Source organism: Comamonas sp. CMM03 (genome assembly GCF_019218715.1).
Lineage (GTDB): Bacteria > Pseudomonadota > Gammaproteobacteria > Burkholderiales > Burkholderiaceae_C > Comamonas > Comamonas terrigena.
In genome coordinates, this window is the sequence record NZ_JAHUXB010000007.1 from 1 (window position 1) to 57,148 (window position 57,148).

General features: G+C 65.3%; 48 protein-coding genes and 1 pseudogene (1 of these 49 cut by a window edge). 25 read left to right on the forward strand and 24 right to left on the reverse strand.

Annotated features, from left to right (window positions below):
- From KW830_RS20685 to KW830_RS20700, 4 genes and pseudogenes are all read left to right on the forward strand, one after another.
- Positions 1 to 197, forward strand: a pseudogene (locus KW830_RS20685) (efflux transporter periplasmic adaptor subunit); the annotation flags it as partial.
- Between the two features lie 212 nt (positions 198 to 409).
- A complete protein-coding gene (locus KW830_RS20690; protein ID WP_218334273.1) occupies positions 410 to 6,451 on the forward strand; it encodes an Ig-like domain-containing protein in 6,042 nt (2,013 codons plus the stop codon).
- 53 nt (positions 6,452 to 6,504) lie between these two features.
- Positions 6,505 to 7,893: an efflux RND transporter periplasmic adaptor subunit gene (locus KW830_RS20695; protein ID WP_370626164.1), complete on the forward strand. Its 1,389-nt coding sequence runs from the start codon at positions 6,505 to 6,507 to the stop codon at positions 7,891 to 7,893.
- Positions 7,890 to 10,013, forward strand: a complete 2,124-nt coding sequence (locus KW830_RS20700) for a site-2 protease family protein (protein WP_370626165.1) — start codon at positions 7,890 to 7,892, stop codon at positions 10,011 to 10,013. The genes KW830_RS20695 and KW830_RS20700 overlap by 4 nt, the downstream gene beginning before the upstream one ends.
- A 123-nt stretch (positions 10,014 to 10,136) precedes the next feature.
- On the opposite strand, the gene KW830_RS20705 is transcribed toward KW830_RS20700, so the two are convergent.
- The 3 genes from KW830_RS20705 to KW830_RS20715 form a co-directional block, all read right to left on the reverse strand.
- The gene (locus KW830_RS20705) at positions 10,137 to 11,009 is read right to left on the reverse strand and encodes a plasmid replication/partition related protein (protein WP_066539031.1); all 873 of its coding nucleotides are present in this window, start codon (positions 11,007 to 11,009) and stop codon (positions 10,137 to 10,139) included.
- Between the two features lie 154 nt (positions 11,010 to 11,163).
- Complete coding sequence (yegQ, locus tag KW830_RS20710; RefSeq protein WP_066539030.1) at positions 11,164 to 12,546, reverse strand: tRNA 5-hydroxyuridine modification protein YegQ; 1,383 nt, start codon at positions 12,544 to 12,546, stop codon at positions 11,164 to 11,166.
- Positions 12,547 to 12,757: 211 nt separating this feature from the next.
- The gene (locus tag KW830_RS20715) at positions 12,758 to 13,651 is read right to left on the reverse strand and encodes a LysR family transcriptional regulator (protein ID WP_218334306.1); all 894 of its coding nucleotides are present in this window, start codon (positions 13,649 to 13,651) and stop codon (positions 12,758 to 12,760) included.
- A gap of 217 nt (positions 13,652 to 13,868) precedes the next feature.
- Here KW830_RS20715 and KW830_RS20720 point away from each other — a divergent pair, with 217 nt between their 5' ends.
- A complete protein-coding gene (locus KW830_RS20720; protein WP_066539024.1) occupies positions 13,869 to 14,633 on the forward strand; it encodes a TSUP family transporter in 765 nt (254 codons plus the stop codon).
- 124 nt (positions 14,634 to 14,757) lie between these two features.
- On the opposite strand, the gene tolA is transcribed toward KW830_RS20720, so the two are convergent.
- From tolA to KW830_RS20765, 9 genes are all read right to left on the reverse strand, one after another.
- On the reverse strand, positions 14,758 to 15,912 hold the full coding sequence (gene tolA / locus KW830_RS20725; RefSeq protein ID WP_066539022.1) for a cell envelope integrity protein TolA: 1,155 nt from the start codon (positions 15,910 to 15,912) through the stop codon (positions 14,758 to 14,760).
- Between the two features lie 63 nt (positions 15,913 to 15,975).
- Positions 15,976 to 16,407 (reverse strand): biopolymer transporter ExbD, encoded by a 432-nt coding sequence (locus KW830_RS20730; RefSeq protein WP_066539020.1) that lies wholly within the window; start codon positions 16,405 to 16,407, stop codon positions 15,976 to 15,978.
- Positions 16,408 to 16,420: 13 nt separating this feature from the next.
- A complete protein-coding gene (tolQ, locus tag KW830_RS20735; protein ID WP_218334274.1) occupies positions 16,421 to 17,125 on the reverse strand; it encodes a protein TolQ in 705 nt (234 codons plus the stop codon).
- Entirely contained in the window at positions 17,122 to 17,541 is a 420-nt protein-coding gene (locus tag KW830_RS20740) for a YbgC/FadM family acyl-CoA thioesterase (RefSeq protein WP_218334275.1), read from the reverse strand. The genes tolQ and KW830_RS20740 overlap by 4 nt, the downstream gene beginning before the upstream one ends.
- Positions 17,542 to 17,549: 8 nt before the next feature.
- Positions 17,550 to 18,746, reverse strand: coding sequence for a pyridoxal phosphate-dependent aminotransferase (locus tag KW830_RS20745; RefSeq protein WP_218334276.1), 1,197 nt, complete (start codon positions 18,744 to 18,746; stop codon positions 17,550 to 17,552).
- 82 nt (positions 18,747 to 18,828) lie between these two features.
- Positions 18,829 to 19,431 carry a transcription antitermination factor NusB gene (gene nusB, locus KW830_RS20750; RefSeq protein ID WP_066539014.1) on the reverse strand — a complete coding sequence of 201 codons (603 nt, stop codon included), beginning with the start codon at positions 19,429 to 19,431 and terminating at the stop codon, positions 18,829 to 18,831.
- A gap of 3 nt (positions 19,432 to 19,434) precedes the next feature.
- Positions 19,435 to 19,899, reverse strand: a complete 465-nt coding sequence (ribH, locus tag KW830_RS20755; protein ID WP_218334277.1) for a 6,7-dimethyl-8-ribityllumazine synthase — start codon at positions 19,897 to 19,899, stop codon at positions 19,435 to 19,437.
- A 6-nt stretch (positions 19,900 to 19,905) separates the two neighbouring features.
- Positions 19,906 to 21,027 (reverse strand): bifunctional 3,4-dihydroxy-2-butanone-4-phosphate synthase/GTP cyclohydrolase II, encoded by a 1,122-nt coding sequence (gene ribBA, locus KW830_RS20760; protein WP_066539010.1) that lies wholly within the window; start codon positions 21,025 to 21,027, stop codon positions 19,906 to 19,908.
- A 198-nt stretch (positions 21,028 to 21,225) separates the two neighbouring features.
- Complete coding sequence (locus tag KW830_RS20765) at positions 21,226 to 21,522, reverse strand: 2Fe-2S iron-sulfur cluster-binding protein (RefSeq protein WP_066539487.1); 297 nt, start codon at positions 21,520 to 21,522, stop codon at positions 21,226 to 21,228.
- A gap of 491 nt (positions 21,523 to 22,013) precedes the next feature.
- Between KW830_RS20765 and KW830_RS20770 the strand changes: the two genes are divergently transcribed.
- From KW830_RS20770 to KW830_RS20780, 3 genes are all read left to right on the forward strand, one after another.
- Positions 22,014 to 22,937: an SDR family NAD(P)-dependent oxidoreductase gene (locus KW830_RS20770; RefSeq protein ID WP_218334278.1), complete on the forward strand. Its 924-nt coding sequence runs from the start codon at positions 22,014 to 22,016 to the stop codon at positions 22,935 to 22,937.
- Between the two features lie 165 nt (positions 22,938 to 23,102).
- The gene (gene gshA, locus KW830_RS20775; protein ID WP_218334279.1) at positions 23,103 to 24,635 is read left to right on the forward strand and encodes a glutamate--cysteine ligase; all 1,533 of its coding nucleotides are present in this window, start codon (positions 23,103 to 23,105) and stop codon (positions 24,633 to 24,635) included.
- Positions 24,636 to 24,806: 171 nt separating this feature from the next.
- Positions 24,807 to 26,459: a methyl-accepting chemotaxis protein gene (locus KW830_RS20780; RefSeq protein ID WP_218334280.1), complete on the forward strand. Its 1,653-nt coding sequence runs from the start codon at positions 24,807 to 24,809 to the stop codon at positions 26,457 to 26,459.
- A 131-nt stretch (positions 26,460 to 26,590) separates the two neighbouring features.
- Here KW830_RS20780 and KW830_RS20785 read toward each other — a convergent pair whose 3' ends face one another.
- Positions 26,591 to 26,821: a hypothetical protein gene (locus KW830_RS20785; RefSeq protein WP_066539002.1), complete on the reverse strand. Its 231-nt coding sequence runs from the start codon at positions 26,819 to 26,821 to the stop codon at positions 26,591 to 26,593.
- Between the two features lie 83 nt (positions 26,822 to 26,904).
- Here KW830_RS20785 and ylqF point away from each other — a divergent pair, with 83 nt between their 5' ends.
- Together ylqF and KW830_RS20795 are read left to right on the forward strand one after the other, a co-directional pair.
- Complete coding sequence (gene ylqF / locus KW830_RS20790) at positions 26,905 to 27,843, forward strand: ribosome biogenesis GTPase YlqF (RefSeq protein WP_218334281.1); 939 nt, start codon at positions 26,905 to 26,907, stop codon at positions 27,841 to 27,843.
- 107 nt (positions 27,844 to 27,950) lie between these two features.
- Positions 27,951 to 30,272, forward strand: coding sequence for a bifunctional diguanylate cyclase/phosphodiesterase (locus KW830_RS20795; protein WP_218334282.1), 2,322 nt, complete (start codon positions 27,951 to 27,953; stop codon positions 30,270 to 30,272).
- 108 nt (positions 30,273 to 30,380) lie between these two features.
- On the opposite strand, the gene KW830_RS20800 is transcribed toward KW830_RS20795, so the two are convergent.
- Positions 30,381 to 31,322, reverse strand: coding sequence for a tripartite tricarboxylate transporter substrate binding protein (locus KW830_RS20800; protein ID WP_218334283.1), 942 nt, complete (start codon positions 31,320 to 31,322; stop codon positions 30,381 to 30,383).
- Between the two features lie 49 nt (positions 31,323 to 31,371).
- On the reverse strand, positions 31,372 to 32,565 hold the full coding sequence (locus tag KW830_RS20805) for a M20 aminoacylase family protein (RefSeq protein ID WP_066539484.1): 1,194 nt from the start codon (positions 32,563 to 32,565) through the stop codon (positions 31,372 to 31,374).
- A gap of 695 nt (positions 32,566 to 33,260) precedes the next feature.
- Here KW830_RS20805 and KW830_RS20810 point away from each other — a divergent pair.
- The 3 genes from KW830_RS20810 to KW830_RS20820 all read left to right on the forward strand — a co-directional run bounded on the left by KW830_RS20810 (position 33,261) and on the right by KW830_RS20820 (position 36,973).
- Positions 33,261 to 34,262, forward strand: coding sequence for a DHH family phosphoesterase (locus tag KW830_RS20810; RefSeq protein WP_218334284.1), 1,002 nt, complete (start codon positions 33,261 to 33,263; stop codon positions 34,260 to 34,262).
- A 286-nt stretch (positions 34,263 to 34,548) separates the two neighbouring features.
- On the forward strand, positions 34,549 to 35,205 hold the full coding sequence (locus KW830_RS20815; protein ID WP_218334285.1) for a TetR/AcrR family transcriptional regulator: 657 nt from the start codon (positions 34,549 to 34,551) through the stop codon (positions 35,203 to 35,205).
- A gap of 67 nt (positions 35,206 to 35,272) precedes the next feature.
- Positions 35,273 to 36,973 (forward strand): acyl-CoA dehydrogenase family protein, encoded by a 1,701-nt coding sequence (locus KW830_RS20820; RefSeq protein WP_218334286.1) that lies wholly within the window; start codon positions 35,273 to 35,275, stop codon positions 36,971 to 36,973.
- A 119-nt stretch (positions 36,974 to 37,092) separates the two neighbouring features.
- Here KW830_RS20820 and KW830_RS20825 read toward each other — a convergent pair whose 3' ends face one another.
- From KW830_RS20825 to KW830_RS20850, 6 genes are all read right to left on the reverse strand, one after another.
- Positions 37,093 to 37,938, reverse strand: coding sequence for a pseudouridine synthase (locus KW830_RS20825; protein ID WP_218334287.1), 846 nt, complete (start codon positions 37,936 to 37,938; stop codon positions 37,093 to 37,095).
- A 127-nt stretch (positions 37,939 to 38,065) separates the two neighbouring features.
- Positions 38,066 to 38,530, reverse strand: coding sequence for an azurin (gene azu / locus KW830_RS20830; RefSeq protein ID WP_192334379.1), 465 nt, complete (start codon positions 38,528 to 38,530; stop codon positions 38,066 to 38,068).
- Between the two features lie 115 nt (positions 38,531 to 38,645).
- On the reverse strand, positions 38,646 to 39,182 hold the full coding sequence (locus KW830_RS20835) for a RidA family protein (protein ID WP_218334288.1): 537 nt from the start codon (positions 39,180 to 39,182) through the stop codon (positions 38,646 to 38,648).
- Between the two features lie 98 nt (positions 39,183 to 39,280).
- A complete protein-coding gene (locus KW830_RS20840; RefSeq protein WP_218334289.1) occupies positions 39,281 to 39,751 on the reverse strand; it encodes a cytochrome c in 471 nt (156 codons plus the stop codon).
- Positions 39,752 to 39,780: 29 nt separating this feature from the next.
- Positions 39,781 to 41,367: a flavin monoamine oxidase family protein gene (locus KW830_RS20845; protein WP_218334290.1), complete on the reverse strand. Its 1,587-nt coding sequence runs from the start codon at positions 41,365 to 41,367 to the stop codon at positions 39,781 to 39,783.
- Positions 41,368 to 41,705: 338 nt separating this feature from the next.
- Positions 41,706 to 43,019: an MFS transporter gene (locus tag KW830_RS20850; protein WP_218334291.1), complete on the reverse strand. Its 1,314-nt coding sequence runs from the start codon at positions 43,017 to 43,019 to the stop codon at positions 41,706 to 41,708.
- An 82-nt stretch (positions 43,020 to 43,101) separates the two neighbouring features.
- Between KW830_RS20850 and rarD the strand changes: the two genes are divergently transcribed.
- Both rarD and KW830_RS20860 read left to right on the forward strand, forming a co-directional pair.
- Entirely contained in the window at positions 43,102 to 43,992 is an 891-nt protein-coding gene (gene rarD, locus KW830_RS20855) for an EamA family transporter RarD (RefSeq protein WP_192334385.1), read from the forward strand.
- Between the two features lie 498 nt (positions 43,993 to 44,490).
- Entirely contained in the window at positions 44,491 to 44,829 is a 339-nt protein-coding gene (locus KW830_RS20860) for a hypothetical protein (RefSeq protein WP_066538981.1), read from the forward strand.
- 379 nt (positions 44,830 to 45,208) lie between these two features.
- Here KW830_RS20860 and KW830_RS20865 read toward each other — a convergent pair whose 3' ends face one another.
- Entirely contained in the window at positions 45,209 to 45,958 is a 750-nt protein-coding gene (locus tag KW830_RS20865) for a DUF4377 domain-containing protein (RefSeq protein ID WP_370551345.1), read from the reverse strand.
- Between the two features lie 563 nt (positions 45,959 to 46,521).
- Here KW830_RS20865 and KW830_RS20870 point away from each other — a divergent pair.
- Positions 46,522 to 47,073, forward strand: a complete 552-nt coding sequence (locus tag KW830_RS20870) for a DUF2242 domain-containing protein (RefSeq protein ID WP_370626167.1) — start codon at positions 46,522 to 46,524, stop codon at positions 47,071 to 47,073.
- Positions 47,074 to 47,323: 250 nt separating this feature from the next.
- Here the strand turns inward: KW830_RS20870 and KW830_RS20875 are convergent, their stop codons facing one another.
- Complete coding sequence (locus KW830_RS20875; protein WP_066538975.1) at positions 47,324 to 48,205, reverse strand: M23 family metallopeptidase; 882 nt, start codon at positions 48,203 to 48,205, stop codon at positions 47,324 to 47,326.
- A gap of 260 nt (positions 48,206 to 48,465) precedes the next feature.
- Between KW830_RS20875 and KW830_RS20880 the strand changes: the two genes are divergently transcribed.
- Positions 48,466 to 49,635 carry an acyltransferase gene (locus tag KW830_RS20880; RefSeq protein WP_218334293.1) on the forward strand — a complete coding sequence of 390 codons (1,170 nt, stop codon included), beginning with the start codon at positions 48,466 to 48,468 and terminating at the stop codon, positions 49,633 to 49,635.
- 237 nt (positions 49,636 to 49,872) lie between these two features.
- Positions 49,873 to 50,244, forward strand: a complete 372-nt coding sequence (locus tag KW830_RS20885) for an oxidoreductase (RefSeq protein ID WP_192334389.1) — start codon at positions 49,873 to 49,875, stop codon at positions 50,242 to 50,244.
- Positions 50,245 to 50,436: 192 nt separating this feature from the next.
- Here KW830_RS20885 and KW830_RS20890 read toward each other — a convergent pair whose 3' ends face one another.
- Positions 50,437 to 52,251: a glutamine--tRNA ligase/YqeY domain fusion protein gene (locus tag KW830_RS20890; protein WP_218334294.1), complete on the reverse strand. Its 1,815-nt coding sequence runs from the start codon at positions 52,249 to 52,251 to the stop codon at positions 50,437 to 50,439.
- Between the two features lie 239 nt (positions 52,252 to 52,490).
- Here KW830_RS20890 and KW830_RS20895 point away from each other — a divergent pair, with 239 nt between their 5' ends.
- From KW830_RS20895 to KW830_RS20925, 7 genes are all read left to right on the forward strand, one after another.
- Complete coding sequence (locus tag KW830_RS20895) at positions 52,491 to 52,832, forward strand: hypothetical protein (protein ID WP_066538967.1); 342 nt, start codon at positions 52,491 to 52,493, stop codon at positions 52,830 to 52,832.
- Between the two features lie 304 nt (positions 52,833 to 53,136).
- On the forward strand, positions 53,137 to 53,595 hold the full coding sequence (aroQ, locus tag KW830_RS20900; RefSeq protein ID WP_066538965.1) for a type II 3-dehydroquinate dehydratase: 459 nt from the start codon (positions 53,137 to 53,139) through the stop codon (positions 53,593 to 53,595).
- Positions 53,596 to 53,631: 36 nt separating this feature from the next.
- The gene (locus KW830_RS20905; RefSeq protein ID WP_227657863.1) at positions 53,632 to 54,588 is read left to right on the forward strand and encodes an alpha/beta fold hydrolase; all 957 of its coding nucleotides are present in this window, start codon (positions 53,632 to 53,634) and stop codon (positions 54,586 to 54,588) included.
- A 13-nt stretch (positions 54,589 to 54,601) separates the two neighbouring features.
- On the forward strand, positions 54,602 to 55,006 hold the full coding sequence (gene arfB, locus KW830_RS20910) for an alternative ribosome rescue aminoacyl-tRNA hydrolase ArfB (protein WP_218334295.1): 405 nt from the start codon (positions 54,602 to 54,604) through the stop codon (positions 55,004 to 55,006).
- Between the two features lie 150 nt (positions 55,007 to 55,156).
- Positions 55,157 to 55,582, forward strand: a complete 426-nt coding sequence (locus KW830_RS20915; protein WP_218334296.1) for a hypothetical protein — start codon at positions 55,157 to 55,159, stop codon at positions 55,580 to 55,582.
- Between the two features lie 191 nt (positions 55,583 to 55,773).
- Complete coding sequence (locus KW830_RS20920; RefSeq protein ID WP_218334297.1) at positions 55,774 to 56,652, forward strand: class III extradiol ring-cleavage dioxygenase; 879 nt, start codon at positions 55,774 to 55,776, stop codon at positions 56,650 to 56,652.
- A 29-nt stretch (positions 56,653 to 56,681) separates the two neighbouring features.
- A protein-coding gene (locus KW830_RS20925; RefSeq protein WP_218334298.1) for an alpha/beta hydrolase crosses the window boundary here: on the forward strand, positions 56,682 to 57,148 show its 5' portion. 208 nt of this gene lie beyond the right edge of the window; only the first 467 of its 675 coding nucleotides appear in the window; its start codon is at positions 56,682 to 56,684; its stop codon lies beyond the right edge, outside the window.

Consider the following 57,148-nt stretch of genomic DNA (forward strand, 5'->3'; position numbering starts at 1 on the left):
TGCAGCAGGGCACGGCCTTCGAGGTGCGCATTGACGAAACCGGCAAGACCTACCCCGCCAAGGTGCAGCGCCTGGCCGCGCGGGTGGACCCGGTGAGCCAGTCCATCAAGGTCAACGCCGCCATCCACGGCAAGTTCCCTGAATTGATTGCCGGCATGAGCGGGCAGGTGCTGATGGCGCCGCCTGCGCAGAAGTAAGACCCAAGACCGCCGTTGAAGGAGCCGCCTGTGCACATGTCTTGTGGATAGCCAGCAGCTTGCTTCGACAAAGAAATCCGGGCTGGGCCTGCTGCCACCGAAGTGACCGGTGTGCAGCGGGCTTCAGCCCCCCGTATTCCGTGCAAGTGCCCCTGCAAGTGCCGCCCGTGTGCCCCTGAATGGGCCGCCCAGGCAAAAGGAAGGATGATTCGATGACCGCCCACAACCGCCCCTTCTGGCGCCGCCTGGCGCAAGCTGCTGCCAAACCTACGGCTTCCGCAGCCGCTGCACCAAACCTCACCGTCCCCGCAGGGCTGGTCAGCGCCATGCGCCCCCTGGCGCTGGAGCAACGCTTCATGTTCGACGGCGCGGGCGCTGCAGACGCTGCACATGCAGTGGCGGACGGTGCCACGGCCACCGATGCCGCGGCAGACACCGCCGGCGCGCTGCGCCATGCGCTGATGGCCGAGGCCGCACCTGCCACCAGCCCACGCCAGGAAGTGGTGTTTGTGGACAGCCAGGTGGCCAACCTGGCTGAATTGCTGGCAGGCTTGTCCGGCAATGCCGAAGTGGTGATTCTGGACGCCAGCAAAGACGGTCTGCAGCAGATGGCCGACTACCTGCAGGGGCGCAGTGGGCTGGATGCCATCCACCTGCTGTCCCACGGCGCGGACGGCACGGTGCAGATGGGCAATGTCTGGCTCAGCAGCGCCAATTTGGGCGAGCACAGTGCCGCCTTGCAGAGCATTGGTACGGCGCTGAAGGCCACTGGGGATTTGCTGTTGTACGGCTGTAATTTGGCCCAAGGAGATAAAGGCCAAGACTTTCTTGGGCAGTTGGCGGCAATCACAGGAGCGGACGTGGCTGCCTCCAGTGATCTCACAGGCAGTCTGCAAAAAGGCGGTAATTGGACGCTGGAAAAAAGCGTTGGCAGCGATGGGATCCAGGCGGATGCGCTGGCGCTCAATGACTACAACGAACTGCTAACCATCGTCGTATTTGATAACATGGATCTGAATAGTGGTAACGGGGCATACAACAAAACGGTTAGCTCCGTCGGATTCACTTTTTCTGGTCAGGACGGGTATTCGTTTTCCAATAACTACGGCACAAATTACAACGTCTTCCCTGACAGCAGCGGAAACCCAACCGGCGATGCTACCAAACTGACGATTGCAGTGGCCTCCGGCTATACCTTCGATCTGACCAGTTTCAGTTACTACACCTCGCTGAATGACACGATTACGGTCACCTTTACTTATGCCAACAACACCACCGTCACCGGGACGCTGATAGCCACTGCGAATGCCAATATCACGCTGTCGAATTTCTCGGTGTTCCGCGATGCGTCAAATAATGCCCTGCCCACCTCCGCGAACGACATCATCAAGGTGGTGATTTCCAGCGCGAACGGGACAGGAGGGTTCGACTTCGGAACCAATAACTTTGATATTTCCGACGTCAAAGCCATCGTGGCGTCAAATGCGACCTCCACCGTCACCGCCGGTCCGTCTGGTGAAGCCACCACGTTCTCCACCACCGCGACTTCGGTAGCCAGCGCTGTCTCACTGATGGACTTTACGATAGCCGACCCGGGAACATCGGATGGCCTGGCTACCAACGTTAGCGCGTTCTACGCGACCGTGAGTGGAACAGCAACATCGTCGGAACTGGCGCAGATGCGTTTCCTACTCAACGGGCCGGACGCCACCAACGTGGTCGGCACTTATGACAGCAGTACTGGCAGAATCACCTTCTCCGGGCTGAACCTGTCGATTGCTGATGGTGGCAGCGAAACCTACACCATCAAGGCGTATTACAACGACAACACCAGCAGTAACGATCTCATTGATCACCACACCGTTGTTTTGTCAGTCAATGCAAGCAACTTTACCGCCGCCTCCAGCGGTTCGATCTTCGCCAGTAGCCAGGCTAACGTCACCAACGGCAGCGGCACGAGCATTGACATTGCCGCCACCAAACTGATTTACAGCCAGTCTCCGTCCACGTCGGTGGTTAGCGGCATCAGCTTCACTACCCAGCCGGTGGTGATCGCTGTGGACGATCGCGGCAACATAGATAGCGATTTCAATGGTTCAGTCACGCTGAGCGAAAATGGAAGTGGTTCGCTCACCGGCACCACCACCGTCACCGCGTCGAGCGGTACTGCCACCTTTAGCGGTGTGAAATACACGTCAGCCAGCGATGCAGACGCCAACTTTGTACTCACCGCCGCAGCCGGTAGCTTGGTGAGTGCCTCCTCGGCCTCCATCAACCCAGATGTGGTCGCCACAAGGCTGGTCTTCAGCACACAGCCCGGCCCCACCGTCATCCAGAATGGGCAAAGCACCAGTTTCACCACTGTACCGGTCGTTCAGGCCGTTGATGCGAATGGAATGGTGGACCAAGATTACACCACCAATATCGTGCTTTCGGTCACCGATCCTAATGATGGAGTCGTCGATGGCTCGGTCAACAACTTTACGGTCACTTCAGGTGATCAGGACGCCAGCAGCACCACAGTTACTCTGACACCGTCGGGCGGTATCGCCATCTACAGTGGTCTAGCTATTTTGTATACCAACAGCGGCAACACTAACACTCTCGCATTACGAGCTACATCAGGGGCTCTGACGATGATTGAGAGTTCGTCAATCGTATCCACAGTCAATCAAGCTCCTGTTATTAGCAACTTGAATGGTGACAGCGTGGCCTGGGCCGGAGCTGGCAACACCGTAGGAATGGATGTAGGCGGGAACGCACTGCTCAGCGACACCGAGTTCGGCGCACTCAACGGTGGAAACGGCAACTGGGCCGGGGCCAGCCTGACGATTCAGCGTGACGGCACAGCGGTGAGCAGCGACGTGCTGGGTTTCAACACCATCGGTGCCCTGTTCGCCATCAGTGGCAGCAACCTGCAGTCGAACGGGCAGACCTTCGCCACCTTCACCAATGTGGGCGGCGTACTGACCATCACGTTCACCAGCAGCGGTACAGCAGCGACCACCGCGCTGGTCAACGATGTGGCACAACGGGTGACCTACCGCAATGACACGCCAGCCGGCGACACCACCATCCGCTACAGCCTGAATGACGGCACCAGCACCGTCGCTGCCAATGTCACGGTCGGCAGCGACATCATCTACGTCACCAATACCAACGACACGGCGACTATCGACCTCAGCAACGGTGTGAGCTTCAGCGAAGCCGTCGCCATCGCCGCTGCCGATGCCACCGGTAGCCAGACCATCGTCTTCGCCAGCAACCTGGCCGGCCAGGCACTGAACCTCAACACCGTCTCCCTGAACGAAAGTCTGATCTTCGACATGACTCAGGCCAACGGCCTGACGCTGACCGGTGGCACCATCACCCTGGCTGGCGGAACCACGCAGGTCTTCAACGTTGGCTCGGGCTACAGTGCAACGATTTCCAGCCTCATCGCAGGATCCGGTGCACTGACCAAGACCGGAGCAGGTGAACTGACCCTGTCCAGCAGCAACACCAATGCCGGAACCACCACTGTCTCTGCCGGCACTCTGGTGGTTGACGGCAGCACCAGCAGTGCCACCACCGTGGCCAGCGGCGCCACCCTGGCTGGCAGAGGCACTCTGGGCGGCAGCGTCACCGTGCAGAACGGTGGCACCCTGTCCCCGGGCGGCGCTGGCGTCGGCACCCTGACCGTCAATGGCAACCTGACCCTGAACTCGGGCAGCACACTGGCGTTGAATATCAACGGGGTCACCGCCGGTACCGGCTACGACCGGGTCGTGGTCAACGGCACTGTCGACATCTCCGCCGCCACTCTGGCAGTCAGCCATGGCTACGCGCCCGCCAGCGGTGACAGCTATACGTTGATCGTCAACGACGCCGCCGACGCGGTGACTGGCACTTTCAGCGGCATCAGCGAAGGTGGCAAATTCAATGCGGCTGGTAACAGCACGGAACTGACCACCAGCTATATCGGTGGCACCGGCAACGACCTGACCCTGACCACGCCCATCGCCCCAACCATCACCAACGTGTCGTCCAGCACCGCCAACGGCACCTACAAGATCGGTGACGTCATTACCATCAACGTGCAGTTCGACTCGGCGGTGAACGTGACCGGCACGCCGACTCTGACGCTGGAAACCGGCGCCACCGACCGGGTTCTTAGCTACGTGTCCGGCTCGGGCACTAACACCCTGAGCTTCAGTTACACCGTTCAGGCTGGGGACATCTCTGCCGACCTCGACTACGTCTCCAGCTCGGCCCTGAGCCTCAATGGCGGTAGTATTAGGGACGGCGCCAACCAGGCCGCCGTCCTCACTCTGGCGGCCCCCGGCGCGACTGGCTCTCTGGGCGCCAACAAGGCTCTGGTGGTCGACGGTGTGCGCCCAGCGGCCACCAACATTACCCTGAGCGACACGGCTCTACGCATCGGCGAGACTGCCACCGTCACCATTACCTTCAATGAGCGAGTGAGTGGCCTGGATACTGGCGACTTCACCGTGGCCAACGGCAGCCTCAGCAACCTCAGCAGCAGTGACGGCGGCCTGACCTGGACAGCGACCTTCACCCCCAGCGCCAACATCAGCAATGCCACCAACCTGATCACCCTCAACAACACCGGTGTGATGGACCAGGCGGGCAACATCGGCAGCGGCACCACCGACTCGGTCAACTACGCCATCGACACCCAGCGTCCGACAGCCAGCATAGTGGTCACCGATATCGAGCTCAAGGCTGGGCAGAGCACCACCGTCACCATCACCTTCAGCGAAGCGGTGGTAGGGCTGACCACGGCGGACTTCACCGTCGCCAACGCTGCGCTGAGCAACCTGACCACTTCGGACAACATCACCTGGACGGCGACCCTGACACCAGACGCCAACGTCACCGATGTGTCCAACCTGATCACCCTGGACAACTTCGGCTACACCAACATTGCCGGTAACCCAGGAGGTGCCCCCACCGACTCCAACAACTACGCCATCGATACCCAGCGCCCAACGGCCATATCCGTGCTGGTTACCGATACGACGCTGAAAGCCGGCCAAAGCACCACCGTCACCATCACCTTCACTGAAGCAGTGACCGGGCTGGATGTGAGCGATTTCACGGTAGTGGATGGCGTGTTGAGTGGCTTGTCTACGGCCGATGGCGGCCTCACCTGGACCGCCACGCTGACGCCAGTCACCGGCAAGGTGCACTCCGGGCTGCAAGTGGCATTGAACAATGCGGGCTACACCGATCTGGCAGGCAATGCGGGCGCCAACATCAGCTTTTCAGCTAGCTACGCCATCAACACCGTGCTGCCCGCCCAGCCCGTGCTGCAGGTGCAGAGCAATGAAGAGGGCAGCGCTACGGTGCGTGTGGATGCACTGGAGGCTGGCGCACCGTGGGAGTATTCGTTGGATGGTGGCCAGAGCTGGCAAGCCGGCCAGGGCAATCTGGTGGCCATCTCCAGCCCCGGTCTGTACGACGTGCAGGCGCGGCAGACCAATGCTGCGGGCAATGTGTCCCAGGCGGGCGTGTTGTCTGTGGACGTGGCTCCGCAGGCGGTACCGCCGCGTGTCGAATGGCCGGTGATGGGGATTTTTAGCGGCAGCAGCGCCGGTGCTGGTTCCGGTATTTGGGACGCTGCTGTGGCACCCGCTGGGCTGGCACCGCTGGGTTTTGACGCAGATGCTACGGTGCTTCCACGAGGCAGCGGCAATGTCTTTTTGGGCAGCGGCTATGCAACGCCGGCTGGCTCCTCGTTCTTTGGCGGTGGCGTGGCGACGGACGCCAGCGAGCTATCGTCGGGATTCTTGGGGGGCTACAGCGGGGTGATCGGCGCATCCGCCTTCGCCGGCGTTGCCCCACAGGAGGCTACGGCCGATCAACTGGTGCTGCTGCAGCTGGTCGATGCGGTGGTGGCCGCAGCAGACCGCCAGGTTGACTGGAAAATACCGCCCACCATGTTTGGCCACAGCGACCCGCTGGCGAGCGTGCAGTTTTCGATGACCCTGGCCAACGGCCAGCCCTTGCCGGCCTGGTTGAAGTTTGATGCCCGCACGGGCCAGGTTAGCGGCGTGATGCCGGCCGGCTTCCAGGGGGAGCTCACACTGCGCTTGACGGCGCGTGACAGCCAGGGGCACACGGTGAGCACGGTCATCAAGCTCAAGGCCGCCGACGCGGGTACTGTAGCCCGCGCCGGTGTCGGTGAGCAGTTGCTGCGCCATGCCCAATTTCGTGCTGGGCACATGGCGGCCCAGCGTTTGCATCTGTGATACAGGCAGCACCTAAAAATAGAAACTGACAAGGACAGAGTGAGGATGTTGCAGTGAATGCACCAATGACGTCGGGCAGCGTGCACCCCGCCGTGCTGCTGCTGGAACTGGGCCACCGGGCCCGGCAGGCACAGACGGTGCAGGAGCTGGAGTTTCTGCTGGTGAATGACACCCGCCTGCTGCTGCCCTACCGCCAGGCCGTATGGTGGACGCAGGAGGGTGGGGTGCAAACCCTATCCGGGGTGGTGCAGCCGGATGCAAATGCGCCCTATGCCCAGTGGGCGGTGCAAGTGTGCCGGCACATGGCGCAGCACCAGCCACGGCTTGGCGCTTTCACCGCGGCCGATGTGCCACCCGAGCTGGCGGCGCAGTGGTCGCAGTGGTGGCCCGCTTATGCGGTGTGGTTGCCGATGTCGCAAGCCACCCCGGGTACCCCGGGCTCCACGCAGGGTGAGGCGGCATCTGCCGGGCTGCTGCTGGTGGGCGCGGAGCCGTTTCCTGCAGACCGGCTGCCGGTACTGGGCGAATGGTGCAGCATGTGGGGCCATGCGTGGCGGGCCTTGCAGCGTCGGCGCATGGTGTCGCTGCGGCAGTGGTGGGCGCACCTGCGCCAGCAGCAGGCACAAGCGGCCTGGTGGAAACGGCCTGCGGTGTGGGCCGTGGCGGCCGTGGCGGTATTGGCAGTCTGGCCGGTGCACCTGACCGTGCTGGCACCCGGCGAGCTGGTGGCGGCGCAGCCGGCCGTGCTGCGCGCACCCATGGATGGGGTGGTGGAGCAGATCCATGTGCAGCCCAACGAGATGGTGAAGCAGGGCCAGTTGCTGTTCAACCTGGACGAGGCACAGCTTGCCAGCCGGCTCGAAGTGTCGGAGCAGGCCTTGCAGACGGCCGAGGCGGAGTACCGCCAGTTTGCCCAATTGGCGCTGGGCGATGTGCGCTCCAAATCCCAGCTGGCAGCGCTGGCCGGCAAGATTGGCGAGCGCCGCGCCGAGCAGGCGTTTCTGACCGAACAGCGCCAGCGCGCCCAGGTGCTGGCGCCGCACGATGGCATGGTGCTGTTCGATGCACCGTCGGAATGGATAGGCAAGCCGGTGCAGACCGGCGAGCGCGTGATGCGCATTGCCCAGCCCGATGCGGTGGAGGTGGAAGCCTGGTTGCCGATTGGCGATGCCATTGCACTGCAGCCTGGCGCGCCGGTGCAGCTGTACCTGGCAGCCGACCCCTTGGCGGCTGTGCAGGCCCAGGTGCGCTATGTGGCCTATGACGCCGTGGCCCGCCCGGACAGCCAGTATGCCTACCGTGTGCGTGCACAGCTGGTGCAGCCGGGCACGCAACGCATCGGCCTCAAAGGCACGGCCAAGCTGCAAGGCGAGCGGGTCAGCCTGGCCTATTGGATGGTGCGCAAGCCCTGGGCCAGCATCCGCCAGTGGGTGGCGCTGTGATCGGAGCACCAGCCCCCTGGCAGCCCTTGCGGGAGGAGCTGGACCTGCTGCCCGGTCCGGCCTTGTCCGACGGCCAGCCCAGCTGGACCTTGCACGACCCGGTGCGCAATCTGTTCTTTCAACTGGACTGGGCCAGCTTTGAAGTGCTGCGCCGCTGGGACATGGCCGATGCCCAGGCCATGGCACGCGATATTGCGGCGCACACCACTTTGCAGGTGACTGCGGCGGACGTGCAGGTGCTGCAGCAGTTTCTGCTGGGCAACGAGCTGCTGCAGCCGCCGCCCCATGGTGCGCCTGCGCTGGCCGAAAAGTGGCAAAGCCGGCGTGGCGGCTGGTCGCAATGGCTGTTGCACAACTATCTGTTCTTCCGGGTGCCGCTGCTGCGCCCGGACCGCTGGCTGGAACGCTGGGCGCCCCGGCTGGATTTTCTGTTTCGGCCTGGCTTCTGGTGGCTGACGCTGGCCGCCTTCCTGTGGGGGCTGTGGGGCGTGGTGCGTTCCTGGGAAGTGTTTCACGCCACCCTGGTGGACATGTGGAGCCTGCAGGGCCTGCTGGCCTATGGTGTCACCTTGCTGGGGGTGAAATGCCTGCACGAGTTGGGCCATGGCATCACCGCCAAGCGCTATGGCTGCCGCGTGCCCACCATGGGGGTGGCGTTTCTGGTGCTGTGGCCCGTGGCCTATACCGATACCAACGAGGTCTGGAAGCTGACGCGCCGCGACCAGCGGTTGAAGGTGGCGGCAGCGGGCATTACCACCGAGCTGGTGATTGCCGTGTGGGCATTGCTGGCCTGGCTGTGGCTGCCCGATGGCTGGCCCAAGGCCATGGCCTTCTTGCTGGCCACCACCACCTGGGTGAGCACGGTGCTGATCAATGCCAGCCCCTTCATGCGCTTTGATGGCTATTTTCTGCTGTCGGACTATCTGCAGATGCCCAATCTGCACAGCCGTGCCTTTGCCCTGGCGCGCTGGGATCTGCGCGAGCGGCTGTTTGCGCTGGGCGAGGCCCCGCCCGAGCGCTTTGCCCCCACGCGCCAGCGCATGCTGATTGCTTTTGCCTGGGCCACCTGGATTTACCGTCTGGTGCTGTTTCTGGGGATTGCGGCCCTGGTGTATCACTTCTTCATCAAGGCGGTCGGGATTTTGTTGTTTGCGGTGGAAATCGTGTGGTTCGTTGCCAAACCGGTGTGGTCGGAAGTGAAAGCCTGGCGGGAACGCAAGGCGCAGATTGTGCACAGCCGCCGTGCGCGTTGGAGTGCTGCGCTGGCGGTGGGGTTGCTGGCCTTGCTGGTGGTGCCCTGGCCGGTGCCGGTGCTCAGCAGCGGCATGCTGCAGTCCGGTGCGCAGTGGCAGCTGCATGCGCCCGAGGCCGCACAGCTGGCGCAGGCGCCCTTGGCCGAAGGCAGTGCGGTGGCGGCCGATACCGCCGTGTTTGCGCTGACTTCACCCGCCTTGCAGGCGGCCGCCCAACAGAACCAAGCGCGTTTGCGACAGGTGGTGCAGCAGTCGGCAGCCGCCGGCATGGACGGGGAACTGCGCCGCGACTGGCAGGTGTGGCAGGACCGCCAGGCCGAGGCCCTGGCACAGCAGGCGGCGCTGGACACGGATGCCGCGCGCTACCAGTTGCAGCCGGGCGGCAGCGGCGTGCTGCGCGATGTGGACCCGGACTTGCAGGCCGGCGAATGGGTGGCCCGCAGGGAGCTGTTGGGCCGTGTGGTGGACCTGCAGAAACTGGAAGTGGTGAGCTATGTGGCGGAGCAGGAACTGCACCGCATTCGGCCGGGCGATAGCGGTCTGTTCATCACCGAGGGTGCCGGTGGTGCCGCACTGCCGGTGCGCGTGCGCAGCATTGACCAGGACGCCAGCCGCAGCCTGAACGAAGGGGCGCTGTCCGCACAGGCGGGCGGCAATGTGGCGGTGCGCAATCAGCAGGGGGTGCTGTACCCCGAGCAGCCGGTGTACCGGGTGGTGCTGGATGTGGTGAACGCGGAGGCCTTGCCCGCCTGGGCGGCCCAGCACCGCTGGCGTGGCCGGGTCAGCATCCGGGGGGCCTGGGAAGCGCCGGGGGCGCAGTTTGTGCGCACGGCGGCCAGCGTGTTCTGGCGCGAGGCGGGCTTTTAGCGCCAGGGGGCAGGGCCGCGGCGTGCCGTGGTGGTCCTGCCGTAAGCCCATGGACCATCATGGCCTATGGAACCCGCATGCCGCAGACCCGGGTGGCATGCGGAGCACGGGGGGCTTCAGACCTCAGACCTGTTCGGCCAGCAGTTCCTGCAAGGTCTTGACCTGCAGCTTCAGTCGCTCGTTTTCGGCTTCCAGCTCGGCCACGCGGGCCTGCAGCTCTTCGGCCGATGCCTGCGGAGCAGCTTCGGCGCCTTCTTCGGCTTCCAGCTTTTCGGCCTTGGGCTTTTTCTTGGCGTCGCGCAAGCGCTTGGCAGCCTGTTTCAGACCGTCAGCGCCTTCGGCGGCCACGGCCTGCTGTTCTTCCATCGGCAGGGTGGCGACCACAGCCGCCGCGTTCAGCGTCAGCTCCCCGGCGCGCACGGCGGCGACCACTTCGGGTGCGGCCTTTTCCTGGATGGTTTCGATCATCTTGACCTGGCCGGCCGACAGGCGTGCGGCGCGGGCCAGTGCTTCGCGGGTGTCCAGGGCCTGGTCGGGCACCTTGGGCATGGTAGCCAGGGCCTGGGCGACCACCGGGTCGGTATCGCCTTCCCAGGGCGCGTCGGTGGCAGCTTCACCGGCCTGGGCCTTGGCGGCGTTCACGGCGGCAGCGGCCGCGGCGCGGCGTTCGGCAATGATTTCGCGTTTGCGCAGGGCCAGCACGCCGCGCTGGAAGTCGGACACGCTGCGGCGGCCCAGGTGCTGGTCGATCATCCACAGGTGGATGTCTTCCATGTTCTGGAAGCGTTCGTTCTGGATGGTCTTGAACGGCAGGCCGTGCTTTTGGCAGATGCCAAAGCGGTTGTGGCCGTCCACCAGGATATTGCCCCACAGCACCAGCGCGTCGCGGCAGCCTTCGTCGAGGATGCTGCGCTCCAGCGATTCGTGTTCGTCGGGGGTCAGGGGGTCGATATAGGCCTTGAGTTCGGGCAGAACCTGGATTTCTTCTGGATTCACTTGTCGTTCCTTGTCTTCAGGCAATCAGAGGCAAAAAGAGGCAAAGGCCCCGAGGGGCCTTGCAGAATCAGGGGCTGCCTGCGCGCATGGGGCGCGGACTTCAGCGCGCCGTCGTGCCGAAGTGCTCCGCGCCTGGGCGCAGGAAGCCGTGGTCTTATGCTTGTTCGGGGTGCAGCAAGCGGGCAATCAGTGCACCTTCCCACGGACCTTCCATCGGCACGCGCACGCGGATGGGGTTGCCCTGGGCCACCTGCACCGGCTCGCCGTCCAGATTGAACATCTGGGTCAGCTGGACGCGGCGGTTGCCTGTGGGGTGCACGACCTCAATGGTATCGCCCACGGCAAAACGGTTCATGGTTTCAATCTCGACCATGCCATTCACGTAATCGCGCACCTGGCCCACAAAGTGGCTGCGCTGCAGCACCGAGGTGCCGGTTTCGTAGTTCTGGTAGTCGTTGGCGGGGCGGCGCTCCAGCAGGCCGCCGGTGTAGCCGCGGTTGGCCAGGCTTTCCAGCTCGGTGATCAGGTGCGGGTTGAAGGGGCGGCCGGCCACGGCGTCGTCGATGGCGCGGCGGTAGGTCTGCGCGGTGCGGGCCACGTAGTACAGGCTCTTGGTGCGGCCTTCGATCTTCAGCGAATCGACGCCGATCTTGGTCAGGCGCTCCACATGCTCCACGGCGCGCAGGTCCTTGGAGTTCATGATGTAGGTGCCGTGCTCATCTTCCATGATGGGCATCATTTCGCCGGGGCGGCCTTTTTCTTCCAGCAGGTAGATGGCATCGGCCTTGGGGTGGCGGTTGCCGTCACCGCAGGTGCTGGTGAACTGGTTGTCGGCGTCGTTCTTGGCGTCTTCGAAGTTGAAGCCCTTGTCCATGGCCTGGGCCAGGGCTTCGCCGGTGTTGGGGTCGACCTGAGCGTCGTGCGTCTTGTAGTCCCAGCGGCAGGCGTTGGTGCAGGTGCCCTGGTTGGGGTCGCGGCGGTTGAAGTAGCCGCTCAGCAGGCAGCGGCCCGAGTAGGCAATGCACAGTGCGCCGTGCACAAAGACTTCGATCTCCATGTCCGGGCATTCCTGGCGGATCTTTTCGATCTCGTCCAGAGACAGCTCGCGCGAGAGGATGATGCGCTCCACGCCCATCTTCTGCCAGAACTTGACGGTGGCGTAGTTGGTGGTGTTGGCCTGCACGGACAGGTGGATCACCGCCTCGGGCCACTTTTCCTTGACCATCATGATCAGGCCCGGGTCGGCCATGATCAGCGCGTCGGGCTTCATGGCGATGATGGGCTCGATGTCGCGCAGGTAGGTGCGGATCTTGTCGTTGTGCGCAATCACGTTGCTGGTCAGGAAGAACTTCTTGCCGCGTGCATGCGCTTCCTGGATGCCCTGGGCGATCTGTTCCATGCGGAACTCGTTGTTGCGGGCGCGCAGACTGTAGCGCGGCTGGCCGGCATACACGGCATCGGCGCCAAAGTCATAGGCGGCGCGCATTTTGTCGAGCGAGCCGGCGGGCAACAGGAGTTCGGGGGCTTTGAGGGTCATGATGGGGCGTATTGTCCTGCAAACCGCCCTCCCGTGTGTCAGGGCGGGCAGGGTGCCCGCAGGGGTTTCAGGGGCTGTTACCTCCGCGTCCGGCACGGTTGCTGCCACCGGATTGGGCAGGCTGCATGGGCGCGTCCGCAGGCCATGTGCCGCGGGAGGGCGTGTTCCCGGTCGCCGCCGCTTGGGCCAGGTGGGGCGTGCGGCAGTGGGCTCAGCGGATGCTGTGCTGCTGCAGGTGTTCCAGCAGCAGCTGGGCATGTGCCGGCAGCTGCACGCCGGGCCGGGTGCACAGCAGCAGCTGGCGCTGGGCCCAGGGGTCCTGCAGGGCGATCGCCCGTGCGCCGTTGCGGCCCGCATGGCGGCGTGCAGCGGAGGCAGGCAGCACGGCCACGCCGGCGCCCTGGCCGACCAGCTGGCAGATGCTGTCGAACTGCTGCAGCTGCACGCGCCAGCGCAGCGGCTGGCCCAGTTGCGTGGCGTGGCGCTGCACCAGGGCCTGCAGGGCAGAGCCGCGGGGCAGGCCAATCCAGTCCTGTGTCAGCAACTCGGCAAGCCGCAGCGACATGCGGCGTGCCAGCGGGTGTTCCACCGGCAGCACGGCCATCAGCGGATCGGGGCGCCAGGGTTCGGCCTGGATGCCGCTGGTGTCCACCGCATCGCTGGCAATGCCAATGTCGCACAGGCCCTGACGCAAGCCGTCCAGCACGGCTTCGCTGCGGCATTCCTGCAGCTCCAGTGCCACGCGCGGCTGGGCCTGCAGAAAACCGGCCACGGCCTGCGGCAGGTGTTCGGCCACGGCCGAGGTATTGCCCCGCACCCGCGCCTGACCGGCCAGGCCGTTGCCGAAGTCCGCCAGATCACCGCGCAGATGCTCCATTTGCTGCAGCACCTGGCGTGCGTGCTGGCCCAGCGTATGGCCGGCGGCCGTGGGGCGCACGCCGCGTGCACCGCGCTCGAGCAGTGGGGCACCCAGCTGGGCTTCCATGCCGCGCACGCGCTCGCTGGCCGAGGCCAGCGTCATGTGCGACAGGCCCGCTGCCGCCGTGAGCGTGCCGCTGTCCAGGATGTGGACAAACAGTTGCAGATCGGTGAGGTCAAAGCGCATGGAGGGCAAGGTGGGCATGGACGAAGAGGGGCGGAACAAGGCTCAGGGAGGGCCTGAGTCTGGCTGCAGCACTTCCGCATTGTGGTGTCAGTGTAGGCGCAGAAGAATGGCGCAGGAAAAGTGTTTGGTTAGGACATGTTGTGATGCAAAAGGTTCAGTTTGAAACGAAGGCTGCTGCGGCCACCATGGCAGCCATGGCGGCACAGCAGGCGGGCGCATGAACGCCGATTTGCTGGCCCAGCCGGGGCTGCTGCTGGGGGCCGTGCTGGTGTTTGCGCTGGCAGGCGTGGTCAAGGGCGTGGTGGGTCTGGGTCTGCCCACGGTCTCCATGGCGCTGCTGGCGCTGTTCATGCCCACGGGGCAGGCCGCCGCCTGGCTGCTGCTGCCTTCGCTGGTGACCAATGTGCTGCAGATGCGTCCGGCGGCATCGCTGGGACCGGTGCTGCGCCAGCTGTGGCCCATGCAGCTGGGCGTGGTGGTGGGTACGTTGGGCGGGGTGTGGTGGTGGGGGCCGCTGGGCCAGGCCGCCGGGGCACGCACCTTGCTGGGAGCGGCGCTGGCGCTGTATGCGCTGTGGGGTCTGTGGGGACGTGCGGTGACGCTGCCGCACAGGCACCAGGGGTGGCTGGGGGCTGTGGCTGGCCTGGTGACCGGGGGCATCACGGCGCTGACCGGTGTGTTTGTGGTGCCGGCGGTGGCCTATCTGCAGGCCTTGCAGCTGCCGCGCCAGGCGCTGATGCAGGCCATGGGGCTGAGCTTCACTGTCTCCACGCTGGCCTTGGGTCTGGGGCTGAGTGGTGTGGCGGGCGGCAGCGGCCCGCTGGATGGTGCGGCGCTGGGGGCGTCGGCCGCGATGCTGCTGCCCGCGCTGCTGGGCATGGCTGCGGGGGAGCGGCTGCGATCGCGTCTGTCGGCCACGGCTTTCAAGCGGGTGCTGATGGGCAGCTTGCTGGCACTGGGGGCTTACATGCTGTTCAACTAGCAGCGGTGAAACCGCTGTGCCGCTGCATGGCATGGCAGCATGTCTGCAAAAGAAAAGGGCTTGAAGGTGGAAACACCTTCAAGCCCTTTTCTGCGTGTGCTGCCGCAGCGTGGCTGGTACGGACTCAGTCTTGCGGGCGGAAGCCGATCACCAGGGTGGGCGGCACCTTGCCATCCACGTCCTTGGGCAGGGAATCGGTCTTCTGCACGGCGCGCACCACGGCGTCGTCCCAGGCCTTGTTGCCGCTGGACTTGATCAGGCGGGCGCTGATGATGTCACCGCCGGGCGCGGTGCGCACTTCGACTTCGGCACGCGGGTTGCCGCTGATCGCGTCCGGGTAGACGATGTTGGGCTTGACCTTGGCCGCCACCTTGGCGCCGTAGCCGGCCGACGGGCCGTGGCCGCCGCCGGCACCGGTGCCCGCACCGGAACCGTTGCCACCGCCCTTGCCAGCGTTGGGGCCGCTGCTGCGCTCGGCCGAGCCACTGCCGCCCGAGCCTGCCAGACCGGCCATGCGTGCCATGTTTTCCTGGCGCATCTTCTCTGCGGCGGCTGCGTCCTTGGCGTCCTTGGCCGCCTGTTCCTTCTTGCGCTTGTCGTCAGCGGCCTTCTTCTCGGCTTTTTCCTTGTCGGCTTTCTCTTTCTCGGCCTTGTCCTTTTTCTCTTTTTCCTTCTGCAGCTTGTCTTTCTCGGCCTTGTCCGCCTTTTCTTTCTCCAGGCGGTCCTTCTTCTCCTGCTCTTTCTTCTGCTTGTCCTTCTCGGCCTTGTCTGCTTTTTCCTTTTCCAGGCGTTCCTTGCGCTCTTCCTCGGCCTGTTCCTTCTTTTCTTTTTCCTTTTGCAGCCGCGCTTTTTCCGCCTTCTCGGCCTTTTCCTTGGCTTGGCGTTCTTCCAGCTCGCGCTTGTCCTTCAGCTCCTGCTGGCGCTTTTTCTCCAGCGCCAGCTCGGCCTCATGGGCCTGTTGCTCGGCTTGCAGCTGTTGTGGCGTGGGCTTGGGCGGCACCACCACGGGCTCTGGCTCCGGTGGGGGCGGGGGCTTGACGGGTTCGGGCTCCGGCTCGGGTTCCGGTGGCGGCGTGGGCGCACGCGGGGCCGCTGCCGTGGGCATTTCCGACCACAGCTCGGCTTCCACAGCGGCTTCACCGACCGCTTTGGGCGGGCGCACGTTCCACACGAGCGCCACGATCAGCAGGATGTGCGCCGCCAGTGCCATCAGCCAGGCGCGCAGGTACTTGCTGCGGCGGGGTGGGGCAAAGGGGTCGTTTTCGTAGCGGGATGACATGGAATCGGGTGCGGTGCTAATAGTTGCGGGCCGGCGGGCGGAAAGTCGCCGCCGGCCCGAAGGTCACTTGCCGGCGGCGGACTTGACGCCCAGGGCCACGCGCTTGACGCCGGCTTTCTGGAGTTCGCCCATGGCGTTGACCACGGTTTCGTAGGGCAGGGCTTTGTCTGCCTGGATCATGACGGCACTGTCCTCGGGCTGGCCGGATTGCCAGCTGGCGGCCGCCAGGCCCAGTTCCTGCAGCGTCACGGCCTGTTCGCCATTCGGCGTCTTCAGGCGCACGGAGCCGTCCTTGTCGATCAGCACATGGGCCACGTTCTGGACCGGGGGCTTGGTGGACTTGCCGGCGCTGGGCACGTTGATGGCGCCGGGCGTGAGCATGGGGGCCGTGACCATGAAGATGATCAGCAGCACCAGCATCACGTCGATGAACGGCACCATATTGATTTCGTTGACGGTGCGGCGGCCTTTGCCGCGGGAGCTGACTGAGGGCATGGGGCGGCTCCGATCAGTGGCCCGACGCCGTGCTCTGGCCCACGCCGCTCACATTGCGCTGCAGGATGTTGGAGAACTCTTCGATGAAGGTTTCCTGCTGGCTGGCAACGCGGTCAATCTTGTGGGCGTAGCGGTTGTAGGCAGTCACCGCAGGGATGGCAGCAAACAGGCCCATGGCGGTGGCGACCAGGGCTTCGGCAATGCCGGGGGCCACGGTGGCCAGCGTGATCTGTTCCATGTTGGCAAAACCGGTGAAGGCGTGCATCACCCCCCAGACCGTGCCGAACAGACCGACGTAGGGGGCCACGGAGCCCACGGTGCCCAGGAAGGGCAGACCGGATTCGACCTCGTCCATCTCCCGTTGGAAGCTGGCACGCATGGCGCGGCGGGTCCCGTCCATCAGCGTGTCGGCGCTGGTGATGCGGCGTTCGCGCAGTTTTTGGTATTCGCGCATGCCGCTGGCGAAGACGCGTTCCATCGGGCCGCCGCTCTTGGCGTTTTTCATGGCGCTGATGTACAGATCGTTCAGGCTGGTGCCGGACCAGAAGTCCTGCTCGAAGCTGTCGTTCTGCGCGCGCACCTTGTTGAGCGTCTGCATCTTGCGGAAGATCATGGCCCAGCTGGCGACCGAGGCGGCCACCAGAATCAGCATGACGAGTTGGACCACCCAGCTGGCTTGCAGCACCAGGTGGAGGATGGACATGTCTTGGTTGTTCATGAGAGTTGTTCCAGGATGCTGGCAGGAATACGGGCAGGGCGCATGCTGGCCGCATCCACCCAGCCAATACGGATGGTGCCTTCACTTAACAGCTGAGGCTGGCCATCGGATGACATGGTGTGTTGTAACAAAGCCTGTTGGGCAATGGTGATGGAGGCGCGGCCGGCCGATTGCAGCCGGGCCGTGACCCAGAGCTGATCGTCCAGCCGTGCCGGGGCGACGTAGTCCACCGCAGCATGGGTTACGACAAAGAAGCCGCCGGTTTGTTCCCGCAGCTTTTGCTGCTCGATACCCAGGGCGCGCAGCCATTCGGTGCGGCCGCGCTCGAAGAAATGCAGCATCCGGGAGGGGTAGACCGTGCCGCGGGCATCGGTGTCCTCCCAGTAGATGCGCAGGGGAAAGCGAAAGGCCGTCATGAGCATGCTCAGCCCAGCAGGCGTTCCATGCGGGCCACGGCTTCCTGCAACTGGGCCATGGAGTTGGCCGTGGAAAAGCGGATGTGGCGTGCGGTGTCGGCCGTGCCGAAGTCACGGCCCGGGGTGGCCGCGATATGGGCTTGCTGCAGCAGCGCATGGGCAAAGTCCCAGCTGCAGTTGGCTCCGGGCGCCACGCCCAGCTTGTGCGCCATCTGGGAGCAGTCGGCCCAGGCGTAGAACGCGCCGTCGGGCATCACCGGCACGGACAGGCCCAGGCGGTTGAGCTGGGGCAGGAAGTAGTCGCGGCGGGCCTTGAATTCGGCACGGCGGCGTTCGAACTCGGCAATGCTTTCGGGCGCAAAGCAGGCCAGGGCGGCATGTTGCGAGATGGTGGACGCGCAGATGAACAGGTTCTGGGCCAGGCGCTCCACCACCGGCACCATGGCGTCGGGCACCACCATCCAGCCCAGGCGCCAGCCGGTCATGTTGAAGTACTTGCTGAAGCTGTTGATGCTGATGATGTCGTCGTCAATGGCCAGGGCGGTCTGGCCGAAGGCGTCGTCATACGACAGGCCCAGGTAGATCTCGTCGACGATGGTGCTGCCGCCCTTGGACTTGACCACCTCGTGGATGCGGCGCAGCTCGGTCGGGTCAATGGACGTGCCTGTGGGGTTGGAGGGCGATGCCAGCAGCACCCCGCGCGTCTTGTCGCCCCAGTTGGCCTGCACCTGGGCGGCGCTGAGCTGGAAACGCTCTGCCGCGCCCGACGGAATCAGTTTGGCCGAGCCTTCGGCGGCGCTGACGAAGTGGCGGTTGCAGGGGTAGCTGGGGTCCGGCATCAGGATTTCATCGCCGGCCTCGATCAGTGCCAGGCAGGCCAGTTGCAGCGCAGCGCTGGCGCCGGCGGTGACCACAATGCGGCGTGCGGGTACGTCCACGCCGAAGCGGCTGGCATACCAGCCGCTGATGGCTTCGCGCAGCGGCTCCAGGCCCAGCGCGTTGGTGTACTGCGTGGCGCCGCTGCCGATGGCGCGGGCCGCGGCCTCCTGCACCAGGGCGGGTGCGGTGAAATCGGGTTCGCCAATGTTCAGAAAGATCACCGGCTGGTCGGTGTGGGCCACTTCACGGGCCAGCGCCTGGGCGGCCTTGGCCACCTCCATCACGTAAAACGGTTCAATGCGTTGCGCGCGGGTGGAAAACTGCATGGGCTCTTCAAGGGGGCGGCGGTGCCGCAGAACAAAAAAGAAAAAAGGCAGCGTTCCGGAGGGAAGGCTGCCTGGCAGGAGATCAGGCCTGGCTGTCCTGGGCGGGCTGGTCGGCTGCGGGTTCGGCCTTGGGGGCCTGCTCCGGCTTGCCGGCGCCGTTCTGGCCCTTGTCGGCGGCCACTTCGGTGGGGCGCAGCGTGGGGGCCAGGGCGTGGAGAACGCCGTTCACGTACTTGTGGCCGTCGGTGCCGCCAAATTCCTTGGCCAGTTCGATGCTCTCGTTGAGCACCACACGCCAGGGCACATCGGGGCAGTGCAGGAACTCATAGACGCCAATCCACATGCAGGCATGCTCGATGGGCGAGAGCTCTTCCATGCGGCGGTCCAGCTTGGGAGCGATCAGCGCATCCAGGTCCGCAGCGGTTTCGATGCAGCCGTGCAGCAGTGCGTCGTAGTGGGCCGTGTCGCACTTGTGAAAGCCCGCCAGGTCGCGCGTGAACATGTCGATGGAAGTGGCATCGTTGCCACCCACGATGTGCTGGTACAGCGCCTGCAGCGCGAACTCGCGCGAGCGGCTGCGGGTGGACTTGGAGGCCGCCTTGCGCACGCCGGTGCTGGTCACGCCCTTGCGGGGCTGGCGGGGGGGACGGCTTTTGGCCGATGTGGATTGGGTGTCGTCGCTCATGGCTTATTTCAGGGTGCGGAGCAGACAGGCCATTTCGATGGCCACGCGGGCGGCATCGGCGCCTTTTTCGGTCTGGCGGGCGATGGCCTGCTCCAGGTTCTCGGTGGTGATGATCGCGTTGGCGATCGGAAGACGGTAGTCCAGGCTCAGGCGGGTCACGCCGGCGCCGGATTCATTGGCCACCAGTTCAAAGTGGTAGGTCTCGCCGCGGATGATGCAGCCCAGGGCCACCAGGGCGTCATAGCCGCCGCGCTCGGCCAGGGCCTGCAGCGCCACGGGCACTTCCAGTGCGCCGGGCACCAGCACATGGTCAATGGCGTCGGCGGCCACACCGGCTTCCAGCAAGGTCTGGGTGCAGGCCTGGGCCAGGGTGTTGGTGATGCTTTCGTTCCAGCGGGCCTGGACGATGCCAATGCGCAGACCTTGGCCGTTCAGTGCGGAGGCGTTGCCTTTTTCAGCGTGCAGCATGTCGCTTTATTCCTTGGTGATGTAACCGGTGATTTCCAGGCCGTAGCCGGCCATGCTGGGCATGCGGCGGGGCTGGCCCAGCAGCTTCATTTTGTGCACGCCGCATTCGCGCAGGATCTGTGCGCCCACGCCGTAGGTGCGCAGGTCCATGCGGCCGCGCTCGGGTGCCTGGGCCGAGCGGGCCTTGCCGTCGAACTGCTCCAGCAGCTGGGCGGCACTTTCGCCGCAGTTCAGCAGCACGGCCACGCCCTGGCCTTGGCGGTCCAGGTACTGCAGGCTGGTGTCCAGACCCCAGGAGTGCATGGAGCGGTTGATCTCCAGCGCATCCAGCACGGACAGCGGCTCGTGCACACGCACGGGGACTTCATCGGTTTCGCTCCAGCTGCCCTTGACCAGGGCCAGGTGCACGGCATGGCTGGGTTTGTCGCGGAAGGCGTGGCAGGTGAATTCGCCGTAGGGCGTCTGGATGGCACGGCTGCCCACTTTTTCCAGCAGCGATTCGGTGCGGCTGCGGTACTGGATCAGGTCGGCAATGGTGCCGATCTTCAGGCCGTGTTCCGCGGCAAACAGCTGCAGATCGGGCAGGCGGGCCATGGTGCCGTCGTCCTTCATGATCTCGCAGATCACGGCCGAGGGGGTGCAGCCGGCCATGCCGGCCAGGTCGCAACCGGCTTCCGTGTGGCCGGCGCGGATCAGCACGCCGCCGTCCACGGCCTGCAGCGGGAAGATGTGGCCCGGTTGCACCAGGTCGGTGGGCACGGCGTTCTTGGCCACGGCTGCCTGCACGGTGCGGGCGCGGTCGGCGGCGGAAATGCCGGTGGTCACGCCTTCGGCAGCTTCAATGGAGACGGTGAAGGCGGTGCTGTAGACCGTGCCATTGCGTGCAGCCATGGGCGGCAGCTTCAGGTATTCGCAGCGTTCGCGGGTGAGCGTCAGGCAGATCAGGCCCCGGCCGAACCGGGCCATGAAGTTGATGGCTTCGGGGGTGACGTGGTCGGAGGCCAGCACCAGGTCGCCTTCGTTTTCGCGGTCTTCCTCATCCACCAGGATGACCATGCGGCCTGCGCGCATGTCGGCAACGATCTCTTCCACCGGCGAGATGGCGACGGGGTTCAGGGGGGTATTCATGAGAGCTGTTTCCTTGGGGCCTGGTGCTGTGGCAACAGAAGGCGTATGGCGTCCAGGGCACTGACACATGGTGCCTAAGGACACCCCCAAAGAACGCTATGCGCACGGCCACTACCGTACGAGAGAGGGCGCCGGATGGTGCCCGCCTCGGAATCCCGCCATTCTAGTGCAGCGCAGCAGCTGTGCGCCGCAGAAGGTTTAGCGGGAGGGGTCCTGCAGCACCACATCGCCATCCGGAATGGCCACGCAGGGCAGCACGCAGCCTTCGGCTTTTTCTTCGGCGCTCAGGCCGGGCCATTCCACGGCGTAATGCACGCTGCCGGACACCAGTTGGCCGATGCAGGTGCGGCAGGTGCCGTTGCGGCAGGAGCTGGGCCAATCCAGCCCACCTTGCTCCATGGAGTCGAGCAGGGACTGGTCGGCCCAGGCATCGCATTGCTGGTCGCTGGGGCTGAGGCGGGCGATGAAAAAGGGTGGAGCGAATTCGGAAGACATGGGCAGCAAAAAAAGGAGCGCTCCATGGCGCAAACCCTGCATTGTGGCCGAGCCTGGATTCGGCGGGCAGTGGGCGGGATTTGACCTGGTGTTAACCCGTGCATGCCTAAAAAATGGGCGCAGCAAACGGAAGTGTGAAAAATCAAGCACTTAGCGCCCAGGAATCCGAGGTTGCGAAAGTTGTCCACACAGTTTTCCAACGCGGTTGGTGACAACTTTGTCAGACAGTGCGCTGCCCAAAAAATAGGCATAAAAATAAAATCGTTCAAAATCAATGGCTTGGGATCTTGTTGTAACAGTGTCCCATGCTTATCCACAGGCCTTTGCCGCAGAGATGGGGATAAATCGGCGCGGGCGTCTGCAGTGGCTGCGCGTGGGGGCGCACAGTCGCTTGGGCTACTGCAGCGCTGCCCGCCGCCGCGTAGAGTGCGCGGCGTAGACACCCGCAGCGGGTGGCAAAAAGCACGCAGATCCAACAGGAGACAAACACCATGCAAGCAGATGAACTGGACTTTCAGGGCCGTGTGGCCATCGTGACCGGCGCCGGGGGCGGCCTGGGCCGCCAGCATGCGCTGGCATTGGCACGACGCGGTGCCAAGGTGCTGGTCAACGATCTGGGCGGTGCGCTGGACGGCAGCGGTGGTTCGGTCGGCGCGGCCCAGGCCGTGGTCAATGAAATCGTTGCCGCCGGAGGCGAAGCACTGGCCAATGGCGCTTCGGTGACCGATTTCGATGCCGTGCAGGCCATGGTGCAGCAGGCCGTGGACGCCTGGGGGCGGGTGGACATCCTGGTCAACAACGCCGGCATCCTGCGCGACAAGAGCTTTGCCAAGATGGACATGAGCGATTTCCGCCTGGTGATCGAAGTCCATCTGATGGGGGCCGCCAACTGCTGCAAGGCCGTGTGGGCCCAGATGCAGGCACAGAACTACGGCCGCATCGTGATGACGACCTCGTCCTCGGGGCTGTATGGCAACTTTGGCCAGAGCAACTATGGTGCGGCCAAACTGGCCCAGGTGGGGCTGATGCAGACCCTGGCCATCGAAGGTGCCAAGTACGGCATCCACGTCAATGCGCTGGCACCCACGGCAGCCACGCGCATGACCCAAGGCCTGCTGGGGGAAGAGGCGCTGCAGGCGCTGACGCCCGAATCGGTGGTGCCGGCCATGCTGGTGCTGGCGCACGCGTCGGCGCCCACGCGCACCATTCTGTGCGCAGGTGCGGGGTCGTTCGAGGCGGCCCACATCACCTTGACCCAGGGCGTGCACCTGGGCCAGGGCGAGACCGTGCCCGAGCAACTGGCCGAGGCCTTGCCCCAGGTGCTGGACCGCACGCAGGAGCAGGTGCCGCAAAGCGGCCAGGCGCAAAGCCGCCTGGAGGTGGGCAAGGCCTTGCAGGCCAGGGCGCTGGCCTAAGCACAAGCCGGGTGGGGCTGTGGCGGCGGCCCGGGCCGGCACAGTCCGGGTGTGGTTAAAACCGGGGGGCATACGCCACTGGTTACATTTGCCTATCATCGGCGGCCCATGGCCCGGCATGCTAAGTTCGGGCCCCAGCAGTACTGTGCACCGACACCAGCCAGCATGAACCATACCGCAGCCTTCTCTTCGCTTCCTGATGCCCAACGCCTGGCGGGAATCCGCCGTGGCATTGAGAAAGAAGGCTTGCGTGCGCTGTCGAACGGGGGGCTGGCACTGACGCCGCACCCCGCCGCGCTGGGTTCGGCACTGACCCACCCCCACATCACCACGGACTTCAGCGAATCGCAGCTGGAGCTGATCACCGGCGCCCGTCTGGGCGTGGAAGAATGTGTGCAGGAGCTGCAGCGCGTGCACCAGTTTGTGCACCGCACGCTGGATGCCCAGTGTGACGGCGAGCTGATGTGGGCCTCCAGCATGCCCTGCGGGCTGCCCATCGATGAAACCATTCCGCTGGGGCGCTATGGCAGCTCGCATGTCGGGCGCTCCAAAAGCGTCTACCGCATGGGCCTGGGCCACCGCTATGGTCGCCGCATGCAGACCATCTCAGGCATCCACTACAACTGGTCGTTGCCGGGGGTGTCCAGTGAAGAATACTTTGCGCTGATCCGCAATTTCCGCCGCCACGCGTTTGTGCTGCTGTACCTCTACGGTGCATCGCCGGTGCTGTCCCCGTGCTTTGTCGAAGGTCGTTCGCACCAGCTGCAGCCCATGGGCACCGAGGGCAAGGCGTTCTACCTGCCCTATGCCACTTCGTTGCGCATGGGGCGCCTGGGCTACCAGAGCGATGCCCAGTCCAGCATCAGCGTCAGCTACAACGGCCTGGAAGGCTATGCCAATTCGCTGTACGACGCACTGACCCGGCCTTACCCCGCCTACCAGCTGGTGGGCGTGCGCAACCCGGGCGGCGACTACAACCAGCTGGGCACCAGCTTGCTGCAGATCGAGAACGAGTTCTACGGCACCATCCGTCCCAAGCGCACCGTGAAGAGCGGACAGCGTCCGCTGCATGCGCTGCGCGAGCGCGGTGTGGAGTATGTGGAAGTGCGCTTGATGGACATCGATCCCTACGAGGATGTGGGCATCCACGCCAGCACCATGCGGATGCTGGACGTGTTCCTGCTGCACTGCCTGCTCAGCGACAGCCCGCCGGATTCGCCCCAGGAGATTGCGGACCTCAAGCACAACCAGCACCTGACGGCCGAGCGCGGCCGCGAGCCCGGTCTGCGCCTGGTGTGTGCCGGCCGGGAGGTGGAGATGACCGCCTGGGCCGACGAGGTGCTGCAGGCCTGCCGGCCCATTGCCCAGGCGCTGGACCAGGTGCACGGCACGCAGGATTACACCGAGGCCCTGAAGCTGGCACTGGCCCGTGTGCAGGACAGCAGCCTCACGCCGTCGGCCCGCGTGCTGGCCGATATGGCCCAGCACTACGGCAACAACTTCAACGCCTTTGGCCTGGCCCGCTCCCAATGGGCGCGCGACCAGTTGCTGCACCGCCCCTGGAGTGCGGCGGATGAGGCGCAGTTTGCCGCCTGGGCGGCCGAATCGGTGCAGGCCCAGCAGGCCATCGAGGCCGCCAGCGTGGGCAGTTTCGAGGACTGGCGCCAGAACTACATGGCGCCCCAGCAACTGGGCTGAGTCCGGCGTGGCTGCCGCCTGTGCCCAGGACGGGCATGGGTTGCCTGAGCCGGGCGCATTAATCTGCGATGACAGCATCGCGGGCATGTGACATGCGTTTGTAACACGCTGTCACTACATTGCCGGACAGAAGCTGCCCCGGTGGGTGGCACAGGGTGACACCCGCCAGCCATGTCCACTGCCACATTGCGTTTGCATCCGCCCCGCCGCTCCGCGTGGGCGCACCTCCAGAACCTGTCGGTCGCCCGCAAGATCGGCATGGTGTTCCTGGGACTGCTGCTGTCCAGCGCTCTGGTCGCCGTGGCCCTGCTGTGGCAATTGCAGCGCGTGAACCAGGAAGTGGCCCAGGCTACGGCCCACAGCGAGCAGCGCATGCTCTGGGCCGTGCGCTGGCAGGCCCTGACCAACCAGGCACTGGAAGTGGCGCTGGCCGGGGTGCAGTCCGCCGAAGAAGCGCTGATCGCCAGTGCCAACGACAAGGCCCGCACCTTGTGGAAGGCCGCCGAGCAGGCGCGCGAAGCCATGGCCCAGCGGATCAGCGATGGCGACGACCGCGCCCTGATGGACGAAGCCCAGGCCGGCCAGGCCCAGTTGCTCAAGCACTATGAAGCGGCGTTCAAGGCGCGCGACCTGGGGCAGGCCTGGGAAGTGCAGAAGCTGGTGGACCAGGCCTTGCTGCCGGCCGCCAAGGCGCAGGTCGCGGTGTTCGAGCGCCTGATCGCCCTGCAGGAAACCCACCGAAGCGAGGTGCTGGAAGCTGGCGCCCGCCAGCGCCAGGCAGCGCTGTGGTGGGCCGTGGCCATCTACGGAAGCCTGCTGGTGCTGGGCGTGCTGGTCTCGGGGGCGCTGGTGCGCTCGCTGACCCGCCCGCTGCACGAGGCGGTGGCGGTGGCCCGCACCATCGCACAGGGGGACTTGCGTGTGCGCGTGGACAGCCAGCGCACCGACGAAGTGGGGGTGCTGCTGCAGGACCTGGGCCGCATGGCACGCCAGTTGCAGACGGTGGTGGCACAGGTGCACGATGGTGTGGAGGCGGTGACCGAGGCTTCGGGCCAGATTGCCGCCGGCAATGGGGAGCTGGCCGAGCGCACGGCCCAGACGGCCGACCACCTGCACCGCAGTGTGGAGCGCATCGAGGAAGTCACGCTGACCCTGATGCAGACTGCGGAAACCGCCTTGCAGGCCGATCGCCTGGCAGCCGCTGCTGCCGCTTCGGCCCGCCAGGGGGGAGATGCGGTGCGCGATGTGGTGGACAGCATGCAGGGCATTGCCGAGCGCAGCCGCGAGATTGCGGCCATCACCGGTGTGATCGATGGCATTGCTTTCCAGACCAATATCCTGGCGCTCAATGCCGCGGTGGAAGCGGCACGCGCCGGCAGCCAGGGCCGGGGGTTTGCGGTGGTAGCCACCGAGGTACGCGCGCTGGCCCAGCGCAGCGCCGAAGCGGCCAAGCAGATCAAGGCGCTGATCGGCGATTCGCTGCGCCAGGTGGATGGCGGCGTGCTGCTGGCACGCCAGGCCGGCGGCCGCATGCAGGGCATTGTGGGCGATGTGGCCCAGGTCGGGCAGCTGATTGCCGAGATGGCTCAGGCCTCCACCGCCCAGCGCGACGGCATTGCCCATATCCACAGCGCGGTGCTGGAGCTCGATGGCATGACGCGCCAGAACGCGGCCATGGTGCAGGCTTGCAGCCAGGCCACCGATACCATGCAGCAGGAAGTGGGACAGCTGGTGCGCGAAGTGGGGGTGTTCCGCCTGGAGCCGCGGGCCTTGCCCCGGGCTACCGTGGCTGCTGCGCAGCAGCCGGTGCTGCTGGCGTCCTGAGCACGCAGTAGGCGGGAGCACCGCCCAGGTGCGGTGTCTGGGGCGGTATCCGGGGGGAAGCCAGGGGCAGGCGCTACAGAGGCGGCGCCGGACGCACTCCGGCAGGGCCTATGGCCCGAAGGCCGACTCCGTCAGCCGCGCCGCTGGCGCAGGCGGTGCAGACCTTCCTTGCCGATGAAGGCCAGGCCCAGTGCCAGGGCGAACCAGCCCACCACCCGGGCCTGGGCAAACATATCGCGCAGCGGCGTGGCGCCCATGAAATGGGGTGCGATCAACAGCACCAGTCCGATCAGGGCCAGGATCACCCCTTTGACCAGGGTGTCATTGGCAGTGGGTTTGCGGGAGGGAGAGAAGAAGGCCATGGCGCAGTAGATGACGGGAGAACAGGGTTGCGATTATCCTTGCGCCCCCGAAGACACCTGACATTCCCGTAGAAAGACACTCCATGGCCATCCAGTGGTTTCCCGGTCACATGAACCTGACGCGCAAGCTGATTGCCGAGCGCATCAAAGAAATCGATGTGGTGATCGAAGTGCTGGATGCGCGTTTGCCAGGCTCCAGCTTCAACCCGCTGCTGCAGGAGCTGACGGGCCACAAGCCCCGCGTCAAGCTGCTCAACAAGCAGGATGTGGCCGATCCGGTGCAGACCCAGGCCTGGCTGGAGTGGTACAACGCTCAGCCCGAGACCCGCGCCATCCCCATGGATGCGGAGGAAGCCGCGCCCGCCCGCCGCCTGGCGCAGGCCTGCCGTGAACTGGCGCCCAACCGGGGTGGTCTGGCCAAGCCGCTGCGCGTGCTGATCTGCGGTGTGCCCAATGTGGGCAAGTCCACGCTGATCAATTCCATGAGCAACAAGCGCCAGGCCAAGGCCGCCGACGAAGCCGGTGTGACCAAGGACGAGCAGCGCATTGTGCTGGACGATGACTTCTATCTGTGGGATACGCCCGGCATGCTGTGGCCGCGCATCATCGTTGAGCAAAGCGGCTTCAATCTGGCGGCTGCCGGTTCGGTGGGGCGCAATGCCTACGACGAAGAGCTGGTGGCGCTGGAGCTGCTGCTGTACCTGCAAAAGCACTATGCGCAGAACCTGGAAGACCGCTACAAGCTGGGCTGGGGGGTGCAGAAGATTGCGGCCGCCCATGACGATGAGCTGCTGGAAGCCATAGCCCGCAAGCGCGGCGCCGTGATGAGCGGTGGGCGCGTGAACACGCAGAAAGCGGCCGAGCTGGTGATCACCGACTTCCGCACCCACATCCTGGGCCGCATCACGCTGGAAACCCCGACCGAGTTCGCGCAATGGGTGGCAGCGGGCGAGGCCGCCGAGCAGCAGCGCCAGGCCCTGGCCGAAGCCAAGAAAAAGCAGCGCAAGGCGGCACGGCGCTGACACGGCGCCGGGGGCATTGCCGGCATGGACAATGCCCCCGAAGCTTGTCACCATGAGTGAGTGCTGACGCTATCATGCGCCAACCATCACCTTCATGACGGGCTTTCATGCAAGCGCTGCAGCGTTCGCTTTCTCCGCAGGATGAGACCTTCAGTCGCAGTCTGGTGCGATTGGGGGGCATCTTTGTGGCGCTGCAATCGGTGGTGCTGGCGGTGGCCTACTGGCTGGAAGGTGCGCCCGACTGGCCGTGGCGCCTGCTGGCCAATGCCATCGCCTGCTCCATCGGCATGGCCGCCTGGGCGTTGGAGCGCAAGGGGCGCTGGATTGGTGCCACCTATGTGCTGGTCTGGGGTCTGTGGGGGGTGATCGTGCTGGCGGCCCTGGCCACAGGGGGGGCACGCAGCCACAACCAGCTGGGTCTTCCCATCATCTTGCTGTTCTGTGGCTGGGTGCTGGGACAGCAGCCAGCGCTGTGGCTGCTGGCGGCTTCGCTGGGCGCGATCATGGCGTTCCAGCTGGCGCAGTTGTGGGGCGTGATGGGGGGACTGGTCATGACCTGGACCTCCGTGATCTACACCTGCGGCATGCTGGTGCTGACGGTGGTCGCCACCTTGCTGGCACGTCAGCATTTCATGAGCCGGGCGGCCATTGCGGAAGCGGCGCAGGAGCAGCTGCGTGCCAGCGAGCACGAGCTGCGCAAGCTGTCCCTGGCGGTGGAGCAATGCCCGGCCAGCATTGTGATCACGGATATGCAAACGCATGTGGTGTACGCCAACCAGGCGTTCCTGCAGCGTTCCGGCTATGCGTTGCCGGAGGTGCTGGGGCGCCCCACGCGTGAAGTGTCCATCACGGGCATGGATGACGCACAGCGCCAGGAGGTGCAGGAGCTGCTGGCCAAGGGGCAGACGTGGCAGGGGGATTTGCGCAACCGCCGCAAGGATGGCCGGCTGGTGGTGGAGGATGTACGTGTGGCGCCATTGCACGATGAGTTCGGTGTGCCGACCCATTATGTGGAACTCAAACAGGACATCACCGACCGCATCAAGGCCGAGGCCACCATCCACCAGCTGTCGCACTACGACCGCATCACCGGTCTGCCCAACCGCTTTGCCTTTCTCAAGCGGCTGATGGAGCTCAAGGAGCAGAGCAAGGGCCTTCGCTGCGAGATCAGCCCTTGCCCGCGCCACGGTCTGCTGGTGCTGGACGTGGACCGTTTCACCAACTTCAACGATGTGCATGGATCGGTGCAGGGGGACCAGTTGCTGCGCGCCGTGGCCGTCTGTCTCAGCGGGCTCGTGCCCTCGAGCGGGCTGCTGGTGCGCAATTCGGGCGATGAGTTCGCCATCGTGCTGGAGAATCTGGCCGTCGATGTCAACAATGCGGAACTGCTGACCAAGGCTTTCGCGCAGCGGCTGTTGGAGGCGCTGTCAGCCGACCCCCTTTGGCTGGATGGCGTGCACGATGGCGTGCGTGTGACCTGCTGCATCGGCATGTGCGTCTTTCCGGAGCTGGCCAACGATTCCGAGATTGAAGCCCTGCGCCGTGCCAATACCGCGCTGCATGAGGCCAAGAGCCGTGGGCCGGGGCATGCGGTGATCTTCCAGGAGGTGATGGCCGAGAACGCCAGCCGCCGTTACCGCATCGAAAAAGGCCTGCGCCGTGCCGTCGGCGAGGGCGAGCTGCGCCTGTTCCTGCAAGGCCAGTACAACGCGGAAGGGGTGGCGATGGGGGTCGAGGCGCTGGTGCGCTGGGAGAACCCGGAGCGGGGCCTGCTGAGCCCGGGGGCTTTCATCCCCGTGGCCGAAGAGTCCGACCTGATCGTGTTGCTGGGGGACTGGATGCTGGAGCAGACCTGCCGCCTGCTGGTGCGGCCGGAACTGGTCGAGCGGCGGCTGCAACTGTCGGTGAATGTCAGTGCCCGGCAGTTTCTGCAGACCGATTTCGTGGCCAAGCTGCAGGCGCTGCTGGCGTTCACGGAGGCCGATCCTTCCCGGCTGACGCTGGAGGTGACGGAAGGTCTGGTGCTGGGAGATTTTGATGAGGCTGCGCACCGGATGCTGCAGCTGCGCGAAATGGGCATCCAGTTTGCGCTGGATGATTTTGGCACCGGCTATTCGTCCATGGCCTATCTGAAGCGCCTGCCGATCCAGGAACTCAAGATCGACCAGAGCTTTGTGCGGGACATGAACAAGAGCCAGCAGACCGAAGCGCTGGTGGAGGCCATTTTGTGGGTGGCCCACCGCTTTGGCCTGCGGGTGGTGGCCGAAGGGGTGGAGACCCCGGCCCAGGCCGCGCTGCTGCATGCCTGGGAGCCGAAGATCCTGTGCCAGGGCTTTCTGTACGACCAGCCCATCCCCTGGCAGGCCTGGGTGGCGCGCTATGTGCAGCAGCTGCAGCCGCCGGTCACCGATACGGGCACGGAGGCCTGATCGCCAGGGGCCTGCGGAAACGCAGGGTCTGCCGCAGTCGCACAGGCGGAGGGTTGCAGGCAATTGGGAGTGGCACCGCCGCCCTGCAGCGGCGGCGCTGGCGTTGGCCTACTGGGCCTGGATACCGGCTTCGCTGATCACCTTGGCATTGGCCACATAGTCCTGGCGCACCAGGGTGGCAAAGGCCTGCTGGCTCATAGGGTAGGCCATGTTGTCCAGCTTGCGCAGGCGTTCCTGCATCTCGGCAGATTGCAGCAGGCGGTTCACTTCAGCGTGGAAGCGCTGCTGAATGTCTGCCGGGGTGCTGGCCGGGGCATAGAAGCCAAAAGTGGAGGTCAGGTTGGCGGCGGTGAAGCCCAGCTCGCCCAAGGTGGGTATCTGTGCCAGCGCCGGCATGCGGCGCGGACCCGTCACGGCCAGCACGCGCAGCTTGCCTTCGGCAATCAGGGCATTGATGGGGGCATAGGGATTGGCCAGCAGCAGGTCGAACTGGGCGCCGGCGGCATCGGTGATCAGTTGGGAGCCGCCCTTGTAGGGCACATGCACCAGGTTGGCGCCGGATTTGCGGCGCAGCTGCTCCACCATGATATGGGCCAGCGTGCCGTAGCCGGATGTGGCCACACTCACGCCCTTGGGGTGGTGTTTGGCGGCGTCCAGCACGGCCGCAAAGTCATTGCCCTTGAAGGCCGTGGTGGCCAGCACATAGACCGGGGCGTACATGACCGAGGCCACGGGCGCGATGTCGCGCAGCGGGTCATAGCCCACTTTCATGATGTGCGGGTTCAGCGTCAGCGGGCTGATGGCGCCGAAGGCAAAGGTATAGCCATCGCCGGCGCTGCGGGCCATTTCGGCGATGCCGATGGTGCCGCCCGCGCCGCCGCGGTTTTCAACAACGAAGGACTGGCCCAGCGTGGCCGCCATGCGCTCGCCGAACTGGCGGGCGATCACGTCGTTCACACCGCCGGCCGGGTAGGGCACGATCACGCGCACCGGGTGGCGGGGCCAGCCGGACTGCGCAGCCCAGGCCGGCAGCCCGCTGCCGACGGCCATGCCGCCCAGGGCGGCTGCCAGCAGCTTGCGCCGCGAGGGGCCGGCCCGTTCAGTCGCGGGGCTGGGTGAACCAGCGGCGAGCGAGTCGGTCCCAGAAACGGGCGCCGAGTTCGATGTTGTCGTCGTTGAAGTCATAGCCTGGATTGTGCAGCCCCACGCCGGGCTGGCCACCCTTGCCGTTGCCGATCCAACCATAGGCACCAGGGATTTCTTCCAGCATGAAGCCGAAATCCTCGGCCGTCATGGCGGGAGCGATGTCGGGGAAGGCGTTGGCGTTGCCCACCATCTCCTGCATCACCTCGCCCATGAAGCGGGCTTCGCGCTCGCTGTTGGTGGTGTTGGGGTAGCCGGGCTTGTGGATATAAGTGGCTTCACACAGATGGGCTTCGGCCACATGCTGGGAGATGCGCTTGAGGCCCTCGGTCATGTAGTCCTGCGTCTCTTTGCTCAGCGTACGCACCGTGCCGTAGATGCAGCATTCATCCGGGATGATGTTCTCGACCGTACCGCCGTCGATCTTGCCGATGGTCAGCACTGCGCTGTCGATGGGGTCCACGCCGCGCGACACCAGGGTCTGCAGCTGGCCGACGATGGTGCAGGCGACAGGGATCGGGTCCAGCGTCTTGTGCGGCATGGCGGCGTGGCCGCCCTTGCCCTTGACGCGGATCTCGAAACGCATGGTGGACGCCATGATGGGGCCCACGCGCACGGCCATCTGACCCTGGGGGAGTGATGGCCAGTTGTGCAGTGCAAACACGGCATCGCAGGGGAAGAGGGTGAACAGGCCATCGTCCATCATGGCCTTGGCGCCCGCGCCACCTTCTTCGCCGGGCTGGAAGATCAGGTGCACGGTACCGTCAAAGTCGGGGTTCTGTGCCAGCAGCGTGGCGGCGCCCAGCAGCATGGTGGTGTGGCCGTCGTGGCCGCAGGCGTGCATCTTGCCGGGGATACAGCTGGCATAGGGTGCGCCGGTGGCTTCGGCCACGGGCAGGGCATCCATGTCGGCACGGATGCCCACCTGGCGGCCGGGGTTCTCTTTGCTGCGGCCCTTGCCGTAGATGCTGGTCACCACGCCGGTCTGGCCCAGGCCGCGGTGCACGGTCAGACCCAGGGCGCCCAGGTAGGCAGCCACTTTGTCAGCCGTGCGGTGTTCTTCGTATTTCAGTTCCGGGTTGGCGTGCAGGTCACGTCGGAAGCTGACCAGTTGGCCCAGGTAGGGGGTGATGTCGGATGCGGTTGTCATCTTGCTATCGGTACCGGCGCGCGGCAGGCGCCCGGCACGGGGGGAAGAGGTGTAGTCCACATTATCGTCAAAAGGAATATATGGGCATAGGGGAAACCGCATTCCAGGGGTGCAGGTAGTGCTGCTGGGAATGCATATGAAAAATGAGTGTAAATAGCTATTTGATTGGGTATGTAGCTCCTGAATTGGTAGTGTTTTGGCGATGAAATGAATAAGTTCAGTCGCAAGTTGCATATCTGGAGCCGGGTGCTGGGGCGCAGTAGAGGGATGTTTTTAATTCTGAATTGGAATATTTTGTGGCGGGGTAAACGGTGGCGCCATGGCGCAGTCCTGCCGCAGTCACGCCACGGCGTGCATCCCTCATGGGGAGGTGCTGGCTTGGCTGCCGCGCACGCGCTGTTCCGGTAGTCCCGTGCCTGCCGTGGTGCGGTGGCGATCCGCGGTGGGCAGGCACTGGCTGACGTTGGCACCGCCAGCCTGCCATGGCGAGCGGAGCTGTGGAGGTAGACGGCATGCCCATGACCGGCCGACGGCATGCTTTAAACGACTGCCTGCGGGAGTTCAGTCCGGCGGGTACTGCATCGCTGCCTAGCGTGTGCGGGCATGGGGGCTGGAGCCAGGCTGTCCCAGTGCTGCCAGGGGTGGTGTAACGGCGCAACGCACGGGCGCGGGCAGAGCGGCGACAATCGGTGGCAATGAGCCGAACCATCCTCCCCCTGCAATTGCTGGTGGGGCCGTCGCACGACGACCCGCGCCCCCTGATCCTCTACCACGGCCGCCGCTGCCCGGACGGCTTTGGCGCCTCGCTGGCCGCCTGGCTGTACTACGGCGATAGCGCCGAGTACCGGGGCCTGGACCATGGCGAGATCCAGACCGCCGATGACCTGGGCGATCTGGATGGCCGCGCGGTCTACGTGCTGGACTTTGCCTTCGAGCCGGAGCTGCTGGCTGCCATCGAAGCGCGTGTGTCCAAGCTGGTGGTGCTGGACCACCACAAGAGCGCGGCCGAGAAGCTGACGGGCTACCAGTGCCGCTGCGGTGTGGTGCACTTCGACATGAACAAGTCCGGTGCGCGCCTGGCCTGGGAGTTCTTTCACCCCGACAAGCAGGTGCCCGGCCTGATCCGCTATGTGGAAGACCGCGATATCTGGAAGTGGGAGTTTCCGGAAAGCCCGGCCTTTCTGGCTGCGCTGGAAATGGAGCCGCGCTCCATTGCACGCTGGGCCGAGATTGCGGCCTTCACCCCCGAAGAGGAAGTCGTCTTCATGGCCCGCGGCGGCGCCATGGACGAGAAATACCAGAAGCTCTGTGCCGATATTGCCGACAGTGCCCAGCCCCTGGTCTTCAACGGCCAGCAGGGCCTGATGGTCAACTGCAACGGCATGTTCCACAGCCAAGTGGGAGATCTGCTGTCCCGCCAAAGCGGCAGCTTTGCCTTCATGTGGCATGCCAGCACCAAGGGCGTGAAAGTGGGCCTGCGTTCGCGCTCCGAGTTCAACTGCATTCCCCTGGCCGAAGCCATGGGTGGCGGTGGCCATGCACAGGCTTGCGGCTTCAAGATGGGCAACGAGCGTCTGGTGGAACTGCTGTCCGGGACCTTCCAAAGCGATGCCGAAGCCGACTACCCCTTTGTCAAGGCACCGCTGATGGAGTTTGACGAGGACGGCAAGTGGATCCGTCCGCCCAAGGCGGATTGAGCGCACTGTCTGCCGCACCGTACCTTGCCCGCCAAGGTGCACCGCTCCAACGCCGCTTTTGCGGCGTTTTTTAATGGGGCTGCCGCATCCCGTGCCCGTGTGCGGGTTGCCAGTGGGCGGTGCTGCCGTTCGCCATCTGTGGATGGGGCCTTGCCCGGGAGAGGTCCGTGGCGTGCACGCAGACCCTTTCGCACTGCATCCAGGTGGGCACCGGGTAAACCACAGGCGGTTTTTCCAACAAATGAATATAGATTCACTCCATTCGTGAATCCATGTTCATTTCTTGATGGTCTACCGCCAAACCCCTGCCGTCGAAGCCCGCTTGCACGACAACCGCAGCCGCATCCTGGCGGCCGCCCGCGCCCTGGTCAGTGAAGGCGGCTGGGCCGAGGCACAGGTGGCCAGCGTGGCCGCCACGGCGGGTCTGGCCACCGGTACGGTGTACCGCTATTTCGCCTCCAAGGCCGAGCTGTTTGCCGAGGTGCTGTCTGCGGTCTCGCAGCGCGAGGTGGATGTGCTCGAAGGCATTGCGGCCACCGGCGACGATGCCCACAGCAGGCTGCATGCCGCCGTGGCGGTGTTTGTGCGCCGTGCCATGCGCAACCCGCGCCTGGCCTATGCACTGATTGCCGAGCCCTGCGACAAGGCTATCGACGAAGTGCGGCTGCAGTACCGCGCCGCCATCAGCGCCGTCATCAGCGGGCTGATCGCCCAGGGCCAGGCCAGTGGCCAGATGCGTGCCGACATGCTGGCGGACACGGCGGCCTGCTTCATTGTGGGCGGTTTCATGGAAGGGCTGATCGGTCCGCTCTCGCCATTGAAGCAGCCCCTGCATTCCCATCCCGACCCCCTGGCCTGCCTGCGCGATGTGGAGGCGCTGGCCGAACAGATGGCCCACCTGGCCTGTGCCAGTGTGGGCAGTCCCACGGTCCCCCGCGCCTAGCCGTCGGCCGTCTGGATGCGGTGGCCGGGATGTTGTGTTGTCTCCCTTCTCAAACCCAGGAGTGCCCATGCTGACCCGAACCCATCTGTCTCTCTCCAGCGGCTTTGCCCCCACGCACGAGGTGCGCAACCAGGCCCAGCCGGCCAGCGGCTTCAACGCCTTCACCGGGGACGCCGTGCTCAGCGCCGCCATTGCGCGCGATGCCCCCTGGGCTGCTGCACGCTGCGCCGCGCTGGGTGCGGTCGCGGGGGATGAGGCCGTGCAGGAGCTGGCCCGCCTGGCCAACCGCCACCTGCCCGAGCTGCAGACCCACGACCGGTTTGGCAACCGGGTGGACTGGGTGGAATTCCATCCCGCCTGGCACCAGCTGATGGCACTGGCCTGGCAGCACGAGGTGCCCAACCTCAGCTGGCGCACCAATGAATCCAACGGCCACCTGGCGCGTGCTGTGCTGTCCTATCTGTGGAACCAAGTGGAGCAGGGCACTGCCTGCCCCACAGGCATGGCCTATGCCTGTCTGCCGGGTTTTGAGGCCGAGCCGGCCCTGGCCATCTGGGCCGCAAAGGCGCGTGGCACCACCTATGAATTCAGCCGCCGCGAAGTGGCCGACAAGCCCAGCGTGGTGATTGGCTATGCCATGACCGAAAAGCAGGGCGGATCGGACCTGCGGGAGACGCAGACCACGGCCACCTTTGCGGGCACGCACGACTACCATGGCGCCACCGCGCACTGGTACCAGCTGACGGGGCACAAATGGTTTTGCTCGGTGCCGCAGGCGGATGGCTTCTTCACCCTGGCCAAGGTGGATGGGGGCGTCACCTGCTTCTTTCTGCCGCGCACCCTACCGGACGGCAGCCATAACCGATTTGCCGTGCAGCGCCTCAAGGACAAGGCGGGCAACCGCTCCAATGCCTCCAGCGAGGTCGAATACCAGGGTACGCTGGCCATCCGCGTGGGAGAAGAGGGACATGGCATCCGCGAAATCCTCTCGCACGCCCACCTGACGCGGCTGGACTTTGCCGTGGGCTCGGCCGGCCTGATGCGCCAGAGCCTGACGCTGGCGCTGCGCCACACCGGCACGCGCAACGCCTTCGGCAGCCGCATTGCCGAGCGGCCGATGATGGTGCAGGTGCTGGCCGATATGGCGGTGGAGGTGGAGGCGGCCACGCTGATGGCCCTGCGCGTGGCACGCGCCACCGATGGGATGCAGACCAGCGAACACGAGCGCCTGCTGGCCCGGGTGGCAACGCCGGCCGCCAAATTCTTCAACTGCTCACGCGCGCCATCGATCGCCTATGAAGCGTTGCAATGCCACGGCGGCAATGGGTTCATCGAAGAAAACCCCATGGCCCGCCTGTACCGTGAGGCGCCGTTGAACAGCGTCTGGGAAGGCACGGCCAACATGATGTGCATGGACGTGCGCCGTGCGCTGCAGCGCGATGCCGGCTGTGTGGATGCGCTGTTCGCCGAGCTGGTCCCCCTGGCCGGCCAGCACGCACGGTTTGATGCGCTGGTGGCCCAGACCCACCGGCTGGTGCGCGACGGTCTGGAAGACGAGTACCTGGCCCGCCCCATGACCGAGGCCATTGCCCGTGTGCTGCAGGGCGCCGAATTGCTGCGCCACAGCCCGGCCGAGGTCGGTGACGCCTTTCTGGCGACGCGCAGCGGCGCCATCGGCAGTGGCTGGGGGGTGCACTACGGGACCTGGCAGAACGCGGGCAGCCAGCCGGCGGCCCGGCGCATTGTGCAGCGCGCAGCCGTGCAATAGGCCGCGCTACCGGCTGCACCAGAGCCAGAGACCGGCACGGCGAAGCAGCCCCCGGCAGCGTTGCCTCGGGGTCGGCAGTGTGCGCCACCCGGAGCGTGTTGCTTTCGGAAGAGACCGGTCTACAGCGCCATGCCGCAGCTGGGAGGCAGCGGGTTCGGTCCGCTCTGCCAGCCCGGCAAGGCCATCAGGCGCTGCCACTGCTGCACCTCGGGCACATGGCCCAGCTGGCGCCAGTCGGCGCAAAAGCGCATGCGCTCGCCGGTCGCGGGGTGGGGCAGCTCCAGTGCGTGACCGTGCAGCCACAGGCGCTGCAGACCGATGCGCTCGGCCCACCAGCGGTTCAGCGGGCCTTTGCCGTGCGTGGCATCGCCCAGGATGGGGTGGGCCGTGTGTTTCAGGTGGCGGCGGATCTGGTGGCGGCGGCCGGTGCGGGGGAAGGCTTCCACCAGCGAAAAACGGGTGCTGGGGTGGCGCGGGTCATAGGACTCAGGCCAGTCCAGCCGCGCCAGGCCGCGCAGCAGGGTCTGCGCCGGCTGGGCAGGAGCGTCGGGTGGGGCATCGTCGGGGTGCAGCGCATGGTCCACATTGATGTGGCCCGGGACCCAGCCGCGTGCCAGTGCCAGATAGTGCTTGTGGGCGCGGTGTTCGGCAAACGCCGCCGTCAGCTTCTGCGTGGCTTCCTTGTGCAGGCTAAACACCAGCACGCCGCAGGTGCCCTGGTCCAGCCGGTGCACGGGCCAGACATGGCGGCCAATCTGGTCGCGCAGGTGCTGCAGCACAAAGCGTGTCTCATGGCGCGCCAGCGCGGTGCGGTGCACCAGCCAGCCGGCGGGCTTGTAGACCACCACCATGTCGTCATCCTGATGGAGGATGTGCAGCAGTTCGGGACCGGCCGCTGCATGCGGTGGCTGGTCATTCAGCGGCAGGTCGGTGGGCAACAGGGGCAGGACATCGGGCACAGGCATGGGGGCAGAACGCGAACGGGCAGGCCCCAGGCCTGCACAGCCCCGCAGTGTAGGCGCTGGACTGCCACCGCAGGGCGGCAGGGGCTGCTGTGCCAGCGGCGGCTACCGGAGAGGGGCCGCAGGCCGCTCAGCTGCCCAGCTTGAGCGTGCCCTTCATGATGCTGTTGTGGCCGGGGAAGGAGCAGAAGTAGGTGTAGTCGGTGCCGGCTTTGAGCTTGGCCACCGGAATGTCCACCTGGGTGCTTTCACCGCCGCCGATCAGCTTGCTGTGGGCGATGACGCGCGCGTCCTGTGGCTTCACGTAGTCATTGGCCACGCCGGCGGCAATCCCGTCGGTGGCGACGGCTGCCACATCGCCCGGCACGGTCAGCACCAGGTTGTGGCCCATGGCAGTCTTGGGCAGCTTGCCCACGTGCTTGAGCGTGACCGAGAAGGTCTTGCAGGCGGCGGGCACGGACAGCGTCTTGACGTTGAACTGCATGGCGTCGTTGCTTTCCACGGTGGCGCTGCAGTCGGCCGCCAGCGCGGGCGCAGCGACAAAGGCCGTGGTGCAGGAGGCAATGGCGCACAGGGTGCGAAGAAGGGTCTTCATGGTGTATGCGGATAAGGGCCCTGGCGGCGGACCGCCGTGGCCGGAACAGAGGGCGGGTGGAGGGGCGCCACCCGGATCGGGTGCAGCCACCACACAGAATGGCTGCAGGGGCGGCTTACCTGGTGAGCGACTTGGCGCCGCGCACGGCCACCACTTCGATTTCCACCAGGTAGGCGGGGTTGGCCAGGGCCGCAATCTCGAATGCCGAGCGCGATGGCAGATGGGGTTGTTCGGCGGTGCCGAAGAACTGGGTGTAGCCCTTCATGAAGCCGGCAAAGTCCATCTTGTTGCCTTTGGCCGGATCCTTGACCAGGAAGACCTGCATCTTGATCACATCGGACATGGTCAGGCCCATGGACTTGAGCTGGGCGTCGATGCTCTTGAGCACGTTGACGGTCTGGCCTTCGGTGTCACCGCCGTAGGCTGCCGGGTCGTTGGCGGCCTTGCTCTTGTCCTGCATGGCAGGTACCTTGCCCGACAGATAGATCGTGCTGGCGCCGGGCGGCACTTCCACCGCGTTGGAGATGGGGAAGCTGGAGTTGGGTATCTTGTAGCGGATCAGCTCGGGGCTCTGGCTGGCGTTGGTGGCACAGCCGGCCAGCAGGGCTGCGGCGCTCAGGGTGGAAATGAACAGGGTGGTGCGCAAAGACATGCAAATACCTCAATCGATAGGGTCGGTGCCGAAGAGCGGCTCGGGAGTGAGAAAAGAAGCAGGGCTGCAGCGCAGTGCGGCCCTGCCGGGGGAGCGGTTTACTTGCGGAAAAGCTTCACGTCATCGGCTTTGACCGCGTCGGTGAACTGGTTGCCGAAATGCGTGCGCACGTAGTTCACCACCTCGGCCACCTGTTCGTCGTTCAGGCGGGCGGCAAAGCTGGGCATGCCGTGCAGGCCGTTCATCACCACGCCGACGGGGTAGGCGCCGGCCGCCAGCTTGGTGTTGCCGGCGAGGGCCGGGTAAAAGCCTGCGCCCTTGCTGCCCTGGCCTTGGGGCATGTGGCAGCCCTGGCAGATGGCCTGGTAGATCTTGTCGCCACCGCGCTGGGTGTTGATCTGGCGGCTGTCGGAGAACCCTGCCTGCAGCGCCGCCACCTCGGCGGCGGGGATGGCCATCACTTCGGTGGCCGTGCCGGTGGCAGGGGCCGCCAGTGCAGGCAGACTGCACAGGCCGGCCAGCAGCAGGGCGGCGGCGCTGAGACCACGGGAAGAATGCGTGTTGCTCATGGTGTTCAATTCCTTGTCGTGGGGGCGGCTCACAGGGCGGCAGCCTTGGCGTGCAGGCGCTGCACGGCGTTCAGCGACGACAGCACGGCACCTTCCTGCCAAGCAGGGATGAAGGAGATGTGTTCGCCTGCCAGCACCAGGCGGTTGTCGATCTGCGCCATGTTGTCGTAGTGCTGTTCGCGCAAGGTGTCGTTCCAGGCGCCAAAGCAGCCCTGTATCCAGCCCATGCGGTGCCAGGCCACGGAGACGCCGTTGCGGAATTCCTGCTTGTACTGGGGGTGGATCTGGCTGCCGTATTCCACGGCCAGGCGGATGCGTTCCTTGGGTGTCAGCGACGAGAAGCGGTAGGCATTGGTGTTCTCGAAAGCGTAGGCGCCCAGCAGCACGGCGGGGCCGGCGCTCATGTAGTCGTTGGAGGGGTAGGAGATCTGCTGGATGGGCAGGTCGGTGTTGGTGATGCCGCCGTAGATGCGTTCATCCTCCTCCCAGAAGCGGCGCTTGAATTCCAGGCCGATCTTCATGGAGCTGCCGTAGGGCAGGGCCTCGATGCCGGCGCGCATCGTGTCGCCGACCTGGATGTCCATCTGGGCGAGGATGGAGGCCGGAATCGTGCACACGCACCAGTCGGCCTGGACCTGCTGCGGCGCACCGTTGCGGGTGTAGCTGACGGTGACGGCCTTGTCGTTCTGCGCAATCTGGGTGACGCGGGCGTTGTACTGGATGGCCTGGCCCAGGTCCTTGGCCAGGGCTTTGGGCAGCATGTCCATGCCGCCATGGGGCTGGAAGATGGTGCTGTGGAATTCGGTCAGGTTGCCGGCGCCGATCTGCGACCACAGGTTCGACTGCAGGACGTCGTGCAGGGCGATGGGCTGGGAGGCCTTGGCGCGGTCCATCAGGCCGCCGCCCGGGTCGATGTCATAGCCGCGGTATTCGCTGGTGTGCAGGCTGGCGGCGTAGCGGTATTCCTTGTCCAGCGCGCCGTAGCTCTTCAGCGCGGCCAGCAGCTTTTCGGCATCTTCCTTGCGGATCACGGCATCCAGGGCGCCCTGGTTGGTGGCCTTGGCCAGCAGCTCCGACACATGGCCGCGGAAGTCGGTTGAGACATGGCGGAAGCGCTGGGGCTTGCCGCCAAACGCCTTGCTGCTGTGCACATAGGCGTTGTGGTTGACCTGGTTGAACACGTCCAGCTGGATGCCGTAGCGGCGGTACAGGTCCATCATGGCGTGGTGGTTGTGGGGAACACGCCAGGGGCCGGGGTTCAGGTAGTTGCCCTTGGCAAACCCCACGGTCTGCGTGGTGCCGTCCAGCTCTGTGAAGCTGTCGCCACCGCGCAGCGTCCAGGCGCGGCCGCCCGCGCGGTTCTGGTATTCCAGCACGGTGACCGTGTAGCCGGCGTTGCGCAGTTCCACGGCGGCCACCATGCCGGCCAGACCGGCGCCCAGCACCACCACGGAGGCCCCGGGCTTGGCCTTGCCCAGCTGGATGGGGCCGGTGTAGCTGGATTCGGCCGCATGGCCCAGGGAAGTCATGGCCTGATACATCACCGAGCCACCGGCCACCTGGCCAATCATCGAGAGCAGTTTCCGTCTGGTAAGTGGAGTTTTTTGTTCTGGCATAGGTCAGCTTGCTTTCTGTTGACGGCCGCGCGGGAAGTACGCAGACCGCCTTGGCTAGTGCAACTCGTATGCCAGCTTGGATAGATACAGAAAGCGCATGCAGCTATTAAATTTGCACCGCTATGGTTGTGGCGCGCACCAATGCCGTGATGCGAAAAGCTACTTTGGTGCAGCTTTGTGAACCAGTGTATGAACTTGTTAATTGATGTGTTTTTGGTCGAGCCGTGCCGCGTTGCGCTGCCTGCGCGGGGCGCAAAAAAGCCCGCTCGGAAGCGGGCTGGTGGTGGGATGCGGCTACGGCCCCAGGACCTGCAGCGAGCGCTGCAAGCAGCGGTGGTTCACGCGGAAGGGTGGCTGCTGGAGCGGGCAGCGTCTTCCAGCCGGTCCACTGTGCGCAAGGGCTCGAACACCCGCATCCAGGTGCCCACCACCCCCAGCGTGCACAGGCTGCCGGCAATGGCCGCCGGCACGGCACCAATGGCCGATGCCATGGCACCGGCGCGGAACTCGCCCAGCTCGTTGCTGGAGCTGATGAACAGCATGTTCACCGCATTCACCCGGCCGCGCATGGCGTCGGGCGTGGAGAATTGCACCAGGGCCGAGCGGATGTAAACGCTGACCATGTCCGCAGCACCAGCCACCGCCAGGCAGGCCAGCGACAGCCAGAACCAGTGCGACAGCGAGAAGATCAGGTTGGCCATGCCAAACACGGCCACGGCCGCAAACATCACCTTGCCCACATGGCGCTGGATGGGGCGGGTGCTGAGCCACAGGCCCATGGCCACCTCGCCCACGGCCATCGATGAGCGCAGCATGCCCAGCCCTTCGGGACCGGTGTGCAGCATTTCCTTGGCATACACCGGCAGCAGCGCCACCACGCCGCCCAGCAGCACGGCAAACAGATCCAGCGAGATGGTGCCCAGCACGATGGGACGGCTGCGGATGAAGCGGATGCCTTCTGCGGCGCGCTGCCACATCGTGCCTTCCAGCGGCTGGCGTGGCGCCGCGTAGCGCACGGGCACCACCGCCAGCAGCAGCACGCCCAGCACCAGGGCGACGGCACACACAGCATAGGTCAACTCGCCGCCACCCAGGCCATACAGCAGGCCGCCCAGCATGGGGGCGGCAATGGCCGAGGTGCGCATCAGCATGCTGTTGGTCGCCAGGGCCTGGGCCAGGTGTTCGCGCGGCACGATCTGGGGCAGCAGGCTTTGCATGGCCGGGCTGGTGAAGGCGCGGCTGCAGCCAAACAGCACCAGCACGGCGTAGATGCCGCCCACCCCATGTTCGCCCAGCGTGGTCAGCCACAGCAGCAGACCGGCGCACAAGGCTGCCACGCTCCAGCTGACGGCCAGGATGCGCTTGCGGCTCATGCGGTCGCTCAGATCCCCGGCAGGCACCAGCAGCAGCAGCATGGGCAGGAACTGCGCCAGTCCCACCAGGGCCAGCGACAGCGGATCGCGGGTGATGTCATAGACCTGCCAGGCCACGACGATGGCCTGCATCTGCTGGGCGAAGAAGCCCAGCATGCGGGCAGCGAGAAAGGGAACAAAGCCCGGCTGGCGCAGCGCGCTGCCGTGCACCGGGGTGGGGGCGGTAGAAGACAAGGGGAGACCCGTCGAGGAAGGCACAAGCGCTGCATTCTGGCGCATCTGTCTGCACCATGCCGCCACCTGCGCGTCATGCCAGGTGCATGCCATGGCCGACAATGCGCGGCTTGCAAGGGGGATAGGCATGGTCAAGGGTGTGCTGGCATCGGTGCTGGCTTCAGTGATGTTCGGGCTGCTGTATGCCATGGCGCCCTGGCTGGCTCCGCTGGACGGCGAGCAGATCTTTGGCTGGCGCGTGGTGGTCACCTTGCCGTTCACCACGGCACTGCTGTGGCTGCTGCAGGAGCAGGGACAGTTGAAGGCGATGGTCGCCCGGGTGCGCGCCCAGCCGTCGCTGGTGCTGGGGCTGCTGGCCAGCGCTGCATTGCTGGGGGTGCAGCTGTGGCTTTTCATGTGGGCACCATTGCACGGCAAGGCCCTGCCGGTGTCGCTGGGCTATTTTCTGCTGCCGCTGATCCTGGTGCTGGCAGGGCGCTTGCTGTTTCAGGAACGCCTGACCCGTCCGCAGATGCTGGCTGCGGTGCTGGCCAGTCTGGGCGTGGCGTGGGAGCTGTGGCGCGCGGGCGGGCTGGCGCTGGAAACGGGGATCGTCTGCCTGGGCTACCCGGTCTATTTTGCGCTGCGCCGCAAGCTGGGCACAGACAACCTGGGCGGGCATTGGCTGGACATGGCGCTGCTGGTGCCGGCCGCGCTGTGGTTCATGGCCCGTGCGCCGTCGGGCCTGCTGGTGTGGCAGTCTGCATCGCATCTGCAGGCCATGCTGCCGCTGCTGGGGGTGGTCAGTGCGGCCGGTCTGGCGCTGTACATGCTGGCCAGTCGCTGGCTGCCCATGGGCTTGTTCGGTTTGCTGTCCTATGTGGAGCCGGCGCTGCTGGCCCTGGTGGCGCTGTTGCTGGGTGAGCAGCTGGCGCCCGGGCAGCAGCCGCTGTATATCGCCATCTTTGCGGCGGTGGCGGTGCTGGTGGTGGAAGCGGTGGTACAGCTGCGGCAGGAGCGCCTCCGGAAAGTGGTGTAGACACGGCCGTTCTTGCACGCTGGGTCGAAGGGGCGGCCTGCCGGGCCGGTGGCATCGCGTGCCGGATGTGATGAAAAAACGGGCAATGGCGCCAAAGCCATGCTGGGCGTGGCCTGGGCCGGTTTACAGGCAAGTTATCCACAAGGGCGCCCACACGCAGTGGGCATAAGTCCGGGCAGCGCCTTGGAGGGGCGAGCGCTGTGGGCAGGTGCGTTCTGCCTCGGTGATTTTTCTGGACCGGTGCGCTTGGTGCCTGGCGGCAGTCCCAGCAGCATTGGCATCCGCAGTCGCCGGCGGTGAAACGCCATGGATCGGTACCGGAAACCGTTCGGCGGGAATGTAGGAAAGTGAGGGCGATCTGGCGCTGGCAGTCTGACTTCCCGATCATGCTGACTATTCCTACATGTCCATGGGGTGGGCTATTGAACAATCAATTCCATAGCAAAGGCGTTTTCGACATACCGCGCTCAACCGATACAACGACAGAGGCAGACCATCATGACAATGCAATACATCGGCGCACTCCTGGGTCGTGAAGCCGTCATCGACTTCCCTGAAAGCACTGCCGAAGTCCGTTACACCGTGCGGGGGGATCTGCACTGGAGGGTGCGCGACAAGAACGGTAACATCACGCAAGGGCATGAACGCCTGAGCTATCTGCAACTGTCCGACACGCTGCACTTCCTGAACTGGATCGAAAAGACCGGTTTCACCGTGAGCCAGCTCATCGATACCGAAAACGGCACGGTCAAGGCATTCTGGTCCTATGCCGACGACCAGAGCGAGCGTGGCCACCGCGCTTCCATGTTTGTGGACGGCAAGTTCCGTTTCAACTGATAGCGGGTTGCCCCGCTGGTGGGCGGGGCCGGGAGCTGAATTCCCGCAGGCCAGGCGGATGCACGCTGCGTTCTTTGCCGCCGGGGGAGCAGACAGGAGAGAGGGAAATTGAAATCGGGGTTATGGCTGCCTACCGTGCAGCCGTTTTTTTGTCTGCGTGTGGTCGGTGTTTTGTTTGCGTGCTGTCTGTCTGCCGCCCCGCTGTCAACGTTCCGGCCGTGATGTCTCGTCACCGGGCCTGTGAACCTGGTGCACACCCATGCCGAACCTCGGCAAAAAGCTGTGCCCAAAGAAAAGCCATGCAGGGGCACTGCATGGCTTTTGAGAGGGCTGCGATGGCGACGCAGGCCGCTGGATGGCGGCGCGTGCGGATCCGTAGTCAGCGTGGTTTGACGATTTCCGACTCCACCACCATGTCCAGCACATAGACATAGCGCGAGGCATCGGCCGGAACCTGCTTGCGTTCGTAGCGTTGCACGCGCAGCACGTTACGCACACCGGGTTCATGGCGGTAGCCTTCGATCTCGGTATAGAACAGCTGCCAGGGGCCGACTTCGGTCTTCAGGCCGCGACTGTCGTACTGGACCGAGCGCACCTTGAGGCACTGCATGGGGGCCACGCCGCTGCAGGCTTCACGTTGCGGTGCCACTTCCAGGAACTCGCGCACGCCTTCGCTGCCGTACAGCGTGGCGGGCGTGGGCTTGCCCTGCAGCTCCCAGCGACCGCCGTCCTTGAAGGTCAGGGTCAGCGTGGGGGCGGCAGGACCTTCGGCCGTACGCAGCTGCCAGCTGTCGAGCTGGGCCAGGCGCTGTGCCACGCGTTGCTCCAGTTCCATCAGCGAACGGTTGTTGCAGGCGCGCATGGTGGACACCAGCTGTTCCACCAGGATGCGGTTGCCGTCCAGCGTGTAGCGGCCGGCCAGCTGGTTGCACAGGTTGTGCACGCTCAACATGCCTTCGCTGGTGAAGTCCAGCTGCACATCCTTGCCTTCCACGCCCGGGCCGCTGGGCCTCCAGCCTGCCTGCTCCGCGCCCTGGGCCGTGCTGGCGCGCTGCAGCAGCCAGTGGTGGCCGCTCAGAATGCGGGCGGCGGAGGGCGCTTGCGATGGAGCAGGACGGGTTTGTGTCACAGGAGAAGCGGAGGAAGATGAAGCCAAGGGCTGGGCGCAACCGGCCAGCAGACCCAGGCACAGGCTTGCGACCGCGACAGGTTGCCATGGGGCGCGCAGCGCATGGGAAGAGGGTGTCAAATGTTTCACAGTGATGGGACAGGGTGAATGGACGGAAGTTCAGTCTCGTAGGCGGTTTGGTGCCGCAGCGTCGCAGCAGCCGCCCTTGCTGTGTCAGACGATATCGTGATCTTCGCCCAGTCGTGTATCTGGTTTGTGCGTGTATTCCACGTAAATGGCAAACAAATGTATTGCGGCGGATGGCGCACATGGAGGGAACCTTGCGTGCCATCGGCCCTCCTGTCTGGGCGCCATCGTGGGCGAGATAAAATGGCCTGCCTGGAGCGTGTGATGGCCTCTCGTGGCCGGGTTGCAGCGTGGAGCCTTCTGGAAGTCCTGTGCAGCCAACTCACCGCAGGTTTGCATGCATACCGCATGCAGCGCGATATGGAGTGCATGGGGTGCGGATGAGAGCAACTGGGCAAATACAAGGGCCCGCAGCCAAGGCGGGATGGGTAATGGCCATGGCGACAGCCGCCATGCTGGCAGGGTGCGGGGGCAGCTCCACGCTGCAGACGCTGCCGCCGCAGGAGAGCTTCACGTCGGCTGCCACCTTCTCCCGCATGTTCGATGCGCGGGCCGAGCAGACCTGCGAAGCGGCGCGGCGCGCCTTGCTGAGCCAGGGCTACATCATCGACACCAGCCGCAAGGACCTGGTGGAAGGCAACAAGAACTTCCAGCCCGAGGCAGAACGCCATCTGCAGATGCACATCCGTGTGGTGTGCGCTGCCGAGTCGGCCGATGGCAAGCTGAGCGTGGGTTTTGTCACCGCCTTGCAAGACACCTACGCCCTGCGCAAGGCCAGCAATTCGGCCAGCGTGGGGGTCAGTGCACTGGGCTCGCTGTCGCTGCCGTTCTCGGCGGGGCACGACTCCATGATCAAGGTCGGCAGTGAAACTATCCAGTCGGAGCGTTTCTACGAGAGCTTTTTCGAGTTGATGCGGCGCTATCTGCTGGTGGACGTGGCAGATGGAACGCTCTCCTCTGTCGAATCGGCCAGTTCGAAAAAACCTTGACACCTGGCGCGCGCGCCGCCGCTGTGCACCATCCTGCTGCAGACAATGCGGCGGGATAAGTTGAAAAAATCTTTTCAGGTCGGCGCATCTTGCCTGTGCCGGCAACGCGGTGACTGCCGTTGCAGGCACAGGCTCCGCTGAGTGGCTTCGGTTGCTTTCGAAGGGAGACCCTCCTTCGTGCGCGCAGGCCGACGGCGATGGGCCACGGTACCCTCCTTGTCCGTGGTGCCGGTGGAAAAGCAGGGCGCTGTCAGGCAGCCAGGAACAAGGCCGGGTCCACCATGGTGCGGTTCAGCATCACGCCCCAGTGCAGGTGCGGGCCCGTCACGCGGCCGGTGGCGCCCACCTGGCAGAAGCGATCGCCGGTGCGCAGCACATCGCCGACCTTGCAGTCGGTGCGGCTCAGGTGGCAGTACATGCTCAGCAGGCCGGCACCGTGGTCCAGCCACACGGTACCTCCGTTGAAGAAGTAGTCGCCCACATCCACCACCGTGCCGAGCAACGGTGCCACGATGGGCGTGCCCGTGGCGGCCGCAATGTCCATGCCGCTGTGGGGATTGCGTGCCTGGCCGTTGAAGATGCGGCGCAGGCCAAAGCTGCTGCTGCGCCGGCCGGGCACGGGCTGCTGCATGCGCAGTGGCCCCAGATCGGGCGGCGGGGCGCTGAAACGCTCCATGATGGTCTGCTGGTGGGCGCGTTCGCGCTCGTGGCGGGCCAGATCGTCGGGCGCCAGGTCCACGGTCTTGGGGGAGACCTTCAACCGCTGCTCGGTGTATTTCTTGTCCTGCACCTGGTAGCGCAGTGTGCGCTCACGTGCGCCGTCCTGCACCTGCACCGTATGGGAGCCAGGTTTGGTGGACAGGGGGATGCCCACCACCGCCGTCCACTCGATCATGTCGCCCAGCACGAGCACCGGCACATCGCCGGAGCGTACCTGGGGGCGTTGGGGGGCCGGGCCCAGTGACAGGCGTGCCACGCCGCCGGGGACGCGGCTGTCCTGGGGCCACAGTCCATTGTCAGCGGCAGCCAGGGTGGGAAAAGGGAGTGCGGCCAGCGCACCCATGCCCGCCAGGGCTTGCATGGCACGGCGGCGGGAGGGAAGGTGGCTGAAATGGAGCGGTGCAGCAGACATGCGGTGGTGCAGGACGTAATGTGGGGAGGGATGTGGGCATTGTGAAGCGCGCCCGGCGTGGCTGCAGCAATTCCTGGCGCAGCCATGGGGTTGGGCAGGTGGTCGGGGCTGCGGATGGCATGCGCTGGCAATAGTGGATGGCGCAAGCTGCCGCCACCGTCTGTCAACGGGAATATGGTCTGGAACGTTGAGCTAACACAAGCAGGCCGGCATTTGAACGGCCTGCTGCTTTTTCTGCCGCTTTTGCGCACTCCCTATCCATGTCCTCCAGAAATGCCTGGCTTGACCAGGCCAAAGGGTTCGCCTGCCTGCTGATCGTTTGCCACCATCTGGCCTTCTATGGGCCGATGTCGGATGTGGTCAAGCCGGTGGCGACCCTGTTGATGGACTGGCTGTTCGACTATGCGCGCATGGCGGTGCAGGTGTTCCTGGTGCTGGGCGGCTACCTGGCCGCAGCCGGTCTGGCACCGCAGGGGTTGACGCGCCATGCCCAGCTGCTTCCGTTGCTGGGCAAGCGCTTTGTGCGCCTGGTGCTGCCTTTTGCCGCAGCGCTGGCTGTGACCATTCTGCTCACAGAGCTGGTGCGCAACATGGGGTTCGAACACGATTCCATGTCGGCCGCCCCCTCCTGGGCCCAGCTGCTGGCCCACCTGTTCCTGCTGCATGGCGTGGGGGGCTGGGAGTCCCTGTCTGCAGGCGTCTGGTATGTGGCCATCGACTTCCAGCTCTACGCCGCTGCCGCGCTGTGGATCTGGGCCTGCCACCGCCTGGCACAGGCGCCGTTGGCCGCCAAATCTGCCGCGAAGGGCGGTGCCGCAGCGGTGCCAGCTGCCAGCCGCTGGCCGCTGACCCTGGTGCAGGCCGGCATCGTGGTGCTGGTGGCGGCATCGCTGTGGGACTGGAATCTGGACAGCGGTCTGGACAACTGGGCCATCTATTTCTTTGGTGCCTACGGTCTGGGCATGATGGCCTGGTGGGCAGCACACAGCCCGCGCCCCATGGGCCGCTGGGTCTGGGCGGCGGCCATGCTGGTGCTGGGCGCTGTGGCGCTGTGGATCGAATGGCGCACCCGCATTGCCCTGGCGCTGACCACGGCCCTGGTGCTGGCGCTGGCCGGAGCGGTGTCCTGGTCTGATCGCCTGCTGCAATGGCGCTGGTCCCCGCTGCAGCAGCTGGGCCAGATGTCGTACTCCGTGTTCCTGATCCACTTCAGCATCTGCCTGCTGGTGAATGCCGTGTGGCACATGCTGTGGCCCGAAGGCGCGTTCATCAACAGTATCGGGCTGGTGCTGGCGGTGGGCCTGTCGGTGGCTGCCGGCCATCTGCTCTACCGCTATGTGGAAACCCAGAGTGCCAGCTGGCTGGAACTGCTGCGCTGGCAGGCCGGCACCATGGGGGTGGGTGCAGCCGTGGCGCTGAACCTGATCTGAAGCCGGTGCACACCCGGCGGTCGGTACGGACCTGCCAACTTTCCAATCGATACGCTGGGCAGAGCATGCCGACCACATGGCGTGGCGCCCGCAAGGCCGGTGCTGCCGGGCGGGTGTGCCGCACGCGGGCTTGTTGATCTGGCGCAGAGGCTTTGCATTCCCCCGTGGCACTGGTACTGCGGCGGGCAGCAGGCTTTTTATGATGGGGCAGTGCTTTTTGAAAGGATGGGTTGCCCCATGCAGATGTTCCAGATCGTGGTGATTGGCGCCGGCGAGACCGGTACCCCTTTGTTGCAGCAGTTGTTGAATGCACCGTTTGTGCAGGTGCGCGGTGTGGCCGACCTGGACCTGAACCAGCCCGGTATCGCCCTGGCGCGCCAGCACGGCGTGCATGTCACCACCAATTTCATGGAGCTGGTGGACCACACGGTGGACATCATCATCGATGTCTCCGGTGCGCCCAGCGTGCGTGAGATCCTGCGCAGCAACATGGTGGACACGGACAACACCCACACCCTGATCGTGCACGAATCGATTGCGATGCTGATGATGTCGCTGTCTGCCGGCCGCCTGGTGGCCAGCAAGCACGGGAATATGGAATACGCCTGAAATTGGCGTGCCGTGCCGGTTGTCGGTGCACCGGATGCATCCGCTACCATCCGCCACCATCGAAAAGGACTGCCTGGGCAGTCCTTTTTGCTTGGCGGTCTGCCGCCAGTTCGCGTGTGCGCCGCGCACTGCCTGGTTCACCCCAGAAAAAAGGCTGCCGGATGGCAGCCTTTCAGGCAGGCGCGGGGGCGCTTACTTGCCCCAGGAGTCCTTCAGGCCGGTGATCTTGTTGAACACCGGGTGGGCCGCGCTGTGGTCCTTGCGGTCGGCCACAAAGTAGCCAAAGCGCTCGAACTGGAATTTGTCGTCGGGCTGGGCCGCCTTGAGCGAAGGTTCCACATAGGCGGTCACGACCTTGAGGCTGTCGGGGTTCAGCAGGGCCAGATAGTCCTTGCCGCCGGCATCGGGCTGGGCATCGGTGAACAGGCGGTCGTACAGACGCACTTCCGCTTGCAGCCCGTCCTGCACGCCCACCCAGGTGATGGCCGCCTTGACCTTGACGCTGTCGGCGCCGGGGGTGCCGCTCTTGGTGTCGGGCACCACGGTGGCCAGCACCTTGGTCACGTTGCCGTCGGCGTCCTTCTCGGCACCGGTGCATTCGATCACGTAGCCGCCCTTCAGGCGCACCTTGTTGCCGGGGAACAGGCGCTTGTAGCCCTTGGGGGGAACTTCGGCAAAGTCTTCGCGCTCGATCCAGACCTCGCGGCCCAGGGTGAAGTGGCGGTCCGGTGCCGTGACCGGCTCGTCGCCGTGGTGGGGCAGGGCCGGCAGTTGGCACTGTTCCAGATGGTCGGCACTGCCAAACACCTCGGCCCAGTTGGTGAGCTCCAGCTTGACAGGGTCCAGCACCACCATGGCGCGGTGGGCCTGGTTCTCGAGGTCTTCGCGCAGGCAGCCGTCCAGTGTGGCGTAGTCGATCCAGCTGTAGTCCTTGGTCACGCCGATGCGTTCGCAGAAATTGCGGATGGACGCAGGGGTGTAGCCCCGGCGGCGCAAGCCGACGATGGTGGGCATGCGGGGGTCGTCCCAGCCGGTCAGCGTACCGCTGTCCACCAGGTGCTTGAGCTTGCGCTTGCTGGTGACCACATAGGTCAGGTTCAGGCGGGCGAACTCATACTGGCGCGGCTGGGGGGCATCGATCAGGCCGCCGGCGCGCAGGTGGTCCAGCAGCCAGTCGTAGAACGGGCGCTGGTCTTCGAACTCCAGGGTGCAGATGGAGTGGGTGATGTGCTCGTACGCATCCTCGATCGGGTGGGCGAACGTGTACATCGGGTAGATGCACCACTGGTTGCCGGTGTTGTGGTGCTCGGCATGGCGCACGCGGTAGATCGCTGGGTCACGCAGATTGATGTTGGGGGCGGCCATATCGATCTTGGCGCGCAGCACGGCTGCGCCATCGGCCAGCTTGCCGGCCTTCATGTCGGCAAAGCGGGCCAGGTTGTCGGCCACGCTGCGGTCGCGGAACGGGCTGTTCACGCCGGGGCGGGTGAAGTCGCCGCGGTTGGCCTTCATGTCCTCGGCCGATTGCTCGTCCACATAGGCCAGGCCCTGCTCGATCAGGTACACGGCGCAGCGGTACATGAAGTCGAAATAGTTGCTGGCGAAGTACAGATTGCTGTTGCCCTGGGGGTCCTTCCAGTCAAAGCCCAGCCACTGGACGGCATCCTTGATGCTGTCCACATATTCCTGGTCTTCTTTTTCCGGGTTGGTGTCGTCAAAGCGCAGGTGGCACACGCCGCCAAAGTCGCGTGCCAGACCAAAGTTCAGGCAGATGGACTTGGCGTGGCCCACGTGCAGATAGCCGTTGGGCTCGGGCGGGAAGCGGGTGCGGATCTTGGCCTCGTCCACCTGGCCTTGCTGGTGGTGCTGCGCATCGCCCGGCGTGCCACCCCAGTGGCGCTGGGCGTAGGTGCCTTTTTCCAGGTCGGCTTCGATGATTTGGCGCAGGAAGTTGGTGGGTTTGACCACTTCCGGCGCATTGCTGGTGGTATTGACGGGGGTGCTCATAGGGGCGTCATTGTAGGCGGCTGGCCGCCACTGCAGCGTTGCCTGCGCGCCATGCCCGGGTCTGCACAAGGGCGCGGGGTGGTGTGACTGGTGCCTCCAACGTCAAGAAACGTTAAGTCACAAAAGTAGCAGGAATGCTGACATCCAAAAACAGGCCTGCCACGTTAAATCTGCAAGCAGGGTGTGTGGCCTGTGCCGCAGCCACCCTTCCTCCCCCGCAGAACGAGGAGATACAACATATGTGGAAAAATCCCATCCCCGCCCTGATCGTCGCTGCCGCCGCATTGGCTGGCTCGGTGGGCACGGCCCAGGCCGGTGGCAATATCAGCTGGTCTGTGGGCATCAATGCCGGTCCCCCCGTGGTCTATGGCCCGCCGCCCGTCTACATGGCGCCGCAACCGGTGTATGTGGCACCGCCGCCGCGCTATTACGCACCGCCGCCGCGCGTGGTGTATGCACCGCCGCCCGTCATGCTGTGGGCGCCGCCGCCTCCACCCCCCCGCGGCTGGCACCACCACCGCCACCACGACCGCGGTTATGACCGGGGTTACCGTGGCCATGGCCACGATTACCGCCGCTGAGCTTCAGAAAATTTCCGTTCCCGTCGCCTACTGATACACCGGGTGGCGGGGCCGGGCCGTTTTTGTATCTGGCCCCATGCCTGCGATCGCCGGCATGGGGTTTGTTTTTGGCTGCGCCGCATGGCTTGCGCACAGCGCCAGGTTGGCTGCAGATACAGACAAACTAGGGTTTATGCCTAGAGTTGGTGGCGGTCGCGGCTGCTTCGCCGTCGAAGTGTCCGCAATTGTCGAAAAACTGTCATCACCAGCACCGATCGCCCTGGAGTGGCGCCGCATAATCGGCGGCAGTCGCTGGAGTGTTTGCATGCAAAAAACCGTCTTTGTTCTCAATGGCCCCAATCTGAACCTGCTGGGCACACGGGAACCTGCCATCTATGGTGCTGACACCTTGGCCGATGTGCAGGCCTTGTGCGAGGCCGCCTGTGCCCGCCATGGCCTGGCATTGCGCTTTCACCAAAGCAACCACGAAGGCCAGCTGATCGACTGGATCCACGAAGCCGGCCGCCTGCATGCGCAAGGCCAGCTGGCGGGCCTGGTGTTCAACGCCGGGGCCTTCACCCACACCAGCGTGGCGTTGATGGATGCCGTCAAGGGCACGGGCGTGGCGCTGCTGGAGCTGCACATCACCAACGTGTTTGCGCGCGAGGCCTTCCGCCACCACTCCTATCTGTCGCCGGTGGCACGCGCGGTGGTGTGCGGCCTGGGCGTGCAGGGCTATGCGCTGGCCATCGATGCCGTGGCCCAGTGGTCCGCAGCAGGCTGAACCTCCTGATCCGAATCCCCCCTCTGAGAGTGCGCTGTGCTTGAGACATTTGAACGCGATGACAACCTGCCCGAGCTGGGCTGGGCCGATTTTCCGGAAGCCATGACCGCCATGGCCGCCGGCCAGCTGCAGTCCATCGAAGCCCGCAAGGTGCTGGCCAAGGGGGAGCGGGTGGAGCACCCCCATGCCAATGGGCACACGGTGCTGCACCACTGGAGCCCGGCCGAGCCCAATGGCCAGCCGCCGGTGGTGTTGTTCCATGGCGGCAGCGGCAGCTGGACGCACTGGGTGCGCAGCATCATCCCGCTGACCGAAGCCGGCCACGACGTGTGGGCGGTGGATTTGCCGGGCTTTGGCGATTCGGACGCCGTGGCCGGTGCCCATGACGCCGACGGCATGCTCGACACCCTGGCGCAGATGCTGCAGGAGCGCTTTCCGCTGCAGCCGGTGCAGCTGGTGGGCTTCTCGTTCGGCGGCATGACGGCCGGCATGCTGGCTGCCGCCCATCCGCATGTGGTGCAGCAACTGGTGATCGTGGGCGCCCCCGGCATCGGTCTGAGCGCCAAGCACCCGTTCCAGCTCAAGGGCTGGCGCCATCTGAAGTCGCCCTATGCCCAGCTGCAGACCCATGTCTACAACCTGGGGGAGCTGATGCTGTGCGATCTGAAAAAGATCACCCGCGATACCGTGGCCCTGCATGTGGCCAATGTGCAGCGCGACCGCTTGCCGCGCCGCCGCATCTCCAGCACCGACATTCTGGTCAAGTCGCTGCTGAAAGTGACCTGCCCGGTCACCGCCATCTATGCCGAGCGCGATGCCCTCTACCCCAAGCTGCTGGACGAGGTGGAAACCTTGCTGGCCACCAGTGCCCGCAATTTCCAGGGCATGCACCGCGTGCCCGATGCAGGCCACTGGGTGCAGTACGAAGCCCCGGAGGCCGTGCACGCCCTGCTGTTGCCCATTCTGGCGGGCCCGCAGCCGGTGGAGGCCTGAGAGGCCTGGGACCATGCGCTGGCAGCTGCACGAGGACGAAGTCACCTGGACCGCCATCCGCGCCCAGGGGGCGGGCGGTCAGAATGTGAACAAGGTCTCCAGCGCCGTGCACCTGCGCTTCGATGTGGCCGCGTCTTCGCTGCCTGATCTCCTCAAGGAGCGCCTGCTGGCGCGCTGCGGCCATGACCAGCGCTTCACGCTGGACGGGGTGGTGGTCATCAAGGCCCAGGCCCATCGCACGCAGGAACGCAATCTGCAAGACGCATTGCAGCGCCTGCGCGAGCTGCTGGCCGAAGCCGCCCACACCCCCAAGACCCGCAAGGCCACCCGGCCGACCCGCGCCAGCCAGCAGCGCCGCGTGGATGGCAAGAAACGCGCCGGGGAAACCAAGGCCGGGCGGCAGAAACTGCAGTTCTGACGCGGTCCGTGCTGCAGCAGCGCGCCAGAAGCGCGCACAGCGGGAAAAAATGTGCCTATCCGCCCCCTGCATGTCTACACCGCCCCATACGGGCACACGGGCTTTCACTGCGCAATGACTGACGTACCGATCGTGAAGAGAAGGCTTGCCATGGCCGAGGATGACGCCATCGTCGTCGACCTGGACGACATCCACCACGAGGCCTTGGCCAATATGTGGAGCTTTTCTCCGGACGACGACGCGGCTTCGGACCTGCGTCCTGAAGACGTCGCCCATTTTGTCGGCCAGGTGCTGGAAGCGCGGCGGCGGCGACTGGTGGCGGAGGGGCATGCGCCCATGCTGTTCTATTGCTGGCATGACGCGCAGACCCGGCAACTGCGGTTCAGCCTGGTGTCCGCCGCGCATGGCCGCCTGCCGTTTCGCATAGCCCTCCAGCACGAAGCGACCCCCATGGCAATTGCGGAGCGCATCGTCCATGGCGACTGGTGCAACCCGCAGTGGGGCCAGGCTTCCGACAAGGACATGGCGGACGACGCGGTGCCCTGTCTGTCGGTGTTTGTGGCACAACTGCCCTGAATCCGCCGCCCGGCGTGCAACGGGCAGGCCCTAACCCTGGCGCCGGACACACTGCGGTCTATTGAATTCAATTTCAGAACAATATGTGGCAGTAATGGCGGCTAGTGCAACAGTGGCCGCGCCCCTACATTCACTGGGTAGGCCGTTGGCTGCGCACAGCGCAGCGGCGGCCCCTGTAGGAAAGCCTTGCCATGACCACCTCTTTGCCGAATCTGTCCCCCGCCGCTGACATGCCTGTACAGCGCCTGCCCGCCTTGTTTGTCTCCCACGGTTCGCCCATGTTTGCCGTCGAGCCCGGGGATACCGGACCGGCCCTGCAGCGCTGGGGCAGCGCGCTGCGCGCGGAGTACCCGCAGCTGCGCGGGGTGGTGGTGATGTCGCCGCACTGGATGAGCCGGGGGCTGGAGGTGATGGCGGCGCTGCAGCCCGAGACTTGGCACGACTTTGGCGGTTTTCCCCGCGTGCTCTACAGCCTGCAGTACCCGGCCCCGGGCGCCCCCTTGCTGGCACAGCAGGTGGCGCAACTGTTGCAGGCCGCCGGCCAGCAGCCGGTGCTGAACCCCGAGCGCCCGATGGACCACGGTGCCTGGGTGCCGTTGATGCACCTCTTCCCGCAGGCCGACGTTCCCGTGGTGCAGCTGTCGCTGCCAGCCGATGCGGATGCGGCGGCGGTCTACGCCCTGGGCCAGGCCCTGCGCCCCCTGCGCGATGCCGGGGTGCTGCTGGTGGGATCGGGCAGCATGACGCACAATCTGCGCGACTTTGTCACCGGGCAAAGCGGCGGCCGGCTGGACTATGTGCAGCCTTTCAGCCGCTGGATCGAGGAGCGCATCACCGCGCGCGATACCGCCGCGCTGCTGGACTGGCTGGAGCAGGCCCCACAGGCGCGGCGCGCCCACCCGACGGATGACCATTTCCTGCCGCTGTTCTTTGCGCTGGGTGCCGGTGGACCGGGCACCACGGCCAGCTACCTGAGCCGTGAAGTGCAGTACGGCATGCTGGCCATGGACAGTTTTGCGTTGCAGGATGTGCCTGCAGGTGAGCACGCGGCCGCTGCGCCATTACAGTGAAGCCCGGACATTTTCAGCAAGGACCACCCATGGACACCCCCGCACTCCAACTGCCGCTGAATGGCTATATCCGCCCCGCCCAGGCCGCACCGGAACAGGCCTGGCTGCTAGTGCTGATGCACGGCGTGGGCAGCAGTGCCCAGGACCTGTTCAGCCTGGCGCCCTATGTGCCACCCCAGTTCCACGTGCTTAGCCTGCAGGCGCCGTACGCCATGGGGCCGGATGCGTTCGCCTGGTTCCAGTTCAGCGTCAACCCAGACGGCAGCCGCACCATTGCGGCCGACCAGGAGCAGCACAGCCGCGCCCTGGTGGCCCAGACCGTGCGGCAGGCCGCCGAACAACTGGGCGTTCCGCCCGAACGCGTGGTGGTGGGCGGCTTCAGCCAGGGCGGCATCATGAGCCTGAGCCTGCTGCTGACCCAGCCCGCGTTGCTGCACGCCATCTGTGTATGGCACAGCCGCCTGCTGTCCGAGGTGCTGCCGCTGCAGGTGCCGCC

Bases quoted from the DNA above. Each gene is read 5' to 3' on its own strand.
- KW830_RS20690 (WP_218334273.1), top strand. From the start codon at position 410: ATGACCGCCCACAACCGCCCCTTCTGGCGCCGCCTGGCGCAAGCTGCT.
- yegQ (WP_066539030.1), bottom strand. From the start codon at position 12,546: ATGACCCTCAAAGCCCCCGAACTCCTGTTGCCCGCCGGCTCGCTCGAC.
- KW830_RS20715 (WP_218334306.1), bottom strand. From the start codon at position 13,651: ATGCGCTTTGACCTCACCGATCTGCAACTGTTTGTCCACATCCTGGAC.
- KW830_RS20720 (WP_066539024.1), top strand. From the start codon at position 13,869: ATGAACGCCGATTTGCTGGCCCAGCCGGGGCTGCTGCTGGGGGCCGTG.
- tolA (WP_066539022.1), bottom strand. From the start codon at position 15,912: ATGTCATCCCGCTACGAAAACGACCCCTTTGCCCCACCCCGCCGCAGC.
- KW830_RS20730 (WP_066539020.1), bottom strand. From the start codon at position 16,407: ATGCCCTCAGTCAGCTCCCGCGGCAAAGGCCGCCGCACCGTCAACGAA.
- tolQ (WP_218334274.1), bottom strand. From the start codon at position 17,125: ATGAACAACCAAGACATGTCCATCCTCCACCTGGTGCTGCAAGCCAGC.
- KW830_RS20740 (WP_218334275.1), bottom strand. From the start codon at position 17,541: ATGACGGCCTTTCGCTTTCCCCTGCGCATCTACTGGGAGGACACCGAT.
- KW830_RS20745 (WP_218334276.1), bottom strand. From the start codon at position 18,746: ATGCAGTTTTCCACCCGCGCGCAACGCATTGAACCGTTTTACGTGATG.
- nusB (WP_066539014.1), bottom strand. From the start codon at position 19,431: ATGAGCGACGACACCCAATCCACATCGGCCAAAAGCCGTCCCCCCCGC.
- ribH (WP_218334277.1), bottom strand. From the start codon at position 19,899: ATGCTGCACGCTGAAAAAGGCAACGCCTCCGCACTGAACGGCCAAGGT.
- ribBA (WP_066539010.1), bottom strand. From the start codon at position 21,027: ATGAATACCCCCCTGAACCCCGTCGCCATCTCGCCGGTGGAAGAGATC.
- KW830_RS20765 (WP_066539487.1), bottom strand. From the start codon at position 21,522: ATGTCTTCCGAATTCGCTCCACCCTTTTTCATCGCCCGCCTCAGCCCC.
- KW830_RS20770 (WP_218334278.1), top strand. From the start codon at position 22,014: ATGCAAGCAGATGAACTGGACTTTCAGGGCCGTGTGGCCATCGTGACC.
- gshA (WP_218334279.1), top strand. From the start codon at position 23,103: ATGAACCATACCGCAGCCTTCTCTTCGCTTCCTGATGCCCAACGCCTG.
- KW830_RS20780 (WP_218334280.1), top strand. From the start codon at position 24,807: ATGTCCACTGCCACATTGCGTTTGCATCCGCCCCGCCGCTCCGCGTGG.
- KW830_RS20785 (WP_066539002.1), bottom strand. From the start codon at position 26,821: ATGGCCTTCTTCTCTCCCTCCCGCAAACCCACTGCCAATGACACCCTG.
- ylqF (WP_218334281.1), top strand. From the start codon at position 26,905: ATGGCCATCCAGTGGTTTCCCGGTCACATGAACCTGACGCGCAAGCTG.
- KW830_RS20795 (WP_218334282.1), top strand. From the start codon at position 27,951: ATGCAAGCGCTGCAGCGTTCGCTTTCTCCGCAGGATGAGACCTTCAGT.
- KW830_RS20800 (WP_218334283.1), bottom strand. From the start codon at position 31,322: ATGGCCGTCGGCAGCGGGCTGCCGGCCTGGGCTGCGCAGTCCGGCTGG.
- KW830_RS20805 (WP_066539484.1), bottom strand. From the start codon at position 32,565: ATGACAACCGCATCCGACATCACCCCCTACCTGGGCCAACTGGTCAGC.
- KW830_RS20810 (WP_218334284.1), top strand. From the start codon at position 33,261: ATGAGCCGAACCATCCTCCCCCTGCAATTGCTGGTGGGGCCGTCGCAC.
- KW830_RS20815 (WP_218334285.1), top strand. From the start codon at position 34,549: ATGGTCTACCGCCAAACCCCTGCCGTCGAAGCCCGCTTGCACGACAAC.
- KW830_RS20820 (WP_218334286.1), top strand. From the start codon at position 35,273: ATGCTGACCCGAACCCATCTGTCTCTCTCCAGCGGCTTTGCCCCCACG.
- KW830_RS20825 (WP_218334287.1), bottom strand. From the start codon at position 37,938: ATGCCTGTGCCCGATGTCCTGCCCCTGTTGCCCACCGACCTGCCGCTG.
- azu (WP_192334379.1), bottom strand. From the start codon at position 38,530: ATGAAGACCCTTCTTCGCACCCTGTGCGCCATTGCCTCCTGCACCACG.
- KW830_RS20835 (WP_218334288.1), bottom strand. From the start codon at position 39,182: ATGTCTTTGCGCACCACCCTGTTCATTTCCACCCTGAGCGCCGCAGCC.
- KW830_RS20840 (WP_218334289.1), bottom strand. From the start codon at position 39,751: ATGAGCAACACGCATTCTTCCCGTGGTCTCAGCGCCGCCGCCCTGCTG.
- KW830_RS20845 (WP_218334290.1), bottom strand. From the start codon at position 41,367: ATGCCAGAACAAAAAACTCCACTTACCAGACGGAAACTGCTCTCGATG.
- KW830_RS20850 (WP_218334291.1), bottom strand. From the start codon at position 43,019: ATGCGCCAGAATGCAGCGCTTGTGCCTTCCTCGACGGGTCTCCCCTTG.
- rarD (WP_192334385.1), top strand. From the start codon at position 43,102: ATGGTCAAGGGTGTGCTGGCATCGGTGCTGGCTTCAGTGATGTTCGGG.
- KW830_RS20860 (WP_066538981.1), top strand. From the start codon at position 44,491: ATGACAATGCAATACATCGGCGCACTCCTGGGTCGTGAAGCCGTCATC.
- KW830_RS20870 (WP_370626167.1), top strand. From the start codon at position 46,522: ATGGCGACAGCCGCCATGCTGGCAGGGTGCGGGGGCAGCTCCACGCTG.
- KW830_RS20875 (WP_066538975.1), bottom strand. From the start codon at position 48,205: ATGTCTGCTGCACCGCTCCATTTCAGCCACCTTCCCTCCCGCCGCCGT.
- KW830_RS20880 (WP_218334293.1), top strand. From the start codon at position 48,466: ATGTCCTCCAGAAATGCCTGGCTTGACCAGGCCAAAGGGTTCGCCTGC.
- KW830_RS20885 (WP_192334389.1), top strand. From the start codon at position 49,873: ATGCAGATGTTCCAGATCGTGGTGATTGGCGCCGGCGAGACCGGTACC.
- KW830_RS20890 (WP_218334294.1), bottom strand. From the start codon at position 52,251: ATGAGCACCCCCGTCAATACCACCAGCAATGCGCCGGAAGTGGTCAAA.
- KW830_RS20895 (WP_066538967.1), top strand. From the start codon at position 52,491: ATGTGGAAAAATCCCATCCCCGCCCTGATCGTCGCTGCCGCCGCATTG.
- aroQ (WP_066538965.1), top strand. From the start codon at position 53,137: ATGCAAAAAACCGTCTTTGTTCTCAATGGCCCCAATCTGAACCTGCTG.
- arfB (WP_218334295.1), top strand. From the start codon at position 54,602: ATGCGCTGGCAGCTGCACGAGGACGAAGTCACCTGGACCGCCATCCGC.
- KW830_RS20915 (WP_218334296.1), top strand. From the start codon at position 55,157: ATGGCCGAGGATGACGCCATCGTCGTCGACCTGGACGACATCCACCAC.
- KW830_RS20920 (WP_218334297.1), top strand. From the start codon at position 55,774: ATGACCACCTCTTTGCCGAATCTGTCCCCCGCCGCTGACATGCCTGTA.